Here is a 57092-nt window from a genome sequence, read left to right as displayed (position 1 = left end):
CAGCCTGAAGGTCGCCGGAAACACGCCGGGCGCCAGGGTCGCAGCCAGGCTGTAGAGGTAGGCGGCAGCGGTGCCGAGGCCGATCAGTGCCCACATGTTCGGGCTGCGCTGGATCACCGAGCGCGCGCCGCGCACATAGAACGGCCAGCCGGCCCAGAGCACCACCGGGGTGGTCAGGACCAGCTCGACCCAGTTCTGCGTGGTGCCGTGGAACAGATTCAGGGCATGCCCGCCCATGGCCAGCAGGGTGACGATCAGGGTCAGCGGCAGGCTCCACCAGAAGCGCCGGGCGAAGTCCCTGAGTTCAGGATTCTCCGCCTGCTCCAGTTCCGGCAGTACCGGCTCCAGGCTCATGCCGCACTTGGGGCAGATGCCAGGCCCGCGCTGGCGGACTTCCGGATGCATCGGGCAGCTGTATTCGTTCCCGGTTGTCGCCGGCGCCGGCGTCTGCGTCTGCGTCTGCGGCAGGGTAGGGGTGGCGTAGCGCTCGGGGTCAGCCTTGAACTTGAGCTGACACTTCTCGCTGCAGAAGTGCCAGGTCTGCCCGGCGTACGCGGCACTGAACGGGCTGTCGGCGGCGACCGGCATGCCGCACACCGGATCCTGTGCGCCTGACGCTAGCGCTGGTGGCCGGTCGGGCTGTGGCATGGGCGAATCGTTCATTGTGGCCTCCTAGACCTACTGCGCATTACCGTGGAGCCTGCAATGCAGCCAGGCGAACAGGGTGCCGACCAGCGCGCCCCAACCACTCAGGACCAGTAGCGGTCCGACGAAAGTCGCCACGCCGTAGGCTTGCGGCGCCTGCAGGCGGCCGAAGTCGAGGCCATGGAACAAGGCATTGAGGAAGGCGATGCCTTGCGTCGGCCACAGTGCATAGAGCAGGGCGCAGACCGAGTAGGAAATGGCCATGGTCAGGGCCAGGGTGAGTCCGGTTTTCCAGGGAGCGTTCATGCTTGTTTCCTCGAATGCGGAGGGCCGCCAGCGGCGGTGCTGGGGCGGGTCGTTGGCCAGGGCAGGAACGCCGGAGTGCGTTCGCGGTAGGCGCGGTAGGCATCACCGAAGTGCGCGAGCATCTCCTGTTCCTCCCGCCTGGCCAGTTTGGCGTACATCACGAGCAGGATCGGGAACATCAGCAGGGTGATCAGCGTTGGCCACTGCAACAGAAAGCCGAACATGATCAGCACGAAGCCCGCGTACTGGGGGTGGCGGATCCGCGCATAGGGACCGCTCAGCGCCAGTTGGCCACTGCTCTGCGCCTGGTAGAGCACGCGCCAGGCGCTCGACAGCAGCCAGAAACCGGCGAGGATCAACAGGTTGCTGAGCAGGTGGAAGGGCCCCCAGTGCGGATTGACCTGCCAGCCAAACAGTACTTCGAGCAGATGGCCGGCGTCGTGCGAGAGGAAGTCGATGCCGGGAAAGCGCTGGCCAAGCCAGGGCATCAGCAGGTAGATGGTCAGCGGAAAGCCGTACATCTCGGTAAACAGCGCCACCAGGAAGGCCGAGAACATGCCGAAGGAGCGCCAGTCGCGGCGCGTCCTCGGCCGGGTGAAGCTGAAGGCAAACAGGCTGAACACCAGCGAGTTGATGATGACCAGCGCCCACAGGCCGTAGGCCGCTTCGGCATGGTTCATGGCGTATCCTCCTCGTCCGTGTTCGGTGGTGGCTGCGCATGCCCATGCCCACGTCGATGGCCAGCGTGGCCGTGGTGCATAAACACATGCATCAGCGGGCAGGCCGCCAGCAGCAGGTAAGGCAAGACGCCCAACAGGTGGGCGGTATGCTCGGTGAGCAGGAAGAACCCGGCGATGGCGACAAAGCCCCAGAACACCCAGAGGTGCCTCATGCTGTTCGCGGGTGGTACAGGCGTCATGTCTGCCTCCATGTGCTGCCGGAGCGCCACCCCCACGCCCGCGTGGGGGTGCTACCCGGTGAAAATACCCAGCAACCTTGCCGCTAGCTCACTTCTGCATGGGCATGTTCATCATCGACGACTGCTGATCCATCATCTGCATCATCATGTCCATCATGCCGTTGCCCATGCCCATGCCGCCCTTGGCACCAGACATACCCATGCCTGAGCCCATACAGCCCATCGCGCCCGGCTCCTGACTCATCATGGTCAGGCCTTCCTTCATCGCTTGCATGCCTTCCTGCATGGCGGCTTGCCGTTCGGCAGGGGTTGTTGCGGCAGCGGCTTTGTCATGCGCGGCCTGCATTTTCTGCATCTGTTCGGTCATTGCTTGATTCATGGGTGGCGGCACTGCTGCACTGGAGGTGCTTGTGCCGGCCGGCACGTCAGCCGGGTGATGTGCATCCTCGGCCGTGGCCATGAGTGCGCTGCTGGATAAAATGGCGGCAAGGATCAATTTCAGTGGTGCGTTCATGTTGAACTCCAAGTGGTAAAGAAAAGACAGGGACTACCGGGCCGCGCCGAATTGGCACAGCAAAACAGAACGTCCGGCGAGCGGACGCCCTGAAATCGCTAATTAATCGTTGAAGCGGACGAACAGCAGGCGGGCTGGCGGCGCCGAAGGTACGGGGCGGCGCAGTGCAAGAAAGGCAAACCTGGACAGGTCGCTTGGGTTAAGCAGCAGTGCTGGCAGCCAGAGGATTGCCCAACTGACCAGATCCAGCATCGGGTGCTGTGAAGCCGGATTGATCGCGCTGGCCGTCGCCTCGCAATGCTGCAGGCAACCACTGGCGTGCAAAGCATGATCATCCGCCACCTGCGTCACAGAGAGCGCAGTGTGCGTGACAGACAGATTATGCTCTGGGCGCACCAGGCAGCCCTGAAACGCCACCAGCAGTAACGCCAACCCCCACACCGCGAGGGTCAGGCGCAACAGCTTACGGTGATGCTGCCGGAACCAGAACATGACGCACTCCATAGGCCGATTAAGCCCTACTGGAATCAGTGTAGACAGTTATACCGGGGCTGAATTGACCTCAATCAAGCCAGCAGACTGCGCGCCGCTCACTCGGGTGCCTGGTAGCTGATGCCATTCGGGCCAGCGCCCACTTTGTGGGTGGCAACGACTGTGCGGCTGACGGTATCGATCACCGAGACAGTGCCCGCCTCGATGTTGCTGACAAACACATACGCGCTGTCGCTGCTGATGGCCACGCCATGGGCGCCCTTGCCGGTGACCACACTGGCAACCAGCTTGCCGTTGGCTGGATCGACTACCGAAACCCGCTCATCCGGATCGGCACTGCTGCCCTGATTCGCCACGAAGACCTGACGGCCATCGGCGCTGGCCATCATCTGGATCGGCGTCCTGCCGACAGTGACCTTGGCGCGCAACTGCTGGGTCGCGGTGTCGATGATGCCGAGCTGGTTCTCGGCACTGAGCGAGACATAGGCCTGACGTCCGTCGGCAGCAAAACCGACCTGAACCGGCGCCTGGCCCACGGCAATTTGCGCGGTTTCCTGCAACGTGGCGGTGTCGATCACCGAGACACTGCCACCACGCATATTGGCGACATACAAGGTCTGGCCGTCGGGACTGAGGCGCAAGCCATGGGGGAAGCGACCCGTCTGCACGGTGCCGATCTGGCGGCGTTGCTGCAGATCGAACACCCGCACCAGGTTGGCGGCGGAGTCGCTGACGAAGGCGCGCTGCCCACTCGAATCGGCGACCACATGCGCCGGGTGCTCGCCTGCGGGCAAGCTGAAGGCGGGTTTGTCCAGCGCGGCGGTGCGGAACACCAACAGCTGCCCCGTACTCATCTCGCCCATGCCATTCATCGCTGTGCCTTGGTGCTCCGCGTGAGTCGGCATACCCACAGCGAACAACCAGCGCCCATCGGCCGATACCTGCACGTTATGCGGGGCAATCTGCAGGGGGAAAGTCCGGACCTCGCCACTGGCGAGTCTGACCTGGCTGATTGACGCATCGCGCTCATTCGCGGTGTAGACCGTGCCGACGGGTGCCGCAACGGCCTGGTTGAGCATCCACATAAGGCTGCAAGCCAATAACAGTCTGACCTTGCGCATTGCTGTTCTCCCTGACGCATAAGTACTCGGGGGATTACTTCAGCTCGAAGCGAAACTGCTCGGTGGACTTGCCTGGCAAGCTCAGTTTGAGCACCGCCTTGCTACCCGGCCCCGCCTGATAGGAACCTTGTGCCATCAGCGAGTTATCGCCCGACGGCAGCAGTGCCACGACCTGTTTCTTGCCTGCGCTCAGCAGGGTGAGTTCAGCGGTGCTGTCCTGGCTGGCGATCGGTGCACCGTCATGAGTGCGCAGATAGACCATCAGCATGCCGCCTTCCAGGCTCAGCTCGGCGTTGGTGCCGGAGGCTGCCTCGCTGACCACGCCACTGTGCATCGGCGCTTGCGGAGCATCCTCATGGGCCTGGGGCGAGCCGGCCGCGAGGATCAGGCCGGTACTGAGCAGCAGGGTAACAACAGACTTTTTCATGGGGTACCTCTCCAGTTTGCACGTATGGGTTAAAGCACCGTCTGGCTGTGCTCGTCGACCAGGCGCTGCAAGGGTTTCTGGCCAAACAGCCAGAACATCAGGGGGGTGAGCAGGCTGTCCATCAGGGTCGAGCTGACCAACCCGCCGAAAATGACCACCGCCACCGGATGCAGGATTTCCTTGCCCGCCGCGTCGGCGGCAAACAGCAGCGGCAGCAAGGCCAATGCGGCGGTCAGGGCGGTCATCAGCACCGGGGTCAGGCGCTCCAGCGAGCCGCGGACGATCAGCTCCTGGCCGAAGCTGGCGCCCTCGAACTTGCACAGGTTGATGTAGTGACTGACCTTGAGAATGCCATTGCGCGTGGCGATCCCGGTGAGGGTGATAAAGCCGACCAGCGAGGCCACCGACAACGAGATGCCCGCCAGCCACATGGCGATCACGCTGCCGATCAGCGCCATGGGGATATTGCCCATGATCATGGCCGCCAGGACCGCCGATTTATAGCGGCTGTAGAGCACCATGAAGATCAGCGCCAGGGAGACCAGCGACAGCCCGGCGATCAGCCGACTGGCCGCTTCCTGCGCCTGGAACTGTCCTTCCAGGCTGACGAAGTAGCCCTCGGGCATGGGCTGCTGCGCCAGCACCGCGCGAATCTGCTCGATGATCGCGGCCATGTCCGAGCCATCGCTGTTGGCCGCGATCACGATACGCCGGCGGCTGTTCTCGCGGCCGATCTGGTTGGGGCCGTCGGCCTCCTCGATGCTGGCGACCTGCGACAATGGCACTTTGCCATGCGGCGTATCGATCAGGATATTGCCCAGCCCCTGCGGATCGCGCGCCGAGTCCGGCAGGCGCACCACCAGGTTGAAGCGTTTGTTGTTGTCGACGATCTGCGTGACGCTATCGCCCTCGGTGAGGGTCTCCAGGGTCTGCAGCAGGCTGCCGGGCGCCACGCCGAGCTGGGCGGCGCGGTCATAGTCGAGGCGGATCTTGATCTGCGGAATCAACACCTGCTTCTCGATTTGCAGGTCGGTCAGGCCGGGAATCTGCGCCAGGCGCTCCTTCAGACCCGCCGCTTCGCCGCGCAAGGTATCCAGGTCGTCGCCATAGATTTTCAAGGCGATCTGCGCGCGCACGCCCGACAGCAGATGGTCCAGGCGGTGCGAGATCGGCTGGCCGACCGTGACCGTCGCCGGCAGCAGCGCCAGGCGCTGGCGAATCGCCGCCATGATCGCTTCACGCGAGCGCTCGGAGCGGCGCAGGTCCACGTCGATTTCGCTGGAATGCACGCCTTCGGCATGTTCGTCGAGTTCGGCGCGACCGGTGCGGCGGCCTACGCTCTTCACCTCCGGCACTTCCAGGATCAGGCTTTCCGCCAGGCTGCCAATGCGATTGGACTCGCTCAGCGAGGTGCCCGGATTGAGCAGCAGGCTGATGGTCAGGGTGCCCTCGTTGAACGCTGGCAGAAAGGCCCGGGGGAAATACGGCACGCTGCTCAGGGCAACGAGCAGCAACAGCACGGCACCAACCAGGACGGCCTTGGCATGCGCAAACGAGGCCAGCAAGAGCCGCCGGTCCCAGCGCTTGAGCCAGGCCACCAGCGGCGAGTCGCCATGGCCGATCTGCTTCATCTTCGGCAGCAGGAAGTAGCAGAGCACGGGCGTCACCGTCAGCGCCACCGCCAGGCTGGCCAGAATGGAGGTGATGTAGGCCACGCCCAGCGGCGCGAACAAACGCCCCTCGATGCCCGGCAAGGCAAACAGCGGGACGAACACCAGCACCACCACCAGGGTTGCCACCACCACCCCGGAACGCACTTCGTTGCAGGCGGCGGCGATGACCTGGAGGGTGCTGGCAACACTCCTGGGGCGTTTTTCCTTGAGCCGGCGCAACACGTTTTCGACGTAGACCAGCGCATCGTCCACCAGCTCGCCAATGGCGATTGCCAGCCCGCCCAGGGTCATCACATTGACCGACAGGCCCAGCGCCTTGAACACCAGGAAGGTGATCGCCAGCGACAGCGGAATGGCGGTCAGAGAAATCAGCGTGGTGCGTACATTCATCAGGAACAGCAGCAGGATGATCGCCACCATGATGGCGCCATCGCGCAAGGCTTCCTGCACGTTGCCAATCGAGGCATCGATGAAGTCGGCCTGGCGGAAGGAAATCTGCGGCGGGCTGATCCCGGCCGGCAACACCTTGGCCAGGCTGGCCAGGGCCGCCTCGATCTGCCCGGTGAGTTTGACCGAGTCGGCGTTGGGTTGCTTCTGCACGCTGACGATCACCGCCGGCTTGCCGGCAAACCCCGCATCGCCGCGCTTGAAGGCCGCGGCAAATTTCACCTCGGCTACCTGCCTGAGCAGAATCGGCTGACCATTGACCACCTTGACCGCGAGGTTCTGCATGTCCGCCAGCTTGGTGGTATGGCCCATGTTGCGGATCAGGTATTCGCGGGCATTCTGCTCCAGGTAACCGCCACTGGTGTTGCTGGAAAAACCCTTCAGCGCACTGGCCAGCTCGTCATAACTGACACCCAGTTGGGCCATCATCGCCGAGTCGGGCTCGACCCGGAACTGCCGCACCTCGCCGCCGATCGGGATGACCTGGGCCACACCGGGAATCGACAGCAGGCGCGGGCGCAGGACGAAATCGACGTATTCGCGCACCGCCATCGGGCTGGACTGCCCGGGATCGGCCGGGAAGGCGATCAGCATGATCTCGCCCATGACCGAGGAGATCGGCCCCATCACCGGCTTGACGCCCTCGGGGAGTTGCTCGCGGACTTCGGCCAGGCGCTCGGCGATCAGTTGCCGATTGCGATAGATGTCCGTGCCCCACTCGAACTCGGCGTAGACAATCGATAGGCCGATGCCCGAGACCGAGCGCACCCGGGTAACGCCGGGCATGCCGTTCAAGGCGGTTTCCAGCGGAAAGCTGACCAGCTGCTCGACTTCCTCCGGGGCCATGCCGCCGGCTTCGGTCATGATGGTCACGGTGGGCTTGTTCAGGTCAGGAAATACGTCCACCGGCATCTGCTGCGCGGTCAACCCGCCATAGATCAGGGTGATCGCGGCAAAGGCCAGCACAAACAGCCGGTTGTGCAGACTGGTATTGACGATCCAGCTAAACATTGTGTCTCCTCGTTACGGCAGTCAGCGTCGGCGCAGGCTGGGCTTTAGCCCACCAATACCCTCGAGCGGTGCGGCGGCGGGCTGAAGCCCACCCTGCAAATCGACTCGCCGCGTCTCCTCAGCGGATCTGGTTAAGCAGGCTGGCCGCCGCGGTCACCACGCGGCTGCCCGGGCGGATCTGCGTGACCAGCACGTTCTTGCCATCGAGTGCCACGGGCTGCACCGGCACGGCGCGAAACACCAGCGCCTGCTCATGCAGCCAGACCACCGACTCGTTCGCGCTGTTTTTCACCACGCTGCTGGCCGGCAGCACCACCCCGCTGATCTGTTCGCGCGTCTGCGCAATCAGCTTGACCGTCTGCCCCAGAGCCAGCGGCATGGCCTGCGTCGGGGCAAAGCGCAAGGGCAAGGCGCCATCGCGCAGCACCAGGGCGCCGCCGAGGTAACGCAAGCTGACGCCCTGCATGAAGGCGCCGGCCAGGTTGTCGACCAGCGCCGGGTCATAGGCCAGGGCTTCGATCTGCATGCCCTCGGGGTCGACAATGACAAACAGTACATCGCTGGCCGCGACCACCTGGCCATTGAGCACGTTGCTGGCGGCCAGCACGCCAGCGACCGGCGCGCGCAGGGCCTCGCCCTGGCTGACCGCGGCCAGGGCCGCACTGCGTCCGCGCAATGCCGCCAGTTCCGCCTCGGCGGCTTGCAGTTCTTTGCCGGGAACCGAGTTGCGCAAGGCGTACAGGCGTTGCACGGTTAGCTGCGCGAGGGTCAGCTGGCTGCGAATCTGCGCCAGTTCCGCTTGCTGCTGGGCCTGTTCGTAGGCACTCACGGTGGGTATTACCCAGGCGAGGAGCTGGCCTTTGCTGATCCGGCTGCCCAGCGCCGGCAAACCCTGCGCGGGGGCACTGATGCGTCCGGCGCTGCTGGCTTGCACCTGGCCACCGCGATTGGGGTCCATAACCACATGGCCGTTCAGCTCAATCGACTTGGCCACGCTGGTTTCCCTGGCCAGCACGGTACGCACCGCCAGGCGGTGCTGGGCCTCCTTGGGCAAGAGCACGCGACCGTCCGCCAGGCGCTGCGGGTTATTGCCGGTACTGGTGACGGGAGCGGCTTCGGCGTGGACTTCATCGCCGTGGGCCCAGGCCGGCAGGCTCTGGGTCGCGCCCATGGCCAGCAGCAACACAGCGACAGACAGCGGCGTGGTGTTCATCGTGCGGCTCCCTGATTGATCGAGCCCGGGCGCCGGCGCCGCTGCAACAGCCAGGCGGCTGCCGCCAGGACGGCAAGCGCCGCCGCCAGCCACCAGCCTGGCCGGGCAAGCGCCGACGGACCCGCAGCGGCAGCAGGACTGACCGTCAGTACCGCATCGAGAAAGTCGGACTGTTCCCCGGCCAATACGGTAAACAGCAGGTTATGTTCGCCCGGATGATTCAAGGCCTCTGCCGGCGCTTGATAGGTGCCTGCCGACAGCGGCTGCAAGGGGGCTTTGAAGTCCGCGCTTTCCACTTCGATGCTGGCGCCGGCGATGGGCTGGTTATCGCTGTAGCGATCCAGGTAGACGGTCAAGCGGTCGCCCTCCAGCTGCGCATACAGCTCGAAGTCCGGCGAGTGGGCCTCGGCAGCGGGCAGGCGCTGCGTGCTGGCGGGCAATGGCTGGACCGCGCCATGGTCTTCGTCGCCATGCGCCAGGGCCGTGGACAATTGCAGGCTTAAGGCACTGGCCAGCAGGGTAGGGTACAGCTTCATGGCAAGACTCCCGCTGCCTGGTTGAAACGTGAAATGGCGCGCCCCACCGCGTACTCGGCGCGCTCGACCTGGGCTTGTGCATCGAGCTGCTCGCGCTGGCTGCGGAGCTGCGTCAGCAGGTCAAACTGGCCCAGGCGAAACCCTTGTTCGATCCAGGCACTGCGCTGCTTGACCAGCGTCAGTTCTTCTGCCGCCAAGGCCTGTAGCTGCTGGCTCTGGCTCAGCTCCAGCTGCGCCGCGCTGATCTCGGCGGCAATCCGCCGCCGCTCCACGTCCTGGCTGGTCTGCGCCTCGATCCAGTCGGCATTGGCCGCTTCGATCCGCGGTCGATTGCGCGATTCACTGCCGAACGGAATGGTGATGCCCAGTTTGATCCGGTCACGGTAGGGGTCGGCAGCGGCATCGCGCTCGGAGGTGTAGGTCAGCGCCAGTTCCGGGGCGTCGCGGCTATCGCCGGTGGCTTGGTCAAGGCGCGCCTGGGCACTGCGCACCGCCGCGTGCAAGCTGCTCAGCAGCGGGTGCTGCTCCAGGGCGGGCGCAGGCGCCAGCACTTCGGCCTGCGCGGGCAGGCTGGCGCCGTTGCTGAGCAAGGCGAAGGTTGTACGGCTGCGCTGCAATTCCAGCCCGGCCAGGTCTTGCTGGCGTTTGGCCTGCGCCACGGCGATCTTGGCCTGATTCTCGTCGAGCGCGGCCAGCTCCCCGGCCTTTACCCGCTGACTGACATCCTTGGCCAGCGCCTGCGCTTCAGCCAGCTGGCGATTGGCGCTGGCCAGGTCCACCTCGGCAAAGCGCACGGTCCACCAGCTTTCACGCAACTGCCCGGCCAGTTGCCAGCGACCCAGTTCATTGCGGCCGTTGAACGCGGTCTTTTCGGCATTGGCGACAGCCTGCGCCTGGTCGCGCTGCCCCGGCAGCCAGATGGGGGCGGCAATCCCGACCTCCCACTCACGCCGGCCGTAGTCGCCGTTGAATTGATCAGTGGTATTGAACAGGCCGAGGCTGGGGGGCTGCGGTGTCCAGGCCTGGCTGGCGGCGACCTGTGCAGCATATTGCCGGTCGCGGGCACCCTGCTGGTCGGCCTGCACGGCCCAGGCCTGCTCGAGCACATCGCGCAAGCTGGCCGCCTGGGCGCTCCCCAGCAGCGTCGCGCCGAGCAGCACGCCAAGGCGCAGCAAGTGGATAGCAACCACGGTTTTAAACCTTCTGCTTCAGGGGTTGTTGACGTTTGCGCGGCCACCGCGTTGCTGCGGCCTGCACGAGGGTGAACCTTGCCAGATCGCCTGCGGCCGGGTGATTACATTTGTGTAAGGTTCGCCCACGGCCGGCGCGTGCGAGAGAGAAAGCTCCGGCGGAGCCCCTGCGCGTGCTGCGGCGTGCAGCTTGAACCGCGGCGGCCGTCGACCGGCTGAGGCGCAGATTAGATTTGCGTCAGTGGCTGGCTGGCCCGCGCCAATCGCGGCACACTCAGCGCATTGAGTGGGCGGATTGAACAGATGCGAATTTTGGTCGCCGAAGATGAACCCAAAACCGGGGTCTATCTGCAGCAGGGGTTGAACGAAGCCGGTTTTCTGGTGGATCTGGTGAGCGACGGGCTGGACGCACTGCACCAGGCGCAAGGCACGCGCTACGATCTGCTGATTCTCGACGTCATGCTGCCCGGCCTGGAGGGCTGGGAAGTGCTGCGCCGTTTGCGCGCCGCCGGTCAGCAACAAGCGGTGCTGTTCCTGACCGCCCGCGACCGGGTGGAGGACCGGGTCAAGGGCCTTGAGCTTGGCGCTGATGATTACCTGATCAAACCCTTTGCCTTTTCCGAGTTGCTGGCCCGTGTGCGCACGCTGCTGCGCCGCGGTAACAGCAGTCCCGCGCAGACGCACCTGCGGCTTGCCGACCTCGAAGTCGACCTGCTGAAACGGCGGGTCAGGCGTGCCGGGCAGCGCATCGAGCTGACCGCGCAAGAATTTGCCCTGCTCGAGTTGTTACTGCGCCGCCGCGGAGAGGTGCTATCCAAGGCACTCATCGCCGCGCAGGTGTGGGACATGCATTTCGACAGCGACACCAATGTGATCGAGGTGGCCATCCGCCGCTTGCGGGCCAAGATCGACGATGAATTCGAGCCAAAACTGATTCAGACCGTGCGCGGCATGGGCTACCGGCTCGATGCCCCGGAGCCGGCATGAAGCGACTATCCCTGACCACCCGCCTGAGCCTGCTGTTCATGCTGGCGGTGACCGCCGTGCTGCTGCTGGCCGGACTGATGTTCCAGCAGTTCAGCCAGCATCATTTCCTGCAGCAGGATCGGCAGACACTCGAGGAAAAGCGCCAGGCGACGCAACGCATCCTCGCCGAATTCAAGGGGGTCGAGCAGTTCGATCAGTTCAAGCCCCAGTTGCGCGCATTGCTCGGCGCCCACCGGGACATTACCGCCATCATTCTCGATGGCGCGGGCAACGTGCTGTTCGCCGAGCCGGGGCCGGTCGAGCTGCCTGAGCGTTTGCGCGGGATGGATGACGGTGAAATCTGGCAGTGGCAGGAGCACGGCCATCTGTTTCGCGGGCTTACCGCACGCGCCGGGGCGGATGTTGCCGGGCAGGGCCAGCCGCTAACCCTGATGCTGGTCCTGGATGTCACCGCGCACACGCATTTTTTTGCCGCGATAACCCGCTGGTTCTGGATCGGCCTGGTGCTGAGCGCGCTGCTGAGTGGCGGACTCGGCTGGCTGGTTGCCCGCAGTGGCCTGGAGCCCTTGCGGCAGGTAACCCGGGTCGCCGCCTCCATCTCGGCCACCTCGCTCAAGGAACGCATCCCGCTGACCTCGGTCCCGCACGAGCTGCAGCAGCTGGTGGTTTCGTTCAATGCCATGCTGGCGCGCCTGGATGATGCGTTCATGCGGCTGTCGAACTTCTCCGCCGATATCGCCCATGAATTGCGCACACCGCTGAGCAACCTGCTGACGCAAACCGAGGTGGTGCTCTCCAGGCCGCGTCACAGTGAAGACTACCAGGAGACCCTGTACACCAACCTGGACGACCTGAAACACATGTCGCGGATGATCGACGACATGTTGTTCCTGGCCAAGGCTGATAACGGCCTGATCATGCCGGAGCGGCAACTGGTCGCGCTCGAAGCGGTGGTGGGCAAGCTGTTCGAGTACTACCGCCTGTTGGCCGACGAGCGCGGCATCCAGCTGCGCCTGCACGGCCAGGGCAGTGTTCGCGGCGATCTGCTGATGCTGCATCGCGCGATTGCCAATCTGCTGTCCAACGCCCTGCGCTACACCCCGCAAGGGCAAACCATCACGGTCAGCATCCGCCAGAACGAGTCAGGCACCCAATTGAGTGTGGCCAATCCGGGGCCAGTCATTCCCGCGGAGCACCTTGAGCAACTGTTCGAGCGGTTTTACCGGGGCGACCCGGCCCGGCGTGAAGGCAGCAGCATCAACGCGGGGCTTGGCCTGGCCATAACCCGCTCGATAGTGATTGCCCACCAGGGCGAAATTCACTGCACCTCGGCAGACGGGGTTACCACCTTCAGCCTGGTATTTGCTGCGTCGCGACTGTCCGGCTAGCGCCGAGGGTCCGCCATGGATACGGCCTGCCAGCAGATCGAGTCGTGCAGGCGGTCGGCAGGCGTCGGCTGGCTGGCGATGCGCTTGGCGCGCCGGCGCGGATCAATCCCGGCTATGGCTGCAGTCGCGGTGTTTCACTGCGTCGCTGCAGCCACTTGCGCAGCTCCTCCAGCAGCAGCATGAGCAGCGCGCAGGCGCCGGCCAGCAGCCAGACGTCTGCCGGCAGCGGGTGGGTGGCGAACAGCTGGTTGCCCCATGGCGTGTAGATCACGAAACCCAGCAGGCCCAGCTCCACGGCGATTGCCCCGAACAGCAGCGGGTTGCTGAACAGGCCGGTGCCCAGGGTCGAGCGGCTGGGGTGTCGGCAGAGGAACACGTTGACCACCTGCATCACCACGATGGTGGCAAAGCAGGCCGAGGTGGCCGTCAGGTACAGCGGGTCGTCGCTGGCCAGCGGCGTGCCGTACCGCCAGCCGCTGGCGTCGAGCACGAAGAAGTATGCAGTCAGCGCGGCCGCTGCCTCGAGGATGCCGAGAAAGCCGTAGGCGCGCCAGAGCAAGGTGCGGTTGAGCAAATGCTCGCCGAATGGCCGCGGTGGCTGGCGCATGACCGCGGCGTCGGGCTTTTCCGCGCCGAGGGCCAGGGCCGGCAGCATGTCGGTACCCAGATCCACGGCGAGAATCTGGATCACCGTCAGCGGCAGCGGGATGCGCAGCAGCACATAGGCCAGGTACGGCACCAGCTCGGGAATGTTCGAGCTGAGGATGTAGGTGAGGAACTTGCGCAGGTTGGCAAACACCGCGCGGCCTTCCTCGACTGCGGCGACGATGCTGGCGAAGTTGTCGTCGAGCAGGATCATGTCGGCCGCGCCGCGCGCCACGTCGGTGCCGCTGCGGCCCATGGCGATGCCGATGTCCGCCTGCTTCAGCGCCGGTGCATCGTTGACTCCGTCACCGGTCACCGCGACCACCTGCTGCTTGCCCTGCAGCGCCTTGACGATGCGCATCTTCTGCTCCGCCGCGACCCGGGCAAACAGGATGTCCGGCTGGTCGAGGGCCAGTTGCAGCTGGATGTCGCTGAGGTGCGCCAGCTGTTCGCCGGTAATCACCCGCGCCGGGTTGCTGCCGAGCAGGCCGATTTCGCGGCCGATCGCGCAGGCCGTGCGCGGGTTGTCGCCGGTGACCATGATCACCCGGATGCCGGCGCTGCGGCACTGGCGGATCGCTGCGGGGACTTCCGCCCGCGGCGGGTCCTCCAGGCCCACCAGCCCGGCAAACAGCAGGCCCTGTTCGAGGCTGTCCAGGCTCTCCTCCGCCTGCGCCGGGCGCCAGGCCAGCACCAGGATGCGCAAGCCGCGTTCGGCCAGGGCGTCGTGGGCGGCGATGATCGCCTGGCGGGCGGGTTCCTCGAGGGGCTGCACAGCGTTGCCGCACCACTGCTGGCGGCACAGCGGCAGCACGGTTTCCAGCGCACCCTTGAGGTACACGCGGGCACCCCCGGCGTGGCGCTGCAGCACCGCCATGCGCTTGCGCCGGGTGTCGAACGGCTGCTCGAGCAGGCGCGCACTGTCGCCGAGCGCGCCGCTGCTCTCGGCCAGGCTGACCAGCGCCACTTCCATCGGGTCGCCGAGCCAGCCGTCCGCCCCGCGCCGGAGGTCGTGGCAGTAGCCGAGGATCTCGCGCAGCACATGCCCGGCCGGCAGCTCGTCCGGCGTCACCACGCGGCCCTCCAGGTGCAGCGCGCGCACCGCCATGCGGTTCTGCGTCAGCGTGCCGGTCTTGTCGGTGCAGATCACGGTTGTCGAGCCAAGCGTCTCGACTGCCGGCAGATGGCGGATCAGCGCATTGCGCCGGGCCATGCGCTGCGAGGCCATGGCCAGCGACAGGGTCACCGTGGGCAACAGGCCTTCGGGCACGTTGGCGACGATGATGCCGATGGCGAACATCAGGTTGGACCACAGCGGCAGGCCGATCCAGGCCCCGATCAGGAAGAACACGGCGCCCAGGCTGCAGGCCAGGATCGCGACGAAATGGCTGAGCCGGCGGATCTCCAGTTGCAGCGGCGACAGCTGATCGCCGCTGTGCTGGCTCAGCCGGGCAATATTGCCCACGGCGGTGTGGCCGCCGGTGGCGAACACCAGGGCACGGCCATTGCCGGTCACCACGCTGGTGCCGGCAAACAGCAGGTTGTGCGCCTGCTGCAGCTCGGTTCCGGCCGGCGCGTTGACCTCGCGCGGGGCGGGTACGGACTCGCCGGTGAGTGCCGAATTGTTGACCTGCACGCCGAAGCCTTCGAGCAACCGGCAATCGGCCGGCACCTGGTCGCCTTCCTGGACGAAGATGATGTCGCCCGGCACCAGTTGGTCGGCATCGAGTTCCTGCGTGTGGCCGTCGCGCAGCACCTTGACCCGGTGCGGCAACAGGCGCTGCAGGGCATTGATGGCGGTCTCGGCACGGTATTCCTGCCAGAAGGAGAACAGCCCGTTGATCAGGATCACCAGCAGGATGGCGAAGCCCAGGGTCGCCATGCCTTCACCGGGCTGGCGCCAGGCGGCAAAGAACGCCAGGGCCGCGCCAACCCAGAGGATCAGCGCGAAGAAGTGGCTGAATTCGCGCAGGAACTTCAGCCACAGCGGTGTCTGCGCGGCCTCCTGCAACTGGTTGCGGCCGAATTCCTGCTGGCGCCGGGCCGCCTCGCTGCTGCTCAGGCCCGCGGCGCTGACGTGCAAACTGGCCAGCGCCGAGGCGGGGTCCAGCAAATGTATTTTCATGGCCTGCTCGATCCGCTGCAGATAACGGTTTGCTGGCAAGATAGTCGTGGCAACCTGTCGCCGCGCTGACCTGCGGCAGTTCCTTGCCAGTCCGGTCGGCCCGTCGGCCGGGGCGCGCCTACAACGGCCGGGTGCTGCCCATGGCCGTGGCGGGGGCTGCCAGGCGTTGCTCCAGGTAGGCGAGCAGCACATCCATGCTGGTCAGCTGCTGGTAGTCGCACTCCGGGATATTCACCCCGAGGCGCTGGTGCAGGGCGGCGAGAAAACGCAGCCAGTCCATCGAGTCGAGATCGACCTCGTCGCGCAGCAGGCGGTCGCTGCGCAACGTCGCGGGTTCGACTTCCGGGGCGATGCCCTGCAGGGCGGCAAACACTTCACTGCGGATCTGTGCCGGGGTCATGCGGGTTTCCTCACAGGTTTTCCGGGGTCTGCAGCAGGCGGCGGACCTCGGCAAGAAAGCGTGCGCCGTAATGGCCGTCGCTGGCGCGGTGGTCGGCGGACAGGCTGAACTGCGCGCAAGGCATCACGCCCAGCTGGCCATCGCTGACCCACGGCCGTTCGGCCAGGCGGCCGACGCCGACCAGTGCCACCTGCGGCGGGTAGATCACGCCGAACACGGCGTCGACGCCCTGATCGCCGAGCTGGGTGACGGTCAGGCTGGCGTCGGCCAGCTCCGAGCTGCGCAGCGAACCGCTGCGGGCCCGCTGCACCAGTTCGCCGAGTTCGGCCATCAGCACGCTCAGCGGCTTATCGGCGACATCGTGCAGCGCCGGGGCGATCAGTCCGCCCTGGCGCAGGGCGATGGCCACGCCGAGGTGGATGCCGGCGGCGGGGCGGAAGGCGCCGTCCTGCCAGAAACCGTTGAGCTGCGGATAGTCGCGCAGGGCCAGGGCGATGGCCTTGAGCTGCAGCACCCCGGGCAACAGGCGCTGTTCCGGTGGCAGCTCGGCGTTGTGTGCCTTGAGCCAGGCCATGGCCTGGCCGAGCGGCACGTTTTCGCTCAGGTAGTAATGCGGAATCTCACGCTTGGAGCGGCTCATGGCCGCGCCGATGGCCTGACGCATGGCGGCCGTGCGCTCGCCGGCCGTGGCCGGCCGGGCGGCATGCTCGACGTCCTGCAGGGTCACCGCGCCCTGCGGGCCGCTGCCGCTCAGCTGGCTGGCGTCGATCCCCAGTTCGGCGGCCCGCTGGCGTGCGGCAGGGGAGATGCGCGGCCGGCTGGCGCTTACCGCCGGCGGGGCTACGCTGGCTGCCGGCGGCGCGGCAGGCGCTTGCGCCGGGGCAGGGCGGTGTACGCTGGCGGCGCTTTCGCCGGCTTCGAGCAGGGTGGCGATAGGCGTGCCGACCGCTACCTTGGCGCCGGGCTGGACCAGCAGCTCGAGCACCGTGCCGTCCTGCCAGCACTCGACGTCCACCGCGGCCTTGGCCGTGTCGACCACGGCAACCACCTGGCCGCGCGTGACCGGGCTGCCGGGCGCGACCCGCCATTCAAGCAGGGTGCCCTCGTCCATGTCGGCGCCGAGGGAGGGCATGTTGAATTCGATCATCGGTCCTCCGTAAGTGGGTTGCGCCGGCACCGCGCCGCGCAAGCTTGCCGCCTGTGCTTCAGGCGCGGCCGAGCAGTTCCCGGGCCGCCGCGACGATGCCGGCCACCTGTGGCAAGGCCGCCTCTTCCAGGTGCCTGGCATAGGGTATCGGTACTTCCGCGCTGCAAACCCGCGCCGGCGGCGCGTCGAGTTCGTAGAACGCCTGCTCGATGATCCGCGTGATGACCTCGGCGGCCAGGCTGCCGCTGCGCCAGCCTTCGTCGACCAGCAGCACGCGGCGGGTCTTGCGTACCGAGGCCATGAGGGTGGCGTCGTCCAGCGGGCGCAGTACGCGCAGGTCGATGACCTCGGCGTCGATGCCGTCGCTGGCCAGCTGTTCGGCGGCGGCCAGGGTCTTGCCCAGGCTGCCGCCGTAGGTGATCAGGCTCAGGTCGCGGCCGGCGCGGCGCACCTTGGCCGAGCGGATATCCACTTCCGCACTGGTATCCAGTTCGCCTTCCAGGTTGTACAGCTGGCCGTGCTCGAAGATCAGCACCGGGTCGGGGTCCTGCAGTGCCGGCCAGAGCATGCCACGGGCGTCCTCGAGGGTCGCCGGGGCGAGGATCTTCAGCCCGGGGATGTGCGCGAACCAGCCCTCCAGGCTGTGCGAATGCTGCGCGGCCAGCTGGCGTCCGGCACCGGTGGCCATGCGCACGACCAGCGGCACCGAGAACTGCCCGCCGGACATGTGGCGCAGGGTGGCGGCGGTATTGATCAACGGGTCGAGGGCGAGCAGGCAGAAGTTCACCGTCATCACCTCGACGATCGGGCGCATGCCGCCCAGCGCGGCGCCGATGCCGGCCGAGACGAACCCCAGTTCCGACAGCGGCGTGTCACGGATGCGCGCCTCGCCGAACTCCTCGAGCAGGCCCTTGGTCACCGCGTAGGTACCGCCGTAGCGGCCGATATCCTCGCCCATCAGGAACACCCGCGGGTCGCGCTGCAGGGCCTCGCGCAGGGCTTCGCGCAGCGCCTCGCGATAGCTGGTGTGGCTCATGGCTGCGGCTCCGCGGTGTAGACATCGCGTTCCAGAGTCGCCAGCGGCTCCAGGCTGCCGGCCTCGGCGAAAGCCACGGCGGCTTCCACCTCGGCCACCGCTGCGGCCTCGAGGGCGAGAAACGCGGCTTCGTCGAGCAGCCCCTCGGCCTTCAGTTGGGCGCTGTAGGTGTGGATCGGTCCGCGCGTCTTCCACTGCGCTACCTCGGCCTTGTCGCGGTACAGCTCGGGGTCGAACATCGAGTGGGCGCGAAAGCGGTAGGTCTGGTATTCGAGAAATTGTGGTCCGCCGCCGGCGCGGATCTGCTCCGCCGCGGCGCCGGTTGCCGCATGCACGGCGCGCACGTCCATGCCGTCGACCGCCCGCGCCGGCACCTTGAATGCCGCGGCCTTGGCGCACAGGTCAGTCTGCGCCTGCGAGCGTGCCAGCGCGGTACCCATGGCGTAGAGGTTGTTCTCGCAGCAGAACAGCAGCGGCAGCCGCCACAGCGCGGCCAGGTTGAGGGCCTCGGCGGCAGCGCCTTCGGCCAGCGCGCCCTCGCCAAAGAAGCAGGCGACCAGCCGCTGGCCGCCCTGCATCTGCTCGGCCAGCGCCAGGCCAACCGCCAGCGCCAGGCCGCCGGCGACGATGGCGTTGCCACCGTAGAAGCGGGTTGGCGCGTCGAACAGGTGCATCGAGCCGCCGCGCCCGCCCGAGCAGCCTTCCTGCTTGCCGAACATCTCGGCCATGATCGCGTTCATCGACACGCCGTGCAGCAGGGCGTGGCCGTGCTCGCGGTAGTTGGCGACGATCGTATCGTCGGCGCGCAGGGCGTGCAGTGCACCGACTGCCACCGCTTCCTCGCCGATGTACAGGTGCAGGAAGCCACGGATCTTGCCGGCGCCGTACAGCTCGGCGGCACGCTCCTCCATGCGGCGGATGCGCAACATGTCGCGCAGCAGCTGCACGGCCAACGCCGGCGCGGGGAGTGCGCTGCTCATGTGGGGTTCTCCAGGGTCGACAGGTCGCCTTCGGGCAGGCCCAGTTCGTGGGCCTTGAGCAGCCGGCGCATGAGCTTGCCGCTGCGGGTGCGCGGCAGGCTCGGCAGGAAGTCCAGTTCCTTGGGCGCCACTGCGGCACCGAGGCGCTTGCGCGCGTGGCCGAGCAGCTCGTCGTGCAGCGCCGGGCTGGGCCGGTAATCGCCCTTGAGCGAGACGAAGGCCTTGACCGTCTCGCCAACCAGCGGGTCGGGCTTGCCGATCACCGCCGCCTCGGCCACGGCCGGGTGTTCCAGCAGCGCGCTTTCCACCTCGAACGGGCCGATCAGATGGCCGGCGGACTTGATCACGTCGTCGCTGCGGCCGATGAACCAGTAGTAGCCATCGCTGTCGCGGCGGGCGAGGTCGCCGCTCAGGTACCAGTCGCCGGCGAAGCAGCGCCGGTAGCGCTCGTCCTGGCCGAGGTAGGCGCGGAACATGCCCGGCCACGGCTGGCGCAGGGCCAGCTCGCCGAGGGTCTCGTCGGCGAGGATGTCCAGGCGGCCGTCGGCCTCATGGCGGACGATGGCCGCCTCGATGCCCGGCAGCGGCTTGCCCATCGAGCCCGGCTTGATCGGTAGCGCCAGGGTGTTGGCGAGCATGATGCCGCCGGTCTCGGTCTGCCACCAGTTGTCGTGGATTGGCAGGCCGAGGACCTCCTGGCCCCACCAGACCGCCTCGGGGTTGAGCGGCTCGCCGACGCTGGCGATGAAGCGCAGGTGCGGGTAGCGGTGCCCGTGCGCCAGTTCGGCACCGGCCTTCATTAGCAGGCGGATGGCGGTGGGCGCGGTGTACCAGACGCTGACCTGCTCGCGCTCGAGAATGGCGTACCAGCGTTCGGCGTCGAAGTCGGCGCAGTCGACCACCGAGGTCACCCCGAGCAGCAGCGGGGCAAGGATGCCGTAGGAGGTGCCGGTGACCCAGCCGGGGTCGGCGGTGCACCAGAAGATGTCCTCCGGGTGCAGGTCCAGCGCGTACTTGCCGGTGACGTAGTGCAGCAGCGCGGCGCCGTGCACATGCAGCGCGCCCTTCGGCGTGCCGGTGGTACCGCTGGTGAAGTGCAGCAGCGAAGGGCTGTCGCGGCCGGTCGGGGCGACCACGCAGGCGTCGCTCGCCGCGGCCAGCAGGCGCTGCAGGTCGTGGGTGCCGGGCACCTCCGGCGCCGCGCCGTCCTCGTCATACAGCAGCACGTGCTCAAGCAGCGGCAGCTGCTCGCGGATCGCCGCCACCTTGCGCCGGTACAGCGCCGCGCTGGTCAGCAGCACGCTGCCTTCGCCCAGGCGCAGGCGGGTTGCCAGTGGCTCGGGGCCGAAGGCGGAGAACAGCGGCGAGACCACGCAGCCGGCCTTGAGCCCGCCGAGCACGCCCAGGTACAGCTCGAGGCCGCGATTGCACAGCACGAACAGGCGCGCGCCGGGCTGCACGCCGAGGCCGCGCAGCAGGTTGGCGAAGCGGCTGGTCAACCGGGACAGTTCGCCGTAGCTGACTTCGCGGCGGTTGCCGTCGCGGCCAAGCAGGCGCAGGGCGACATGCGCGCCGCGGTGACCCTCGGCATGCCGGTCGACTGCCTCGTAGGCCAGGTTCAGTCCGCCAGCGGGCAGGCCATGCAGATTTTCCGCCTCGGCCGCCCAGGAGAACGCCGCGCGGGCCTCCGCGCTGTCCGGCCAGTTGGGGGTGACCCGCAGGCTGGCGGGCAGCTTGTCGATCAGCTTGGGACGCATGCCGCGATCCTCACTTGATACCCGGCAGCAGCGGCTGACATGTCCGTTCAGCCACCTGCTGTCCATCGGCACCGCTGGTTCCGCGCGGTGCGCACAGGCTTGGGTGTTGCAGAGTTCAACCATAGCCCAGATTGACCGACTGCCTGGTCGGGTGACGCCGGTTGCGGGAAAACCAGCGCCAGGCTTGATCTGCGTCAAGCGCGGCGCGGGCGTGGCCTTCTGCTGGCCAGCAGCCACCGCGGCAAACCACCTGCCGGGCCCTGCCGCGGGGCTTCAGCTGGCGAGAATGGCCTTCATCACATTGCGTGCCTGACGGCCCTCGGGGATGGGCATCAGCGGATAGACGTGGAGCATCCCGGGCATGACCTGGTAGTGCAGTTGCAGGTTGGCGTCTTTGGCCAGGGCCGCGAACCGGCGAGCGTCGGCATGCGCCGCGTCATGGGTGCCGCTGAACAGGGTGAGCGGGCCAAGGCCGGCCAGCTCGCCAAACATCGGGCTGACCAGCGGGTGATCGAGCGACAGGTCACCCTTCCACAAGCTGGCGGCGGTCTGCACCCCGGGCTTGGCCAGCATCGGGTCGAGGGGTTCGATCTGGTCGATCAGCGGGTCGCTGAAGTTGAGGTCCAGCGCCGGTGAAATGAGCAGCGTGTTGCGCAGCGGCGGGTGCCCCTGGTCGCGCAGTTGCATGGCCACGGCCAGGGCAATCGACCCACCCGCCGAGTCACCCATGATGAAGGTGTTTTCGGCGCCTGCCTCGGCGCAGGCCTGCACGGCCAGTTCGGTAATTTGCGGGATAACCGTGCCGGCCGTACCCGTCGGGGCCAGCGGATAGATCGGGATCAGGAAGCGGGTGCCGGTGGCCGTGGCCAGGTCGGCGATCAGGCGCCAGTGCGCGGCGGTGATTTCCCGAATCCAGGCGCCGCCATGCACATAAATCGCACAGCGCGTGGGCTTGGCCTTGAGCGGTACGGCCTCGTAGACAGGCCAGCCATGCACCCGCGTGACCCCCAGCCGCAGGCGCTGGTCGAGCTTGCGCGGCGGACAGTAACTGACCGGCCGCAACGCCAGCTCGGCGATGTGGCCCAGGGTGGCTTCGGCGCTGCTGAAAATCTTCTTGGAACCGCGCAGGCGCATGAGCGGCGGCATGAGTTTGCTGGCAAGGCTCGGCATGTGGGACTCAGGCTCGTTGGATGAGGTCATGGGCAGGGAGAAACGTACACGAAATGCGCGGTCACGGCGCCAGTGCTGGTTGGCTGCGGGCAATAAAGGTGCTGTTTGCGTGAGTGGTTAAACGGGATTTTTCCCGCGTGGGGTGTGTGTCGGGTGGGCGTAGGGTGGGCTTCAGCCCACCGGATGGCGGCGCTCAGCGGTGGTGGGCTGAAGCCCACCCTCCGCCACCCTGCGGCGCCGCATCAAACCAGCACTTATCGGGGATATCGGCAAAGTGAATCGCTCCGCCCCGCCAACGCCGGCTAGTGCGCGGGCTCTTTTTCGGTCAGTGGCTGGCCGGCCGCGCCGGCATAGAACACCACGATCTTCACCGGTACTGCGCCGACATTGCGCCCGTTGTGCAGCGTATTGACCACTTCGGCCAGCATGTCGCCGGCCTTCAGCCGATTCACCGCGCCATTCTTCAAGCGTACCTCCAGTTCGCCTTCCAGCAGCATGCCGAACGAGGGCACCGGGTGCAGGTGCCAGCCGGTTTCACCACCGGGGGCGATCTCGATCAGCATGCCGGTGACTTCGGCCTGGCCGGACGGGTAGGCGAGGGGCTGGCCGTCCCAGCTGGTAGCGGTTTTCAGCTGCGTGGCCACCTTGACGGCCGCCGACTGCTCGAGGGCAAATGCGGCGGGCTGAACGGCCAGCGCCAGGACCATGGCATAGATTGTTCTTGGAATTTTCATGCGGCGGATTTCCTGTCTGATGGTGTTGGTTGCTTTCTCTGCTGCTTGAATGACCGCTCAGGCCTTGGCTGTGATAACGCTAAAGGCCGGAAACCAGAGCGCTTTCCAGCGCTCGATCTTCTGTTCTGCGCTGAGCTGCCCTGGCGAAGCGGCAACCACGTTGCCGAGCGACTCCCGGGCAAACAAGGCTTGCGCATTGACACAGGCATAGTGCTGCGCGCCGTCCTGCCAGTGAGCGCCCAGCAGCTGAGCGCAGGCTGCACAGAAGAGGAACTCGGCGAGTTCAGCACCTTGCCGGGCAATGTTGAGGTTTGCCGCCGTCTCCGTGCGGATGACCACGCGGCCCTTGGGGTCTGACAGGTAGGCGGCCTCGTGCCGCCGGCAAAAACTGCAATCACAGGCTCTGGGACAATAAGTGCCTGGCGCCGAAGCCAGCTCCACCTCCAGGGTAACCTTGCCGCAGCGACAGCCACCCATAAGTCGGTAATTAGCCATGTACCACCTGTGCCTGCACAGCGATTGAAGATAAACGGCAGCGGATTTATTTGATCGGCAGACCGCGTGTGCCAAAGACACATCACCAGGTTGTCCGCGCCGCGTGGAGCACGCCAGCGCCTGTCAGTGCGAGTCATACACCAGACTAGCTAGCCCGGCTCTTTCAGTCACACCCGCAACCGGTTTCCAGTTCCTTGAGGATCGGGCAGTCCGGGCGGTCGTCGCCGTGGCAGTGCTCGACCAGCTCGGCGAGGGTATCGCGCAGGCTGCTGAGTTCGCTGATCTTGCGCTCGAGTTCGGCGATGTGGCCGCTGGCCAGGGCCTTCACCTCGGCGCTGGCGCGCTGGCGGTCCTGCCAGAGGGCGAGCAGCTTGCCGACTTCCTCCAGCGAGAAGCCGAGGTCGCGGGCGCGCTTGATGAAGGCCAGGCGGTTGAGGTCTTGCGCGGCATAGCGGCGATAACCGCTGTCGCTGCGGCCGGCCTGGGGCAACAGGCCGATCGATTCGTAGTAGCGGATCATCTTGGCACTGAGGCCGGATTGCCTGGCGGCTTGACCGATGTTCATGCTGTTCTACCTGTCAATTATCCACTCTCCCTGACCCTCGGCTTTGGCTTCCTACGTCGCTCTACCTCCTGCATCCATGCAGTCGTCTCCCCAATGGGGCGAGGGCACACAAAGCGTAGGGTGGACATCGCGCGCAGCGAATGTCCAGCAACCGCGCACTGGTGGAAAAGGCTGGCGCCGTTTTCCACCCGACAAACGTGCCTGCGGGCTACCGGTCCGGCTTCCAGTAGCTGAGCAGCAGAGCGTTGCTGACCACGCTGACGCTCGACAGCGCCATGGCTGCGCCGGCGATTACCGGGTTGAGCAGGCCGGCGGCGGCCAGCGGGATGCCCACCAGGTTGTAGGCGAAGGCCCAGAACAGGTTCTGCTGGATCTTGGCATAGGTGCGCCGGCTGATCTCCAGCGCCGCCGGGACCAGGCGCGGGTCGCCGCGCATCAGGCTGATGCCGGCCGCCGCCATGGCCACGTCGGTGCCGCCACCCATGGCGATGCCGACATCGGCGGCGGCCAGCGCCGGGGCGTCATTGATGCCGTCGCCGACCATCGCCACCACATGCCCGGCGCGCTTGAGCTCGGCTACCCGCGCGGCCTTGTCGGCCGGCAGCACTTCGGCCTGTACCTGGGTGATGCCCAGCTGGCCGGCGACCACCCCGGCGCTGCCGGGATTGTCGCCGCTGATCAGGTGGCAGGTGACGCCGCGGGCCTGCAGGGCCGCCACGGCGGCCGCGGCGCCCGGCTTGAGGGCGTCGCCGAAGGCCAGCAGGCCGAGCACCTGCGCGCTCGGGCCGAGCTGCAGCAGCCAGGCCAGCGTGCGGCCTTCGGCCTGCCAGGCGGCGGCCAGTTCGGCCAGGTCGGCGGCATCCTGCTGCAATTCCTCCAGCAGGCGCTGATTGCCCAGGGCCAGTTCGCGCTGGCCAACCTGGCCGCGGGTGCCGCGTCCGGCCAGGCTGCGGCTGTTGCCGAGCGCGGGCAGCACCAGCTGGCGTGCCGCGCAGGCCTCCAGCACGGCCTTGGCCAGCGGATGTTCGCTGCCCTGCTGCAGGGCGCCGGCCAGGCGCAGCAAGTCATCCTCGGTGGTGCCGGGGCGGGCCTGCCAGTGCAGTAGCTGCGGGTGCCCGGAGGTCAGCGTGCCGGTCTTGTCGAAGGCCACGTCGGTGACCTTGTGGGCGATCTCCAGCGCTTCGGCGTCCTTGATCAGGATGCCGTGGCGGGCCGCCACGCCGGTGCCGGCCATGATCGCCGCCGGGGTGGCCAGGCCCAGCGCGCAGGGGCAGGCGATCACCAGCACCGACACCGCATTGAGCAGCGCGGTTTCCAGGCCGGCCCCGGCGAGCAGCCAGCCGACCACGGTCAGCGCGGCGATCAGCAGCACCAGCGGGACGAACACCGCGCTGATGCGGTCGACCAGCTTCTGGATCGGCGCCTTGGCGGCCTGCGCGTCCTCGACCAGGCGGATGATCCGCGCCAGCACGCTTTCCGCGCCGAGTGCCCGGGTCACTACCAGCAGTTGCCCGTCGCCGTTGATCGCGCCACCGGTCACCCGGTCGCCGGGCGCCTTGCTGACCGGCAGGCTTTCGCCGCTGATCAGCGACTCGTCGGCCTGGCTCTGCCCTTCGAGGACTTCGCCGTCGGCCGGAAAACGCTCGCCGGGGCGCACCCGCAGCAGGTCGCCGACGCGCAGCTGGTCGATGCCGATCGTCTCATCGCGGCCGTCGACGATGCGCACCGCCTGCTCCGGACGCAGCGCCTGCAGGGCCTTGATCGCCGCGCCGGTCTGGCGCTTGGCGCGGCCTTCGAGAAACTTGCCGAGCAGCACCAGGCTGATCACCACCGCCGACGACTCGAAATACAGGTGTGGCGCATGCCCGGCATGCGCGTCCCACCACAGGTACAGGCTCAGACCGTAGGCGGCGCTGGTGCCGATGGCGACCAGCAGGTCCATGTTGCCGCTGCCGGCGCGCAGGGCATTCCAGCCGGCGCGGTAGAAGCGCGCGCCAAGGTAGAACTGCACCGGCGTGGCCAGCAGCCACTGCAGCCAGGCGGGCGGCATCCACTGCAGGCCGGCCAGGCCGAGCAGCATCGGCGCGGCCAGTGGCAGGGTCAGCAGGATGGCGGCCAGCAGGTGCCAGCGTTCGCGTTGCTGCGGGTCGCCGGCCGGCGTGCTGCCGGCCAGCCGGGCCTGGTAGCCGGCGGCGGCGACGGCGCCGAGCAATGCCGCCGTGCTGGTGCCGGGCAGCAGGCTGAGGCTGGCCTTCTCGCTGGCCAGGTTGACGCTGACCGCGATCACCCCGGGCTGCCCGGCCAGGGCGCGTTCGATGCGCCCGGCACAGCTGGCGCAGGTCATGCCGCTTAGACTCAGCTCCAGGCGCTCGGCCGGTACCTGGTAGCCGGCCTGTTCAACAGCCTGGATCAGCTGCGGCAGGCTCGCCGTGAGGCTTTCGATGTGAGCCTGTTCGCTGGCCAGGTTGACGCTGGCCGAGTGCACGCCGGGCAGCTTGCCGAGGGCGCGCTCGACCCGCCCGGCGCAACTGGCGCAGGTCATGCCGGCGATGGGCAGGGTGAACACCTGGGGGGCGCTGCTGGGCATGTCGGATCGTCCGCTGGTGATAGGCTTGTTAACAGGATCAACCTTGACCTTGGGGTAAGGTCAAGTATTTGTCGCGGTTATTGATCCGGCTCTTGAATAGACTGAACGCGCCTGCCAATCAGGGGCCGGATCAATAGTCATATGCGGAGAGTGGTCATGGGAAACAAGCAGATACTGACTTTCAAGGTCGAGGGCATGTCCTGCCAGCACTGTGTGCGGGCCATTACCGGCGCGATCCAGGCGCTGGATGGCGCGGCGCAGGTGACGGTTGATCTGACTGCAGGGCAGGTAGAGGTAGGCTCGACGCTGGATCAGGGCGAGTTGTTGCGGCTGCTCGACGAGCAGGGTTATCCGGCGCAACCGCTCGCCGGCGGCTGAAAGCCGGTTGCCAGTTTGCTCGCGGTAATGGCTTACAATGGCGGTTTTTACCGAGCTGCTGGGTGGTGAGTCGAATGCGTTGGTCCGCTTGTGTACTGTCGGCGCTTGCCGTCGTGTCCGGTTTCGGCTCTGCGCTGCTGCAGGCCGGGGAAGCTGCGGAAGCGCCTGTGCTGCAGGTCAAGGTCGAAGAAATTCGCCCGGTGGATATCCCGGTGCGCCTGGAATACCCGGGGCGTGCGGCCGGCTACCGCGAAGTGGAAGTGCGCGCCCAGGTCAGCGGCATCCTGCAGGAGCGCACCTACCAGGAGGGCGGCCAGGTCAAGCAGGGGCAGATCCTGTTCCGCATCGATCCGCGCCAGTACGCCGCTGCCCTGGCTCGCGCCAAGGCTGCGCTGGCCCAGGAACAGGCGCGCCTGCGCCAGGCCGAGCGCGATCTCAAGCGCGTGCGCACCATGGCCGACAAGGGGTTTGCCAGCGAGCGCGAGCGCGACAACGCGATCTCCACCTTCGAGCAGACCAAGGCCAACCTGGCCGCCGCCGAAGCCGAGGTGCAGTCGCGCCAGATCGACCTGGACTACACCACGGTGCGCGCGCCGATCAGCGGCATCACCAGCCGCGAGGCGCGTTCCGAAGGCAGCCTGGTGATCGCCGGCGACCCCAGCGCCAGCCTGCTGACCCAGCTCACCCAGCTCGATCCGATCTACGTGAACTTCGCCCTGCCGCAGGATTCCGAAGGCGCGCGCCTGCGCCAGGACTTCGCCAGCGGCAAGCTGGCCAACGCCGACCGGAGCACCCTGAGTGTCGAGGTGCTGCTCAACGACGGTAGCCTCTATCCGCAGCAGGGCCGGGTGGATTTCACCGACAGTCTGGTCGACAAGGGCACCGGCAGCGTCAGTGCGCGGGTGCTGCTGCCCAACCCGCAGCAGAAGTTGCTGCCCGGCCAGTTCGTGCGGATCCGCATCAGCGGCATGCTGCGCCTGCATGCCATCAGTATTCCCGAGCGCGCGGTAGCCCAGCAGGCCTCCGGCCCCTATGTGTTCGTGGTGGATGCAGACGGTGTGGCGCACCAGCGCCCAGTGGTACTCGGCAGCACCACCGGCGGGCGCTGGCTGGTCGAGTCCGGCCTGCAGGCGGGCGACCGGGTGGTGGTCGAGGGCGGACAGAAGCTGCACGCCGACGAGCGGGTGGACGCGGCGGTGGTCGACAGTATCCAGGCCCACGGCCTGATTGAAGAGGTGCGCCGGTGATTTCGCGGTTCTTCATCGACCGGCCGATCTTCGCCGCGGTCATCTCGATCGTCATCGTGCTGGCCGGCCTGGTGGCCATGCGCGAAATGCCGATTGCCCAGTATCCGCCGATCCTGCCGCCGCAGGTCAGCGTCACCGCCAGCTATCCCGGCGCCAGCGCGCAGGTCATCGCGGAAACCGTGGCGGCGCCGCTGGAGCTGGCGATCAACGGCGTCGAGGGGATGATCTACCAGGTCTCCTACGCCGGCGGCGGCAAGCTCAACCTGTCGGTCTACTTCCGCATCGGCACCAGCCCGGGGCAGGCCACCATCGACGTCAACACCCGGGTGCAGGCGGCGCTGGCCAAGCTGCCCGAGGAAGTGCGCCGGCAAGGGGTGAGTGTCGAGAAGAAATCCTCCGACATCCTGCAGGTCATCTCGCTGTATTCGCCGGACGGCACGCAGAGCCCGATCCAGCTGAGCAACTATGCGCTGATCAACGTGATCGACGAGCTCAAGCGGTTGCCCGGGGTCGGCGATGCGCGGCAGTTCGGCTCGATGAACTACTCGATGCGCATCTGGCTGCGGCCGGACAAGCTGGCGCAGTACAACCTGACCTCGGCCGACGTGGTCGCCGCGCTGCGCGAGCAGAATTCGCAGTTCGCCGCCGGCAGCTTCGGCCAGCAGCCGCTGGGCGAACCGCAGGACTTCACCTACACGGTGACCACCCGCGGGCGCATGGCGACGCCCGAGGAATTCGGCGAGGTGATCCTGCGTACCGACGCCAACGGCGCCAGCCTGCTGCTCAAGGATGTGGCGCGGATCGAGCTGGGCGCGCTGGACTACGCGATGATCACCACCCTGAACGGCAAGCAGAATGCCTCGTTCGGCATCTACCTGCAGCCCGGCGCGAACGCCCTGCAGACCGCCCAGGGCGTGCGCGAAACCATGCAGCGCCTGTCCGCGCGCTTCCCCGAGGGCATGGCCTACCGGATTCCCTACGACACCACGCGCTTCGTCGAGGTGTCCATCGAGGAGGTGCTGAAGACCTTCGCCGAGGCCCTGTTGCTGGTGGTGCTGGTGGTGTTCCTGTTCCTGCAGAACTGGCGCGCCAGCCTGATCCCGGTGCTGGCGATCCCGGTATCGCTGATCGGCACCTTCGCCGGCATGTACGCGCTGGGCTTTTCCATCAACCTGCTGACCCTGTTCGGCATGGTGCTGGCCATCGGCATCGTGGTCGACGACGCGATCGTGGTGATCGAGAACGTCGAGCGGGTGATGGCCACGGACAAGCTCTCGCCGCGTGACGCCGCGATCAAGGCGATGCAGGAGGTGACCGGGCCGATCATCGCCATCGTCCTGGTGCTCTGTGCGGTGTTCGTGCCGGTGGCCTTCCTCGGCGGCCTGGCCGGCGAGATGTACCGCCAGTTCGCGATCACCATCGCCATCTCGGTGGTGATCTCCGGGATCGTCGCGCTGACCCTCTCGCCGGCACTCTGCGCCCTGCTGCTCAAGCCCGGGCATGAGGAGCCGGCCGCGCTGTTCCGCTGGTTCAACCGCAGCTTCGAGCGGCTGACGCAGCGCTACGCCGCCGGCGTGGCGTTCTTCCTCAAGCGCAGCCTGCTCGGCGTGGCGCTGTTCGGGCTGATGATCCTGCTCACCGCCGGGCTGTTTTCCCGGGTGCCCGGCTCGCTGGTACCGAGCGAGGACCAGGGCTATGTGCTGGCCACCTACGCGCTGCCGCCGGCGGCCTCGCTGACGCGCACGGAAAAGCTCACCAGCGCGATGACCGCGCAACTGGTCGCCCATCCGGCGGTCAAGGATGTGGTCACCTTCACCGGCTACGACATCCTCAGCTCCGGCACCAACAGCTATTCCGGGGTGTCCTTCGTGCCCCTGCAGGACTGGAGCCAGCGCCCGGGCGCGGCGCTGGATGCGCGCAACCTGGTGGATGAGTTCAAGAAGCTGGCCGACGGCCAGAGCGATGGCAGCATGTATGCCTTCAATCCGCCGCCGATCACCGGCATGAGCACCACCGGCGGTTTCGAGGGCTTCGTGCAGGACCGCCATGGCGGCAGCATCGAGCAGATGGAGGCCAAGCTCGACGAGTTCATCGCGGCGCTGGAACAGCGCCCGGAACTGACCTCGCTGAAGACCACCTTCAGCGCCTCGGTGCCGCAGTACTACATCGACCTCGACCGCAACCGCGCGCGGGCGCTGGGGGTGGCGGTGAATGACGTGTTCACCGCCATGCAGTCGACCTTCGGCAGCTACTACGTCAACGACTTCACCCTGGCCGGGCGCATCTGGCAGGTCAGCCTGCAGTCGGATGCCGACTTCCGCCGTAAACCGGAAGACCTGGCCCAGGTCTATGTGCGCTCGAAAAGCGGCGAACTGGTGCCGCTGTCGACCCTGATCGAGGCCAAGCGCATCCTCGGCCCGGACATCTACACGCGCTTCAACGGTTACCCGTCGGCCAAGCTGCTCGGCGCGCCGGCCGACGGCTACAGCAGCGGCCAGGCCCTGGCGGCGGTGCAGGAGGTCGCAGACCAGGTGCTCGGCACGGATTACGTGATGGGCTGGACCGGCTCGGCGTACCAGGAGATCGCCAGCCAGGGCAAGGGCAACCTGGCCTTCGTCTACGGCCTGATCATGGTGTTCCTGATCCTTGCCGCGCAGTACGAGCGCTGGAGCCTGCCGCTGGCGGTGGTCACCGCGGTGCCGTTCGCGGTGTTCGGCGCGATTCTCGCGGTGTGGCTGCGCGGCCTGGAAAACGACCTGTATTTCCAGGTCGGGCTGATCACCCTGATCGGCCTGGCGGCGAAGAACGCGATCCTCATCGTCGAGTTCGCCGTGCTCTGCCGCGAGCGCGGCATGAACCGCCTGGACGCGGCGCTGCATGCGGCCAGGCTGCGCTTCCGGCCGATCGTGATGACTTCGCTGGCGTTCATCCTCGGCTGCGTGCCGCTGGCGATCAGCAGCGGCGCCGGCTCGGCCGGGCGCCAGTCGATCGGCACCGGGGTGATCGGCGGCATGCTGGCGGCGACCCTGCTGGCAACCTTCCTGATCCCGATGTTCTTCCTGCTGGTGGAGAAGTTCGCCAGCCGCGGGCGCGAGTAGCCGGCCCGCCGGGCAGGCCGGGTCTTGCCCGGCCTTCAACGGATCGCCGGCTGCCGCGCTCAGGGTTTCTCGAAGGCTGCGGCGACCCCGTCATGCAGCGGCAGGCCGTAGCTGTGCAGGGCCTGCTGCGCTGAAATCTGCGCGCCCTGGACGCTGCCCAGCTGCAGCCAGCCCAGGTTCGGCTCGAACAGCAGGCGCACCAGTGCCTCGACTTCCTTGCTGGCCAGGCTGGCATCGCCGAGCAGCAGGCTGCTCACCGCCAGCGTGCTGACCGCCTCTGGCTGCTGCGGATAGCTGCCGGCGGCGATGCTGAACGGCAGGCTGCCGGGGCGGCTCTGCAGCAGGCGCTGGATCGCTTCTGGCTGCAGCGGCAGCAGGCGCAGGTGCAGGTCTTCGCTGGCGGCGCGGATGGCATCGGCGGGCAGGCCGATGACCTGGATCAGCCCGTCAATCCGGCCGTCGCGCAAGGCCGTCAGGGCCGCCTGCAAGTCCAGGCTGCTGGCTGCGGCGAGGTCCGCCACCTGCAGGTCGTGCGCGGCCAGCACCGCCAGCGCGGTGTCGCGCGAGGCCGAACCGGGCAGGCCCAGGTTGATGCGCTTGCCGCGCAACTGGCGGATGTCCTGCGGACCATCGGCGCGCACCAGCACCTGCACCGGTTCCGGGTAGAGGTTGGCCAGCACGCGCAGGCCGCTGTAAGCGCCGCGTTCGGCAAACGGCGCGGTGCCGTTGAAGGCCTGCCAGGCCACATCGCTCTGCGACAGGGCGAGGCTGCTGCTGCCTTCGCGCAGCATGTCGAGGTTGGTTTTGCCACCTTCGGTCAGCAGCGGCCGGATGAGGATCCTGTGCTCTGCCGCCAGTTTCGCCAGGGCTTCGGCAAAGCGGCTGTACTGCCCGCTTTCGGGGCCGCTGGCGAGGGCGTAGCCGTGGTGGCTGCGGGCGATGCGGCCTTCGATGCTGTTCAGGCCGCGGGCCATCTCCTCGTCGATGATCTTGCGCTCGGCCGGGCCGGTGCCCTCCGGAGACAGGTGCAGCGCGGTGCTGATGGCGCTGATCAGCTGCTCGCGCTGGGTGTCCGCGGCGCTCACCGGCTGCGCGACGGTGGTCGGGCTGAAACCCTGCGGTGTTGCCAGTTGCCAGCCATCGGCGCTGGCCTGGTAGATCAGGCTGCCGTGCACCCGCAGGCGGTCGCCGGCCTGGTTGCCGCCGCTTTCGATACCGCTCAGGCCGCGCGGCCCGGCGCCCAGCAGGCTGACCAGGCTGGCGATCCCGGGCACGTCCCAGCGCGCGAAGTCGCGGTCCTGCAGCAGTTCCAGGGTGGCATCGAAATACACCACGCGGCGTTCGCTGCCAGCCGGTGCCCGGGCGTCGGTGGCCGAACCCTGGCGGCGGAATTCGACGATGCGCAGGCTGTCGGCGCCGAGGGTCTGCTGCAGGCGCTGCTCGAGGTCGGTGCGCAGGGTGTTGCTGTCCGGGCCGCGGCCGCAGGCGGCGAGCAGCAGGCACAGGCCCAGCAGAAGGATGCGCGGCATGTTCAACCTCCGATCCAGGACAGTGAAATGAACCCGGTAAGGACCAGGGCGTTGAGCAGGTCAATGAGGAAGGCCCCGACCAGCGGCACCACGACAAACGCCTGCGGGGCTGGCCCGTAGCGCTGGGCGATGGCCTGCATGTTGGCGATCGCGGTCGCCGTGGCGCCCATGGCGAAGCCGCAGAACGCCGCCGACATCACCGCGGCCTCGTAGTCGCGACCGACCGCGCGGAAGGTCAGCAGGGCACCGAACAGCAGCACCAGTGCGGCCTGGCAGAGCAGGATCAGCAGCAGCGGGCCGGCCAGGGCGAACACGCTGCTCAGGCTCAGCGCCATCATGGTGATGGCGAGGAACAGCGAGAGGTTGAGCGAGGAGATGAACTCGATCGCCGGTGCGTTCAGTTGCAGGCCGAGCGGGCGGCCGAGGTTGCGGATCAGCACGCCGAGCAGCAGGCACCAGAGGAAGCTGGGCAGGGTCACGCCGCTGTTGGCAAACAGTTCGGCAATCGCCTGGCCACCGAGCACCGCGGCCAGGGTCGCGGCGAGTACCGGCAGGAAGCTGCCGGCGCTGAGGGCGGCATGGCTGGGGTCGGGCTCGCCCGGCGTGGCTGCGCTTGGCGCGGGCGCCCCCGCCAGCTGGTGGCGCTTGATCAGCCACTGCGCCAGCGGCCCGCCGGTGATCCCGCCGAGCACCAGGCCGAGGGTGGCGGCGGTCATCGACAGTTCCATCACCGACTGGATGTTGTGCTGCTCGGCAAAGGTCTGCGCATAGGCGGCGCCGGTGCCGTGGCCGCCGATCAGGGTGATGCTGCCGCCGACCAGGCCCATCAGCGGGTGCATGTCCAGGCCCAGGGCCAGCAGGATGCCGAGGGCGTTCTGCAGCAACAGGAACGGAATCAGCACCAGCACGAACAGCAGCAGGCGCTTGCCGCCCTTGCCCAGCAGGCTGAGGTCGGCGGACAGGCCGACGGCGGCGAAGAAGGTCAGCAGCAGGATCGGCTTGAGCGTGCTGTCGAAGCTCAGGCTCAGGCCGCTCAGCGGTTCCAGCACCGCCAGAACGATGGCCAGCAGCAGACCGCCGGTGATCGGTTCGGGGATGTTGTAGCGCGCCAGGGGGGCGATCAGTCGGTTCAGCAGGTGGCCGAGCAGCAGCACCAGGGCCGCGGCCAGCAGGGTTTCAACCGGTTGTAGAGTCACTCTCTGCTCCTTGTGCCGGCAGCCGGAGTGGCTGCGTGTTGCGCCGTGGCTTGGTCATGCGCTGTGCCGGGCGCGTTCATCCGTTTTCAGCCTGTTTGCAGTATTGGGCCAGCCGCACGCGGTTGATCGATTGATGCCCGTGCCCGCCTTTGACGATGCCGTCCAGCTCAAGGACTTTCATGGCCTGGCTCAGGCGCGGGCGACTGAGGCCGAGCATTTGTGCCAGCAACTCATGGGAGAGCCGGTCGGTCAGGCTGATCCATTCCTGGCCAGGCTCGGCGGCGAGCAATTCGGGCAGCAGTTGCAGTCGGTAGGCCAGCCGCACCTCGGGGCTCTGCAGCTTGTTCTGCAGGCTCATCCAGCACGCCTGCTTGAGCTTGACCGAGGCATCCTGCAACAGGTTGCGGTAGATCACCGGCCAGCGATCGCAGAAGGCCAGGAAGCTCTCGCGGGGCAGGAACAGCACCTGGCTCGCGCGCAACGCCGTGCAGTTGGCCAGGTAGGGGGCGCCTTCGAACAGCGCCGCCTCACCCAGCCAGCCACCGGCGCCGATCACCGTTACCGTGGCCTCCTGGCCTTCGCGGTTGCTCAGGGCAATCTTGAAGTTTCCGCCGAGCACGCCGTACACCCCGCGCGGTTGTTCGCCGGCGCAGTACAGGGCGGCGTTGCTGGCGTAACTGCGCTGGACACCCGCGGCAGCCAGTTGCTGCAAATCGCCGGGGGGTACGCCGTCGAACCAGCGGTAGGCGAAAATCGGATCAAGCACAGGCAGGCTCCCAGTGGTTTGACGCGGGCCGGGGTTGTCATCTGGATGACAGCCTGGCCGGGCGCGCGGCCCTAAGCTGCGGGCTGACTGGAAGTGTGCGTCAGGGGGCTGGCCGCTAGCAATACGCGCAGACCCTGGGGCGGTGGTTCAATAAATCAGTGGAGATCGGCTATGCGTAAAAGGTTGCTTGGCGTGGTTCTGGCGGTGGGTGGTTTGCTGGCCCTGGCGGTGTTCAACGCGCCGGATCTCAAGGCTATTCGACCGAGCCTCGAGCCGGTGGCCAATGCCGAGGTGGAGCGCACCAACCAGCTGTCAGGGCTGAACAGCTGCTTCTGGGTCGGCACGGTCAGCCCGTCGACCCTGAACATCCTGTTTCCCGATGCCGGGGCGCTGTACTGGGTGACCCAGGTCCGTCTGCCCAAGGGCGCCAAGCTGGCGCTGGAAGGCCAGTATCCGCATGCGCGGCATATGTCGTTCAATGCCTACGTTGGCGGCGCACCGGTGGACCGGATCAATGACCTGCTGATTCCACCGCTGCCGGGCGCCAGCAACCCGTTCCTGCCGGGCGCTGCGCGTGACTCACGGCAGCGCGGGTACCGGGTCGAGATTGCCGAGCGCGCGCTGGTGCCGGGTGAGGTGCTGGATGATGCCAGCCGCCAGCCCGGCACACTCTACGTGCCGCAAGGCGAGAACCTGCAGCAACTGTATTACCGGGTCTATGTGCCGGATCAGGGGCTGGACATCCAGGGGGGCGTACCCTTGCCCGAGCCGCTGCTGACCCTGGCGGATGGCCAGCAGTTGCGTGGCGAGGCGCTGTGCAAGGCGGTGGTGGTCAGGGACGCCGCGATCAACGATGTACGCGCGCCGGCAGAAGCACTCAATGCAATGAAGCAGATTGCCGGGGCCACCTCGCCCTACCATCCGGCGCAGCTTGCGCCGGCCTGGAATGCCTTCTTCAATGCGCCGCTGGCGGCGACCAACCTGCTGCAGGGCACGCCCTATGCGCTGCTGCGCCAGTTTATGGACAGCACCCGGCGCGGCGGCTTCTTCAGCACGATCGACAACACCTACATGAGTACCTATGTCGACAACCGCATCGGTGACGTGCTGGTGCTGCAGGCCAAGGCGCCGACCACGCCCCATACGCGCTCCGGGGAAACGACCATGCAGGCGGCCCAGTTGCGCTACTGGTCGCTGTGCAAATACCGCTCGCTGAGTGACACGGCGGTGGATGGCTGTCTCTATGACGAACAGGTGCCGGTGGATGCGGCAGGCGACTACACCATCGTCGTGTCCACCGCCGCCCAGCGCCCGGCCAATGCCCGCGCCGAGTGCGGGGTGGCCTGGCTGGACTGGGGCACTGCTGGCGACGGGATTGGCAATCCGCACGGCGGTTTTCTGGTGTTCCGCCACATGATGCCGGCGGCGGACTTCACCCGGAGCCTGTTTGCCACGCACAAACCCGGCGAAGAACAGCAGGTGCTGGGCGAGTTCTACCCACGCCCCCGCTATCAGTCCAGGGCCGAGTTCGAGCAGCGCGGCTGCAAGCGCTGAGTGGCTGGACGCCGGGCCCGAGCAAGCCTGGCCTGCTAGCGGGTTGTCGCCAGCGCGGCAAGAAAGCTTTCCAGCACCAGGTTCGGCCGCCGGCCCTTGCGCGTGACGGCGGCCAGGCTCAGGTCGTAGTGCCGGCTGGCCGGCTTGAGCGCGCGCAGGCGGCCTTCCTTGAGCCAGACCTCGGCGTAGTGGTCCGGCAGGTAGCCGATGTAGCGTCCGGTGAGGATGAGGAAGGCCATGCCTTCGCGGTCGCTGGCGCTGGCCGTGCAGTTCAGCGCCTGGTAGCAGGCCTGCGCCTCGGCGGGCAGGCGGAAGGTCGGCGCGATGGCGTCCTGGTCGTTCAGCCGGGCATCCTCCAGCTGCGCGTCGTCGACATAGAACAGCGGGTGGCCGACCGCGCAGTAGAGCAGCGAGCGCTCGTGGTACAGGTGCAGGTAATCCAGCCCGGACAGGCTGCCGGCCTGCGGCACCACGCCGACCTGCAGGCTGCCGCCGAGCACGCCCTGCTCGACTTCGCTGGGCGGGGTCATGCGGATGTTGATGCGCACGTCCGGGCCGAGCGCCTTGAGCTGGGCCAGGGCATTGGTGATGCGCATGTAGGGCAGCGTCACCAGGTTGTCGGTGAGGCCGATGTTCAGCTCGCCGCGCAGGTTGCGGTGCAGGCCGTTGACCTCGCTGCGGAAGGTTTCCAGGGCGCCGAGCAGTTGCTGGGCGGACTGGTAGACCTCGCGCCCCTCGTCGGTCAGGGCGAAGCCGGCGCGCCCGCGCTGGCACAGGCGCAGGCCGAGGCGCTGTTCCAGGTCGCTCATGTGCAGGCTGATCGCCGAGCGGCCGATGCCCAGCACGCTCTCGGCGGCGGAGAAGCCGCCACAGTCGACCACGCTGCGGAAGATGCGCAGCAGGCGGATTTCAAAGTCGCTGACCTGGGCCAGTGGATCGGGACGGCGGGTGCTCATAGTTTGATGAAACCTAAACTTAAGATTGAAAAAGCAGGATTTTACTGACTTTAAGCCTCTGGCAATTTAGCTGCAACCCGTAGGAGCGAGCGTGCTCGCGATGCGCGTGTGTTGTTCCTGATCGCGAGCAAGCGCGCTCCTGCAAACGCAATTGACCCTGCCCCGAGGCCAGCCCCATGACCATGCCCGAAACCGCCCCGCTGATTTCCAGCCAGTTGAAGCTCGACGCGCACTGGATGCCGTTCTCCTCGAACCGCAACTTCAAGCGTGACCCGCGCATCATCGTCGGCGCCGATGGCCGTTACTTCATCGACGAAAAGGGCCGGCGCATCTTCGACAGCCTGTCCGGGCTGTGGACCTGCGGCGCCGGGCACAACCGCAAGGAAATCCAGGAGGCGGTGTCCCGGCAGCTGGGCGCCCTCGATTACGCGCCGGGCTTCCAGTACGGCCATCCGCTGTCCTACCAGCTGGCCGAGAAAATCACCGAGCTGACTCCGGCCGGCCTCGATCACGTGTTCTACACCGACTCCGGTTCCGAGTGTGCCGACACCGCGGTGAAGATGGCGCGGGCCTACTGGCGGCTGAAGGGCCAGCCGAGCAAGACCAAGTTCATCGGCCGGGCGCGTGGCTATCACGGGGTGAACATCGCCGGTACCTCGCTCGGTGGCATCGGCGGCAACCGCAAGATGTTCGGCCAGATGATGGACGCCGACCACCTGCCACACACCCTGCAGCCGCACCTGGCCTATACCAGGGGCATGGCCGAGACCGGCGGCGTGGAGCTGGCCAACGAACTGCTGAAGCTGATCGAACTGCATGACGCCTCGAACATCGCGGCGGTGATCGTCGAGCCGATGTCCGGTTCCGCCGGCGTGATCGTGCCGCCGCAGGGTTACCTGCAACGCCTGCGCGAGATCTGCACCCAGCACGGCATCCTGCTGATCTTCGACGAAGTGATCACCGCCTTCGGCCGCATGGGCAAGTGGACCGGCGCCGAGTACTTCGGTGTCACCCCGGACATCATGAACACCGCCAAGCAGGTGACCAACGGCGCCATCCCGATGGGCGCGGTGATCGCCTCCAGCGAGATCTACAACACCTTCATGAACCAGGCGACGCCGGAGCACATGGTCGAATTCGGCCACGGCTACACCTACTCCGGCCACCCGGTGGCCTGCGCCGCCGGCCTGGCGACCCTGGAACTGCTCAAGCGCGACCAGCTGATCGAGCAATCCGCCGCCCTGGCGCCGGTGTTTGAGCAGAAGCTGCACGGCCTCAAGGGCAGCAAAAACGTGGTCGATATCCGCAACTGCGGCCTGGCCGGCGCGATCCAGATCACCCCGCGCGACGGCGACGGCGTGATCCGTCCGTTCGAAGCCGGCATCAAGCTGTGGAACGCCGGTTTTTACGTGCGCTTCGGCGGCGACACCCTGCAGTTCGGGCCGACCTTCAACACCCAGCCGGAAGAACTGGACACCCTGTTCAACGCGGTTGGCGATGTGCTGAACACGCTGGATTGATGCTTTTCCTCCCCTCGCCCATGCATGGGAGAGGGGCCGGGGGAGAGGGTATGGCCCGACCACCCTCTCCCTAACCCTCTCCCGCCAGCGGGAGAGGGGACTGACTCAGTAGGGTGGAAATCTGCGCAGCAATTTCCACCGCCCCGTGACTTACCAAATTCCATTCAAGAGAGCACCCCATGACTACCGTCGCCCACCTGATCAACGGCGCAAGCGTTTCCGCCAACGGCCGCACTGCCCAGGTCTTCAACCCGTCCATCGGCGCCGCCGTGCGCCAGGTCGAGCTGGCCGATCGCGCCACCATGCAGCTTGCCATCGATGCGGCCAAGGCCGCCTTCCCGGCCTGGCGCAACACCCCGCCGGCCAAGCGCGCGCAGGTGATGTTCCGCTTTAAGCAACTGCTGGAAAGCAACAAGGACAAGATCGCCGCGCTGATCAGCGAAGAGCACGGCAAGACCATTGAAGATGCCATCGGTGAACTGCAGCGCGGTATCGAGAACGTCGAGTTCGCCTGTGCCGCTCCCGAGCTGCTCAAGGGCGAGTACAGCCGCAACGCCGGCCCGGCCATCGACAGCTGGTCGGACTTCCAGCCGCTGGGCGTGGTCGCCGGCATCACCCCGTTCAACTTTCCGGCCATGGTGCCGCTGTGGATGTACCCGCTGGCCATCGTCTGCGGCAACTGCTTCATCCTCAAGCCGTCCGAGCGCGACCCGAGCTCGACGCTGTTCATCGCCAGCCTGCTGCTCGAGGCCGGTCTGCCCAATGGCGTGATGAACGTGGTCAACGGTGACAAGGACGCGGTGGATGCGCTGCTCGAAGCGCCGGAAGTCAAGGCCATCAGCTTCGTCGGTTCGACGCCGATTGCCGAGTACATCTACAGCGAAGGCACCAAGCGTGGCAAGCGCGTGCAGGCGCTGGGCGGGGCGAAGAACCACGCGGTGGTGCTGCCGGATGCGGATATCGATAACGCGGTCAACGCCTTGATGGGCGCGGCCTACGGCTCCTGCGGCGAGCGCTGCATGGCCATCTCGGTAGTGGTCGCGGTGGGTGATCAGGTGGCTGACACGCTGGTCGCCAAGCTGGCGCCGAAGATCCAGGCGCTGAAGATCGGTGCCGGCACCTCTTGCGGTCTGGACATGGGCCCGCTGGTCACTGGCGCGGCGCGTGACAAGGTCAAGGGTTACGTCGATGCCGGTGTCGCCCAGGGCGCCACGCTGGTGGTGGATGGTCGCGGTCTGGTGGTGCCGGGCAATGAAGCCGGTTACTTCCTCGGCGGCAGCCTGTTCGACAACGTGACTGCGGACATGAGCATCTATCAGGAAGAAATCTTCGGCCCGGTGCTGTGCATCGTGCGCGTCGGCAGCCTGGAAGAAGCCATGCAGCTGATCAACGATCACGAATATGGTAACGGCACCTGCCTGTTCACCCGCGACGGTGAAGCGGCGCGGCTGTTCTGCGACGAGATCGAAGTCGGCATGGTCGGCATCAATGTGCCGCTGCCGGTACCGGTCAGCTACCACAGCTTCGGTGGCTGGAAGCGCTCGCTGTTCGGCGACCTGCACGCCTACGGCCCGGACGGCGTGCGTTTCTATACCAAGCGCAAGACCATCACCCAGCGCTGGCCGCAGCGCGCGTCCCATGAAGCCGCGCAGTTTGCGTTCCCCAGCAATGGCTGATGGCAGGCGATAAGCAATAATCAGAAGGCTGACGTTGGCGTCGGCCTTTTGCGTAGCGATTCAAGAGAATCAGGTCTGGCTGCGCCAGGCATGAATAAATCCAAAAGCGGAAGGAAGTGTTATGAGCAAGCCACTGATTGGTCTTTCATTGTGCCGTTGGCAGCTGAAGGACCGCGATGAAGGCTGGTTTCATCTGGTAGGCGAAAAATACGTCAAGGTCATTACCGCCTACGATGCCTTCCCGCTGGCCGTTCCGGCGCTGGGCGACGAGCTGGACATCGAGCCGGTGCTGGAGAATGTCTCCGGCGTGCTGTTCAGTGGCTCGGTGTCGAACATCCACCCCAGCTTCTACGGCGACGAACACGAAGGCTGCGGCCTGGCCGACAAGGATCGCGACGCCACCGTGCTGCGCCTGATGGCCGCGGCCATCGAGCGCGGCATCCCGGTGCTCGGCATCTGCCGCGGCATCCAGGAAATGAACGTGCTCTACGGCGGCACCCTGCATCGCCAGGTGCATGAGGTTCCCGGCCGCCTCGATCACCGCGAGATCCCGGAGGTCGAGGACAATGTCTGCTACGCGCCGGTGCACAGCGTCAAGCTCACCGAAGGCGGCATCCTGCACGGCATCCATGGTGTCAGCGAACTGCAGGTCAACTCGCTGCACGGCCAGGGCATCGACCGCGTCGGCGACGGCCTGCTGGTCGAAGCCGTGGCGCCGGACGGCCAGGTCGAGGCAATCAGCGTGAAAGGCGCCAAGGCCTTCGCTGTCGGCGTGCAGTGGCACCCCGAATACCACCCCAAGGAAAATCCCGACTACGACATCTTTATCCGCGCGTTCCACACGGCAGTGCGCGAGTACCAGCAGCAGAAGTGGGGCTGATACCTGCATAGTCGGGGTGCAGTCCGCAACGCAAAGGCCAGTCGAGAGACTGGCCTTTGCGTTGGCGCCTGTTGGGCTTCGCTGCGCTCAAGCGCAACCTGCGAGAAGTTCGGTGCGAATACTTCGTAGGTCTGGTTGTGGCCCGGAGGGCTGAAGCCCGACAAGTTTGCCGGATGGGTTACTTCGCAGGCTTTTGGTTGCGGGCATACAGCGACTTGCCGCCCGTCGCAGTGGTGCCGCGCTCCTGCAGTTCGAAGCGGCTGGTTTGTGCCTTGATCAGGCCGCTGAGCTTGGCGTAACCATACAGGCGCGAATCGAAGTCGGGGCGCAGCTTGCTGAGGTTCTGGCCAAGCGCGCCGAGGTGCACCCAGCCATCTTCGTCGGAGTTGTCTTCGATCACCTTGGCGATGAAATCCACCGGGGCTTTCTGTTTGACCGGCGCGGCGGGGGCGGGTACTGCGGGTTTGGGTGGGGTGCCGTTGGCGGTCGCGGGCGATGCGCCTCCCGAGGCGGGTGATGGCTCCACGGGTGCCGGCTCGGCACGCAGCAGTTCGGTGTAGACGAACCTGTCGCAGGCGGTGACGAACGGCTTGGGCGTCTTCTGCTGGCCGAAGCCGATCACTTCCTGACCTTCCTCGCGCAGGCGCGCGGCCAGGCGGGTGAAGTCGCTGTCGCTGGAGACCAGGCAGAAACCGTCGAAGCGCCGGGTGTAGAGCAGGTCCATGGCATCGATGATCAGCGCGCTGTCGGTGGCGTTCTTGCCGCTGGTGTAGGCGAACTGCTGGATCGGCTGGATCGAATATTCCAGCAGGGTCTTTTTCCAGCCGCCCAGTTGCGGGCCGGTCCAGTCGCCGTAGATGCGCTTGACGCTGGCAATGCCGTACTTGGCGACTTCCTCGAACAGGCCTTCGACGATGTCCGCCGAGGCGTTGTCGGCGTCGATCAGCACGGCCAGGTGTTTCTGTGACTTGCCGGTGGAGGGTTTGCTGGCCATGGGCTCATCCTTGAAGGAGGTCGGGCCCTGACAGTACTGCGATTCCAGGGCGCCTGGCCAGTGCCGCCGTGTGTCACCGCCGCAGCAAAAAGGCCAGTCGCAAGACTGGCCTTGTTGTTTGGCTATGTCCCGTTAGCTGTTGCAGCTCGATTTTGTAGGGTGGGCTTCAGCCCACCATTTGGCGCTGTCTGGTTTGGTGGGCTGAAGCCCACCCTACGTTTTGCCGTCAACACTTAATGGGTACATGGCCTTTTGTTTGTGGCGAAGCCCGATCAGACCTTCTTGACGAATTCCGATTTCAGCTTCATGGCGCCGATGCCATCGATCTTGCAGTCGATGTCGTGGTCGCCGTCGCACAGGCGGATGCCCTTGACCTTGGTGCCGACCTTGACCACCAGCGACGAGCCCTTGACCTTGAGGTCCTTGATCACGCTGATGGTGTCGCCGTCCTGCAGCACGTTGCCGACTGCGTCGCGGATCACCTTGTCGCCTTCAGTTGCTTCACCGGCGGCTGTGGTTGACCACTCGTGCGCACATTCCGGGCAGACCAGCATCTCGCCGTCTTGGTAGGTGTATTCGGACTGGCATTTCGGGCAGGGCGGCAAAGTGCTCACGGGGTATCCTCGGTTCTGGGGGGGGTAAAGGCCGCGCATTATATAAGGTTATGCGGCTTTCCGGGGCGCCGGTGTTCAGCCGCGCAGGCGCAGGGTCAGGCCCCGGAGGAAGTTGCGCAGCAACTGGTCGCCGCAGGTGCGGTAGTTGCTGTGGCCGACCTTGCGGAACAGCGCGCTGAGCTCCGGTTTGGACACCGGAAAGTCGGACGCCTTGAGGATGGCATGCATGTCGTCTTCCTTGAGTTCGAAGGCCGCCCGCAGCTTTTTCAAGACCATGTTGTTGCTGACCGGCAGTTCGATCGGTTGCGCCGGGCGGCTGTCGTCGCGGCCGCGGCGCTCGATCACCAGACCGTCGAGGAAGTGTGCAAGGACTTCGTCGCTGCAGGGGGTGAAGCCGTCTTCGTCGTCCTTCAGCAGGCAGGCGCGGATGCTGGCTTCGCTGATTTCCAGGCCGCTCAGGCCGATGATTTCGGCGACTTTCGCATCGCTGATATTGAGCATGAAGCGCAGGCTGCGCAGTACGTCGTTGTTGATCATGGGGGTTCCTTGCCGGGCAGTGCTGCCGGGCTGTTTGCGGGGAATCAGAATTTTTCGCTGGCGGCCAGGTAGCGCCACTGGCCAGCGGGTAGCTTGCTCATGGACACGCCGCCGATGCGGATGCGCTTCATGCTGAGGATGGTCAGGCCGACGCTGGCGCACATGCTGGCGATATGGCCGGGAGCCGGGTTTTTCATGGCCAGGCGCAGGCGTGTCTCGTTCTGCCAGCTGGCTTTCACCGGCGGCAGCACCTGGCCCTTGTAGGTCTGGCCCTGGTTCATCCGGTTGAGGCCGTGCGGGGCCATCTCGCCGGCGACTTCGACGATGTATTCCTGCTCCAGCTTGCTGGCGTCCTGGGTCAGTTTGCGCAGGGTGCGCCAGTCCTGGGTGAACACCACCAGCCCGGCGGCGCCGGCCTGCAGGGGCAGGGCGGTGCTCAGGCGGACAAAGTGGCCTTTCAGCGGGCGCATCCCCTCGCGATGATCGCTCGACAGCGTGGCCGGGCTAATCATTGCCAGTGCCTTGTTCGAGTCAGGCGCCGCGGGCTGGTGCAGCAGCAGGGTGACCGGTTCGGCCTTGGTCAGGTCGGCATCGGGCAGCAACTCGACCTTTTCATCGAGCACCTTGAACTGCGGTTCTTCCACCACCACGCCGTCCACGGTGACCCAGCCGCCCTCGATGTACAGCTCGGCTTCGCGCCGCGAGCAGCCGACCAGTTCGATCAGGCGTTTGGAGAGGCGGATGGCTTCGGTCATGGGCAGGGTCGCAGAGTCGTGGGCAGGCATTGTACCTGTCCGGCCCGGTTAACAGGCCATTGAAAAACTACCTGCGTTGCCGATACGGCGTTGAAAACAGGCTCGAAATGCACATTTACCACTCGTAAACTCGGCTCTGGCTTCCTGCTTCGCTCTAACTCCTGCATCCATGCAGTCGTGCGCTATCTCGCCTGTTTGACTCGCTACGCTCGCCCTGCGGGCCAGCCGGCGGCTGTTACTCCCGTTGGTCGTTGCGCCTTGTCTCGGCTGCCTCGCCAACATTTTTCAACGGCCTGTTAATGCCTGAGTTCAGGGCTGGGCGGCCTGCGGCCAGTCCAGTTCGCCGCTGGCGGTGAAGCGCTGGCCGCCGAACAGGCCACCGCCGAGCTTGCCGCGCAGCGCGTAACCGACGTGCTGGCCGGGCTGCAGGGCGCTGGCGCCGATGGCCTGGCGCAGCATGGAGTAGGCGGAGATGCTCAGTGGCACCTTGATCAGACTTTCACCATAACGCGGCACCTGGCCACGCTGGTCGCTGACGCCGCTGGCCAGCGGCTGCTGATTGATCTCCATCTCCAGAGCGATGCCGTCGTAGTCGATGCTGCTGTCATTCGGGTTCTGTACCCGCAAGGTCACGGCGAAGCGCATTTCCAGGCCTTGTCCGGGCAGCGGCTCGATACCCGCCACGTCGACATGCAGCGGGTCATGGAAACCCAGGCTGCTGCAGCCGCCAAGCATCAGCAGCAGGCAGCAGAGCAGGGGTAACGGGGTCGGGCGCAAGGTCATGGGGTACTCCGTAGCGGCAGCAGGTGCCCGGGCCGGGATGGCCGGGGCGCTATCCGCTGCCGGTGTTCTGGGGCTCAGGCTAGCCGAATTTCCCCGGCGCTACGCTGCCTGATTCAACGGCTAAGCGTGCCCATGTAAAAAATATAAAACCACTGTAATGGCAGCCAAACTATTGAAGTGGATATTTCCTTTATATTCAGCGGTATATCGAATTAAAGAAATGCACTTCTGTCAGATTCTAGCTTTTATTGTTTGACATATTTTACGGCTTGGGCAGACTGTGAGCCGGCAGCAGATCCCGCCTGCCGGGCTTTTGTAGGCTTAACTAACATGACAAAGGCACGGGCTGCCCAGGACCTGCCGGGTTGCCGGCGGAACCAATGCCGTGTCCGGGCACGGCCCGCACCTCGAGCGGGTGCGCGTAAACAGAGGAAGCCGACTGCAGGCTTCCGGCAAAACAATGGCAGGCCGCGCCTGCCCCAAGGTGACGTATGTCCAATAGCACTGCAAAACAATCCAACGCCCCGCGCAAGCCGGTGGTCCTGATGACCATGGGCGCCCAGGAGCGCAATGGCCATCCCTATCAGGTGATGACCCACAAATACATCCTGCCGCTCAGCGAAATCGCCGGTTGCGTGCCGCTACTGGTGCCGACCTGCTGTGGCGTCGCAGACCTCGAGGCCTATCTGGATATGGCCGACGGCGTGTACCTGACCGGCGCTGGCTCGAACATTGATCCAGCCCTGTACGGCCAGCAGAACATCACGCCGAACAAGGCACAGGACAAGGATCGCGACAGTTTCGACACCCAGCTGATTCATGCGGCCATCGAGCGCGGCCTGCCGATCTTCGGCATCTGCCGCGGCATGCAGGAAATCAACGTGGCGCTGGGCGGTGACCTTCACCAGAAAGTCCACAATCTGTTCGGTTACCTGGATCACCGTGAAGACAGCGATGATGCGGTTGATGTGCAGTACGGCGACAGCCACCCGATCAGTCTGGTGCCCGGAACCTGGTTTGCCGAGTTGATGCAGCAAGCCACGATTCCGGTTAATTCGCTGCATGGTCAGGGGGTTAATAAACTGGGTCGGGGTCTTGAGCCGCTGGCTTCCTCGGTGGATGGCCTGGTAGAGGCAATCCATGCGCCAGCGCTCCCGCAGTTCACCCTCGCCGTGCAATGGCATCCGGAGTGGCGCGCCAAGGAGAATCCGTTCTCGGTGAAGATCTACCAGGCCTTCGGCGACGCCTGCCGCGCCCGCGCGGCAGAGCGCCAGCAGTAACGCCCGGGCACCGGCGTGCCTGCCAGGCAGGCCAGGGAATAAAAGCGGCGCAGGCATTGAGTGAAATGCATTGCGCAGTCCCTGCCTGTGCTGCTGGGCAGCCGTGCGGCATACCGCTATTGTGTCGCTCAGACAGCCGCGGTTGCAGCGGCGGGCATTGGCCTGCCGGCTCCGCTGGCACAGCGCACGGAGCGTCCATGACGGAACATGTCGATGTCTTGATTGTCGGTGCCGGTATCTCCGGCATTGGCGCGGCAGTGCACCTGCAGAAGCACTGCCCTGATCGCAGCTACCTGATCCTCGAGGGGCGCCCGGCGATTGGCGGGACCTGGGATCTGTTCCGCTACCCGGGAATCCGCTCCGACAGCGACATGTACACCCTGGGCTTCAACTTCAAGCCCTGGGTGCAGGGCAAGGCGATCGCCGATGGCGCGGCCATCCTCGACTACCTGAACCAGACCCTGCGCGAATACAGGCTGGCCGACCGGCTGCGCCTGGATCACCGCGTCTGTGCGGCGGCCTGGGATTCCGCCACGGCGCGCTGGACGCTGCGCGTGCAGCATGCCGGCGCCGAGCGCGTGTTCAGCTGCAACTTTCTCTACATGTGCGCCGGCTACTACGATTACAGCGCCGGCTATACCCCGGATTTCCCTGGTCGCGAGCGCTTTGCCGGGCAGTTCGTGCATCCGCAGCACTGGCCGCAGGGGCTCGACTACCAGGGCAAGAAAGTAGTGGTGATCGGCAGTGGCGCCACCGCCATGACCCTGGTGCCCGCCATGGCGCGCGAGGCCGAACAGGTGGTCATGCTGCAGCGCTCGCCGACCTATGTGATTTCCCGGCCGGCCACCGATCGCCTGGCCAACCGCCTGCGCCGCTACCTGCCGGGCATGCTCGCCTACCAGCTCATTCGCTGGCGCAATGTGCTGCTGCAGATGTTCTTCTTCAACCTGGCACGGCTGCGCCCGGAGAAGTTCCGCGCCCGCCTGCTCGGCATGCTGCGCCAGGAACTGGGGGCCGAAGCGGTGGCGCAGCACTTCACGCCGACCTACCGGCCCTGGCAGCAGCGCCTGTGCCTGGTGCCGGACAGCGACCTGTTCCAGGCGCTGCGCAGCGGCCGTGCGCGCATGGTCACCGGACAGATCGAGCGTTTTACCGAGGACGGTATCCAGCTGCAGTCCGGCGAGCGGCTGGCCGCCGATATCATCGTCAGTGCCACCGGGCTCAAGCTGCAGTTGCTGGGTGGCATGCAGCTCAGCGTGGACGGCCGGGCGGTCAATCTGGCCGATACCTTCGGCTACAAGGGCATGATGTTTTCCGGGGTGCCGAATCTGGCGGTGGCCTTCGGCTACACCAATGCGTCCTGGACGCTGAAGGCGGATCTCTCCAGCGAGTTTGTCTGTCGCCTGCTCAACCACCTGCGCGCGCGCGGGCAGTCGACCGTCACCCCGGTGCTGGACGACCCGGCCATGGCGCCGCAGCCGTGGCTGGATTTCACCTCCGGCTACGTCGTCCGGGCGATGGCAATGTTCCCCAAGCAGGGCCAGCACCTGCCCTGGCGCCTGCACCAGAACTACATCAGGGATCTGCTGCTGCTCAAGTTTTCCCGGCTCGAGGACGGGGTCCTGCAGTTTTCCCGGGCTGCTGCCGCACAGCCCTATTGATCCGGCCTGTTAAGTGTGACGGGCTAAACGCCACAACCTAATGTAGGAGCCAGCTTGCTGGCGATTCGGTGCTCGAAGAGCATCGCCAGCAAGCTGGCTCCTACACAAAATCAATCTATTTGCGGGCCGCATCTATAGCAGCGTACCGCCATGGCCGCGACCGTGAACCGGCGGAATCCGCGCTTGCCGGGCGGATCCGGCAGATTTCGCGCGGGCCGACCATACTTCACGCATATTGCCGGGCGCGCAGGACGCCCCGGCGTCAATCCGGGGTTTCCTGCCAGCCGTGGAATCGATGGGGGTGCCAATGGATACCAGTCAGCAACAGCCGGCCACTGCCGCGTCAGCCGGCGCGTGGCCGGAAGGCATCGCCCGGGCAACCCTCGATGCCCTGTCCTCACGCTTGTGCGTGGTCGACACGAACCTGCAACAGGTCGCCAGCAACCGGGCCTGGCGCGAATTCCTGCCCGCGACGCCCTGTCGTTGTCTCACGGCAGGCGCTGACGGCAGCGCGGGCGGCACAAGGTCCTGGGTGATGCCCTGCTGGTCCGGCGCTACCGCGCAGCTGGTAGATCAGGCCATCGAGGCTTTGCGCAGCGGCGCACGGGATAGTTTTGCCCTCGAATACGAATGCTCCAGCTGCGTTCCCTCGCGCTGGTATCTGCTGCAGATCAAGCCTTTGCCCGGCGACAGGCCGGGTTGCCTGGTGTTCACCCACGACGACATTTCCGAACGCAAGCTGGCAGAGCGGGCGCAACATCTGGCGGCCGTGCGTCTCAAGCAACTGGGGGCCCATCTGGAATCCGTGCGCGAGGAGCAGAGTGCGGCCATTGCCCGCGAGCTGCATGACGAGCTCGGCGCAGTGATGACCATGCTCAAACTGGATCTGGCCACCACCGCCAAGCAGGAGACGACCAGCGCGGAGTTGCGCAGCAAGTTTGACAGCCTGCTGGAGCAGGTCAGTGCGGCCTTGCAGGTGATCAAGCGCATTTCCACCAACCTGCGCCCGGCCACCCTCGACACCCTGGGCCTGATGGCCACCATCCGCTGGTATGTCGAGCGCTTTTCGCAGAGCACCGGCATCGCCACGCAGCTGGAACTGCCGGAATACGTGCGGCTCTCGGATATTTCCAGTATTGCCATGTTCCGCATCCTGCAGGAGGGCCTGACCAACGTGGCGGCCCACTCGGGAGCCAGCAAGGTGCTTATCCGTGTCGAGAAGAACGACGGTGACCTGATCATGGAGATCATCGACAACGGCCGCGGCATTTCCGCCGAGCAACAGCAGAAACCGGGATCCTTCGGCCTCATCGGCATGAGTGAGCGCGCGCTGTATCTTGGCGGGCATTTCAGCATCGACAGCAGTGCGGCTACCGGCACCCGCCTGCAGCTGTGCATCCCACTCGACAACTGATCAAGGAGGCTGCGTCGCGATGAAAGCGCCGAACCGGATCAACATAGTGCTGGCGGATGACCATTCGGTGGTGCGCAGCGGCTTGCGCCAGTTTCTCGACTCCACCGATGACCTCAAGATCGTGGCCGAAGCGGCCACCGGCAAGGAGCTGCTGGCGCTGCTGAGCAAGAGCATTCCCGACGTGGTGGTGCTCGACATCAGCCTGCCGGACCTGAACGGGCTGGAACTGCTCAAGCGCATCAAGCGGAGCCAGGCAGGGCTGCCGGTGCTGATCTTCAGCATGTTTTCCGAAGACGAATTTGCCGTCTCCGCGATCAATGCCGGGGCGGCCGGCTACCTGTGCAAGGACAGTACGCCCGAGCAGATACTGACTGCCCTGCGGACCGTCGCCACGGGGGCGCATTATGTGAGCCCGCTGCTGACGGAAAAGCTGCTGCGAGGCTCGCTCGGCGCCAGCAAGGCACTGCCACACGAGGCGTTGTCCGCGCGGGAAATGAGCGTGATGCTGCTGCTGAGCCAGGGCGTGGCGCTGAAACAGATCGGTGACCAGCTGTTCCTCAGTGCGAAAACCGTCAGCACCTACCGGGCGCGGATCCTGCAAAAACTCGGGTTTCATTCCAATGCGGAAATCACCCGCTATGTGCTGGAGCACAAGCTGGGCTGAGTCTGGCTGCGCCGCCTGCCACACTGCCGGCGCTCATTCCTCGGTCATCGAGGCCGACAGGCGCTTGGTCAGCGGATGCAGCAGGTAGGTCAGCAACGTGCGTTCGCCCGTCTTGATCACCACCTCCACCGGCATGCCCGGTTGCAGCTGGCGCTGGCCGAGCTTGCGCATACCGGACTTGCTGAGGGTGACCCGGGCCAGGTAGTACGAGAGGTTGCTGGCGGGGTCGGTGAGAATGTCCGCCGAGATCGAATGCACCACGCCTTCCACCACCAGTTGCGGCGAGTGGGCAAAGCTGGAGAAGCGCACATCGACCGGCGCGCCGAGATGGATGCGGTCGATCAGGTTTGGCGGCACGCGGGTTTCCAGGACCAGGGCTTCGTCCTGGGGAACCACATCCATCAGGCGCTCGCCGGCCTGCACCACGCCGCCCACGGTCTGCACCGACAGGCCCACCACATGGCCGCCCACCGGGGTGCGAATCTGGGTCCGCGCCAGTTCTTCGCTGACCGCCTTGAAGCGTTCGGCTTCGGCCTGTACGTCGAGCAGCACGTCGGTCAGCTGGGCATCGACGTCCTGGCTGTAGTCCGAGCGCAAGCCCTGTTCGCGTTGGCGCAATTCCAGGATCATGCCTTGTGCCTGCGCCAGGTCGGCTTGCAGCTCGGCGGAGGCTGCCGCGATTTCGCCCACCGAACGTTCCAGCTCCATCTGGTGATTGAGCGGGGCGTAACCATCCTTGACCAGGTTTCTGACCCCCTTGAGCTCGCGCTCAAGCAGGGCGATCTGACTCTGGCGGCTGTCGATGGCGCTGCGGTAACTGCGCACCACCGACTCCTGGCCGTTGATCGACTCCTCGATAGCCTTCAGGTTGGCGGCCAGCGAGGCCCGGCGTGAGCGCAGCAGCTGGATCTGTGCGAAGGTGTGCTGGCGAATCAACGGGTCGCTGGCGGCCGCCTCCACCAGACTGGGGTGAAAGATGATCTCGTCGAGCCCCTGTTGCTCCGCCAGCAGCCGGCTTTCCTTGGCGCGCAGCCCCAGGTAGTGCTGGCGTACCGACTCGTAGTTGGCCCGGGCGATGCCGTCGTCCAGGCGGATCAGGATTTGTCCGGGCTCCACCAGCTGCCCTTCGCGCACCAGCACCTCGCGGATCAGTCCGCCCTGCAGGTGCTGGATGGTCTTGCGCTTGGTGTCTACCGAGACGATGCCGCTGGTGGGCACGCCCTCGTCCAGCGGCGCGAACGTTGCCCACAGCAGGAAACCGCCGAAGCCCAGGGCGATGGCCCACAGGCCGAGACGGGTGACCTGGCGTGTTTCCCCGTGCAACTGCGCGCCGAGCATCGCGACATTGTGCGCCGCTGCGCCGAGGCTCTTTACCCGCGAGGCTGCTTCGCTGCCGGTGCTGGCGGCGGGGTTGTCTGGTGTCTTGGGCAAATGGCTCATGGCTGCGCTCCTGGCATGGCTCAAGCGGGATTGCGGGTCAGGACAAGATGGGACGGCGCGCGCGGAGCGTGCGCCCGCAACGTGGCCAGCACGGGTTCGGGAGGGCCGTCGGCCGTCACCACGCCCTTGTCGAGCAGCAGCACCCGGTCGGCCAGCGCCACTATGTTGGTGCGGTGGCTGATCACGAACAGGTTGCGTCCCGCGCTTTGGAGTTCCTTCAGGCAGCTGATCAGCGCGGCTTCGCCGGCGTCATCGAGATTGGCATTCGGCTCGTCGAGGATGATCAGCTGCGGGTCGCCATACAGCGCACGGGCCAGGCCGATGCGCTGGCGCTGGCCGCCCGAGAGGGCGCTGCCAGACTCGCCGATCGGGGTGTCATAGCCCTGCGGCAGGCGCAGGATCAGGTCGTTCACCCCGGCCTTGCGTGCCGCCTCGATGACCTGGGCGGAATCGACCTCGCCCAGGCGGGCGATGTTCTCGGCCACCGTACCCTCGAACAGCTGGATGTCCTGGGGCAGGTAGCCGATGGCACGCCCCAGGTCGGCGCTGGCCCAGTCCTGCAGGGGAAGTCCGTCGAGCAGCACCTGGCCCCGGGTGTCTGGCCAGATGCCGATCAGCGCCCGCGCCAGGGTCGATTTCCCCGAGCCGGAGGGGCCGATGATGGCGCAGAACTGGCCCGGCGGAAATTCCTTGTCGAGCGGCTGGATGATCGGATCCTGGCGCCGTGGCGCGCTGGCAGTCAGTCCCTGCACGCGCAGCTGGCCGCTGGGCAAGCCGCTGTGCTGCTGGCCGGCGGCCGGCAGTGGATGGGCCAGCAGCAGCTGGCCGAGGCGTTCGAAAGCGCTGCGTGCGGAGATGAACCCCTTCCAGCTGAGCACCAGCATTTCTATCGGTTGCGAGGCCCGCGACATCAGCACGCTGGCAGCAACCATCGAGCCGATGCTGATCTCGCCCTGGATCGCCAGCAGCGCCCCGGCGCCAAGCGCCAGCGACTGCTGGCTGTAGCGCACGAAGCGGATGGCGCTGAGCATGCGCTCGCTGACCCGCTGCGCTTGCGACTGCAGATGCAGGTACTGCTGGTTGCCGACACTCCAGCGCCGGCGCAGGTTGCCGAGCATGCCCAGGGGCTCGATGACCTCGGAGTTGCGCAGTTTGCTGAGCAGGAAGTTGTTGCCGGCGACCTCGGCCTTGCCCGCCGCCTCGGCGAAACCGGCAGACCGGCGCTGGCCAAGGATGGCCAGGGCCACCAGGTTGCCGACAAAGAACAGCGACAGCCAGCCGAGCAGCGGATGCAGCATGAAGCTCACGGCGACATAAATCGGCGTCCAGGGCGCATCGAACAGGGCCAGGCAGCCGCCGCCGGTGAGGAATTGGCGCAGGTTGGTCAGGTCCGCCAGCGCCTGCTCGGGATTGTGCGCGGACTTGCGCAGCTCGGCCTGCAGGCCGGCACGGAAGATGCGCGTATTCAACGCCTGATCGAAGCGCACCCCCAGGTGGATCAGCAGCCGCGAGCGAACCCATTCGGCCAGCGCCATGATGCCGACGAACACCAGCAGCAGCAGTGACAACACCAGCAAGGTCAGCTGGTTCTGGCTGCTCAGCACCCGGTCGTAGATCTGCAGCATGTACAGCGTCGGCGCCAGGTAGAGCAGGTTGCTCAGCATGCTCAGGGCGGCCACCAGCGCGAACTCATGGCGAAAGTCCCGCAAGGTGCGCCCCAGCGGGTTGTTCAGCACTGCCTGCAGAGGGTTCATTGGCGGGTCATCCTCCGGGAGCCAGCGGCATTGCCGGTGGGGCGAGTTTTGCCGGGGGCTTTCCGGCCAGCGCGGCGAGGACTTCATCGCGCGGGCCAAACAGTTGCTGCTTGCCGTCCTGCAGCAACAGGATGCAATCGACCGCCGGCAGTACATTGATCCGCTGGGTAATGATCACCACGGTGACCTTGCGCGCCTTGAGTTGCAGCAGCGTCTGCAGCAGGGCGCGGTCGCCCGCTTCATCGAGGCTGGAGTTGGGCTCGTCGAGCACCACGAAATGCGGATCGCCATAGAGGGCGCGCGCCAGGGCCACCCGTTGCCGCTGGCCGCCCGACAGCACGCCGCCGGCCGCGCCGATCAGGCTGGCGAAACCGTCCGGCAGCGACTCGAGCAACTCGCCCAGCCCGACCAGTTCGCTGCTGGCCTGCAGCTTGTCGGGGTCGCTGTCACCGAAGCGGGCGATGTTCTCGCCCAGCGTGCCGTCGAACAGCTCGTTGTCCTGTGGCAGGTAACCGATATGCGGCCCCAGCTCTTCCTTGTTCCAGCGCTCTACATCGCTGCCGTCCAGGCGCACCGCGCCGCTGGCCGCCGGCCACAGGCCTACCAGCGCCCGGGCCAGGGTCGACTTGCCGGAGGCGGAAGGGCCGATCACCGCCAGGGTCTGGCCCGGTTCCAGCTTGAAGTTCAGTCCGCGCAGAATCGTCGTCTGACTGCCTGGCGCGGCCACCACCAGCGCCTCCACGGACAAGGCGCCGCTCGGTGGGGGCAGCGGCATCCCGGCTTCGCGCTCGGGCAGGTTGGCCAGCAGGTTGTCCAGCCGGCTGTAGGCCGCGCGCGCCGCCAGCACGCTCAGCCACTGGCCGATCAATTGCTGCAGCGGCGCCAGGGTGCGCGCGGCCAGGATCCAGGCGACGATCATGCTGCTGCCATGCGCATCCAGCTCACCCACCAGGGTCAGCCAGCAGGCCAGGCCGAGCACTGCCGAGCTGATCGTCACCAGGATGAACCGCGTAGCGGCGCTACCCACACCGGCGTATTCCGAGGCTTCGGCCTGTTTGCCGAGGAACTGTTGCTGACGCTCCTGCCAGCGCCGCTGGATATTGCCGGTCATGCCCATGGCCGTCATCACCTGGGCGTTCTTCAGGGTGGTGGCGGCATAGCGCTGGGCTTCCATCGCCAGCCTCTGCGCTTCGCTCAGCGGCACCCGGGTCTTGCGCTCGGTGAAATAGCCGATCGCCAGCATGGCCAGGGCGGCAACCAGCACCAGTACCCCCAGCGGCACGCTGAGGATGAAGATGATCAGCATGAACAGCAGGGAGATCGGCGCATCCATCAGCGCCGTGCTGGCCGGCGAGGCGATGAAGCCGCGCAGGCTGCGCAGGTCGCTGAGCGGGGCCATGCCCACCGGCAGGTTGCGCAGGCGGGCCTCGAAGGCGGTGTTGAACACCCGCTCGGCGAGGAACTCGTCGAGGCTCGTGCTGGCCAGTTGCAACAGGCGCTGGCGCACCCAGTCGATCAACTCCATCAGTGCGTAGAGGGCAATGGCCAGCAGGGTCAGCATCAGCAGGGTGGTCGCGTTGCGACTGAAGATCACCCGGCCGTATACCTCGAGCATGTACAGGGTCGGTGTCAGGGCCAGCAGGTTGATGCAGACGCTGAACAGCAGCGCGCGCACGAAGAAGCGGCGCAGCGCAAGCGTTGCGTGGCGAAGCTCACTGGCCGCCGCGGGCGAGGTCATGATCTGTCGACTCCCCGGGTCTCGAGCGCCAGCGCGGGCGGCAGGCAGGCATGCCGCGCGTTCGCCAGCGGCATGCTTTGCTGGAAGAACAGTGGTGCGGGAATGCCCATCGTTCAGCCCCCGGGTTCTGCCGCGCCTGGTTTGCCCATGGCCCCGCCAGCCTGCGGCTGACGGAACCCCGTACGGATTTGCCGCCTCCCTGCGGCGGGTTTGCCAGGCTCAGGCCTGATAGGCGATATGCGAGGCATCCACGTCCACGCCGACCACGGTAATCACGGTTTCCTGGCCTCCGCTTTCCGTCACCGTTACCACGCTGTCGTTGCTGGAGTAGTCGAAGTCCAGGGTCGCCCCGGCATCACCCAGCAGTACCAGGGTGTCGGTGGCCAGATCGAAGCCCTCGACCCTGTAGGTGTTTTCCTCGGCAGGCAGATCGACATTGAAGGCCTCTGTCGCACCCAGGCTGCCGATCAGGTTGAAGTCGAACAGCCCTTCGAGCTCATTGGCATACAGGTCGGTGGAAAACTCGCTGGTGACGCTGTCGCCATCGGCATCGGTCAGCGTGGCCGTGAAGTCGAGCAGGATATCGCTGCCCAGGTTCTCGACCGCCGAGGTGAATTCGATTGTCGGGATCTTGATCGAGCCCTGGGTCATGGTCAGCTGAACCGCATCGATCAGCTTGTCGGCGCCGGCGCCACTGTTGAGTTCAAAGGACACCTCGTTATCTGCCTCATCGGCCAGATCCCCGGCCAGCACCTTGGTTGTCGGCCCGGCAGTGCCATCCGCGTAGTAGATCGTGTAGTACAGCGACTCGCTGGCCGGGTCATAGCCGCCAACCGAGTTGTCGATAAACACCTTCATCTTGGTCAACAAGGTATCCGGGTTGACCACGAAGCTTTCATCGTCAGCGCTTGCGGCAATGTTGTTGTCGCCCTCCAGGACGTTGTTGTTGACGCCGATCCCGGATTCGCTGACGTTCATCTCATAGTCGTCATTGATAAACGGGTAGGTGCCGTTGCCGGGCTGATCGCCGTTAGCCGAAATCTCGTCCCAGTCAGCCATTGACGAGTTTTCCTGGAGATAGGCCTCGTTGTAATCCGCGGCGCCAAGCTGGATCGCCGACTTGATGCCAGCCGCCGAAGCGGTTGGATTGACGGCAAAAAACACCACGTTCCTGTCGCCGATGCCCAGTGTCTGCACCGGATCGGGGCCGCCGGATTCCAGCGAGCCGTCGTCGCTGCTGAACTCGACCGATGAGCCGAAGCCCTGCACCAGATCGAGCGCATAGGTGCCATCGGCATAGGCGGTCAGGGTGAAGTCGACCGTGGTGTCAGCCGTGCCGGCATTGTTGTCGAAGTCGGCGGTCAGCGAGCCGGCAAACAGGAAGGCGCCCGAGCCGTCCGGCGAGCCGCCCAGCTCATCGAAGGTGTAGGACGAGCCTGCCACCGTGGTGCCATTGGGCCGTACCAGCTGGAACTGGTCGAGGCTGATGTCGAGGTCGCCCGGTTGATCGGCGCCAACCGCATCGCTCCAGTAGCCATACTGCGGGTTGATGGTACCGGTGCCGATCAGGTTGCCGAAGGCCAGGTCCGGCCCGTCGTCTTCGAAGTTCAGCGCCTGGCCGATGTCGAGGTAGGCCGACCCCGTGTCCTGATCACCGTCCTTGTCGGTGATGGTGTCGGTGCGGGTCAGGCGGATCAGGTCGGCGGCACTGAGGGTCAGGGAGTCATCCGGATCGGTAGCGTCCGGGTGCTCGAGGGCGCGCAGCTGGTCGAGGCTGACCACGCCGGCAGCACTCACGCTGACGGTGAACACCAGATGATTGGTGCTTTCAGTCCGGCCTTCGACCACGCCGCTGCCATTGACCGTCAGCAACACCTTCTCGCCGGTGGCCACATCCACCAGCCCGGAGTCGACCCCCGCGCTCTTCACGCTGAGGGCGTAGTCGGTGTCCAGCGTGCCGGCGTCGTCAGCGCCATAGTCGGGCGTGTTGCTGAAGTTGTCGGCATAGTTGGCGCTGTCGTCGGCCGTCAGGTCGGTTTCATCCACGGTCAGTTCGTCGGCTGGCGTGTCCGCACTGACCGTGACGCTCGGCCCGTCGTCCTCGAAGTTCAGCGCCTGGCCGATGTCGAGGTAATCCGACCCGGTGTC

Annotated in this window: 49 protein-coding genes (1 of these 49 running past the window's edge); 13 read left to right on the top strand and 36 right to left on the bottom strand. The window is 66.2% G+C overall.

Features of this window, described 5'->3' with window-relative positions; genetic code table 11:
- The 12 genes from ISX93_RS16745 to ISX93_RS16690 form a co-directional block, all read right to left on the bottom strand.
- Window positions 1-648: the 5' portion of a heavy metal translocating P-type ATPase gene (locus ISX93_RS16745; protein ID WP_195779915.1), read on the bottom strand. Its footprint begins 1677 nt before the window's first position; 648 of the gene's 2325 nt are visible here — the first part of the coding sequence; it begins with the start codon at window positions 646-648; the stop codon falls past the left edge of the window.
- A 30-nt stretch (window positions 649-678) separates the two neighbouring features.
- On the bottom strand, window positions 679-951 hold the full coding sequence (locus ISX93_RS16740) for a DUF5676 family membrane protein (protein WP_195779903.1): 273 nt from the start codon (window positions 949-951) through the stop codon (window positions 679-681).
- Window positions 948-1631, bottom strand: a complete 684-nt coding sequence (locus tag ISX93_RS16735) for a methyltransferase family protein (protein WP_195779902.1) — start codon at window positions 1629-1631, stop codon at window positions 948-950. Before ISX93_RS16735 ends, ISX93_RS16740 begins: the two co-directional genes overlap by 4 nt.
- Window positions 1628-1843 (bottom strand): DUF2933 domain-containing protein, encoded by a 216-nt coding sequence (locus ISX93_RS16730; protein ID WP_229732264.1) that lies wholly within the window; start codon window positions 1841-1843, stop codon window positions 1628-1630. The genes ISX93_RS16735 and ISX93_RS16730 overlap by 4 nt, the downstream gene beginning before the upstream one ends.
- A gap of 115 nt (window positions 1844-1958) precedes the next feature.
- A complete protein-coding gene (locus ISX93_RS16725; protein ID WP_195779900.1) occupies window positions 1959-2384 on the bottom strand; it encodes a hypothetical protein in 426 nt (141 codons plus the stop codon).
- Window positions 2385-2486: 102 nt separating this feature from the next.
- On the bottom strand, window positions 2487-2843 hold the full coding sequence (locus tag ISX93_RS16720) for a hypothetical protein (protein WP_229732263.1): 357 nt from the start codon (window positions 2841-2843) through the stop codon (window positions 2487-2489).
- Window positions 2844-2974: 131 nt separating this feature from the next.
- Window positions 2975-3997 (bottom strand): cytochrome D1 domain-containing protein, encoded by a 1023-nt coding sequence (locus ISX93_RS16715; RefSeq protein WP_195779898.1) that lies wholly within the window; start codon window positions 3995-3997, stop codon window positions 2975-2977.
- Between the two features lie 34 nt (window positions 3998-4031).
- Window positions 4032-4424, bottom strand: coding sequence for a hypothetical protein (locus ISX93_RS16710; RefSeq protein WP_195779897.1), 393 nt, complete (start codon window positions 4422-4424; stop codon window positions 4032-4034).
- Window positions 4425-4453: 29 nt separating this feature from the next.
- On the bottom strand, window positions 4454-7555 hold the full coding sequence (locus tag ISX93_RS16705) for an efflux RND transporter permease subunit (RefSeq protein ID WP_195779896.1): 3102 nt from the start codon (window positions 7553-7555) through the stop codon (window positions 4454-4456).
- Window positions 7556-7673: 118 nt separating this feature from the next.
- Window positions 7674-8768 (bottom strand): efflux RND transporter periplasmic adaptor subunit, encoded by a 1095-nt coding sequence (locus ISX93_RS16700; protein ID WP_195779895.1) that lies wholly within the window; start codon window positions 8766-8768, stop codon window positions 7674-7676.
- Window positions 8765-9304, bottom strand: coding sequence for a hypothetical protein (locus ISX93_RS16695; protein WP_195779894.1), 540 nt, complete (start codon window positions 9302-9304; stop codon window positions 8765-8767). Before ISX93_RS16695 ends, ISX93_RS16700 begins: the two co-directional genes overlap by 4 nt.
- Complete coding sequence (locus tag ISX93_RS16690) at window positions 9301-10494, bottom strand: TolC family protein (protein WP_195779893.1); 1194 nt, start codon at window positions 10492-10494, stop codon at window positions 9301-9303. Before ISX93_RS16690 ends, ISX93_RS16695 begins: the two co-directional genes overlap by 4 nt.
- Window positions 10495-10797: 303 nt before the next feature.
- Between ISX93_RS16690 and ISX93_RS16685 the strand changes: the two genes are divergently transcribed.
- Entirely contained in the window at window positions 10798-11481 is a 684-nt protein-coding gene (locus ISX93_RS16685) for a heavy metal response regulator transcription factor (protein WP_195779892.1), read from the top strand.
- A complete protein-coding gene (locus ISX93_RS16680; protein WP_195779891.1) occupies window positions 11478-12869 on the top strand; it encodes a heavy metal sensor histidine kinase in 1392 nt (463 codons plus the stop codon). The genes ISX93_RS16685 and ISX93_RS16680 overlap by 4 nt, the downstream gene beginning before the upstream one ends.
- A 112-nt stretch (window positions 12870-12981) precedes the next feature.
- Here the strand turns inward: ISX93_RS16680 and ISX93_RS16675 are convergent, their stop codons facing one another.
- The 11 genes from ISX93_RS16675 to ISX93_RS16625 form a co-directional block, all read right to left on the bottom strand.
- Window positions 12982-15639: a cation-translocating P-type ATPase gene (locus tag ISX93_RS16675; protein WP_195779890.1), complete on the bottom strand. Its 2658-nt coding sequence runs from the start codon at window positions 15637-15639 to the stop codon at window positions 12982-12984.
- 118 nt (window positions 15640-15757) lie between these two features.
- A complete protein-coding gene (locus tag ISX93_RS16670) occupies window positions 15758-16039 on the bottom strand; it encodes an acyl carrier protein (protein ID WP_195779889.1) in 282 nt (93 codons plus the stop codon).
- A 10-nt stretch (window positions 16040-16049) separates the two neighbouring features.
- On the bottom strand, window positions 16050-17186 hold the full coding sequence (locus ISX93_RS16665; RefSeq protein ID WP_195779888.1) for a dihydrolipoamide acetyltransferase family protein: 1137 nt from the start codon (window positions 17184-17186) through the stop codon (window positions 16050-16052).
- A gap of 58 nt (window positions 17187-17244) precedes the next feature.
- Window positions 17245-18222 carry an alpha-ketoacid dehydrogenase subunit beta gene (locus ISX93_RS16660; RefSeq protein WP_195779887.1) on the bottom strand — a complete coding sequence of 326 codons (978 nt, stop codon included), beginning with the start codon at window positions 18220-18222 and terminating at the stop codon, window positions 17245-17247.
- Window positions 18219-19202, bottom strand: coding sequence for a pyruvate dehydrogenase (acetyl-transferring) E1 component subunit alpha (pdhA, locus tag ISX93_RS16655; RefSeq protein WP_195779886.1), 984 nt, complete (start codon window positions 19200-19202; stop codon window positions 18219-18221). Before pdhA ends, ISX93_RS16660 begins: the two co-directional genes overlap by 4 nt.
- Complete coding sequence (gene acsA / locus ISX93_RS16650; protein WP_195779885.1) at window positions 19199-20959, bottom strand: acetate--CoA ligase; 1761 nt, start codon at window positions 20957-20959, stop codon at window positions 19199-19201. Before acsA ends, pdhA begins: the two co-directional genes overlap by 4 nt.
- A 273-nt stretch (window positions 20960-21232) precedes the next feature.
- Entirely contained in the window at window positions 21233-22129 is an 897-nt protein-coding gene (locus ISX93_RS16645; protein WP_195779884.1) for an alpha/beta hydrolase fold domain-containing protein, read from the bottom strand.
- Between the two features lie 302 nt (window positions 22130-22431).
- Window positions 22432-22863, bottom strand: coding sequence for a cupin domain-containing protein (locus tag ISX93_RS16640; protein WP_195779883.1), 432 nt, complete (start codon window positions 22861-22863; stop codon window positions 22432-22434).
- A 57-nt stretch (window positions 22864-22920) separates the two neighbouring features.
- On the bottom strand, window positions 22921-23340 hold the full coding sequence (locus ISX93_RS16635) for a GFA family protein (protein ID WP_442793305.1): 420 nt from the start codon (window positions 23338-23340) through the stop codon (window positions 22921-22923).
- Window positions 23341-23521: 181 nt separating this feature from the next.
- Complete coding sequence (gene cueR / locus ISX93_RS16630) at window positions 23522-23923, bottom strand: Cu(I)-responsive transcriptional regulator (protein WP_195779881.1); 402 nt, start codon at window positions 23921-23923, stop codon at window positions 23522-23524.
- Between the two features lie 208 nt (window positions 23924-24131).
- Window positions 24132-26510, bottom strand: a complete 2379-nt coding sequence (locus ISX93_RS16625; RefSeq protein ID WP_195779880.1) for a heavy metal translocating P-type ATPase — start codon at window positions 26508-26510, stop codon at window positions 24132-24134.
- A 156-nt stretch (window positions 26511-26666) separates the two neighbouring features.
- On the opposite strand from ISX93_RS16625, the gene ISX93_RS16620 reads away from it, so the two are divergent.
- From ISX93_RS16620 to ISX93_RS16610, 3 genes are all read left to right on the top strand, one after another.
- Window positions 26667-26888, top strand: a complete 222-nt coding sequence (locus ISX93_RS16620; RefSeq protein ID WP_229732262.1) for a heavy-metal-associated domain-containing protein — start codon at window positions 26667-26669, stop codon at window positions 26886-26888.
- 74 nt (window positions 26889-26962) lie between these two features.
- Window positions 26963-28135 (top strand): efflux RND transporter periplasmic adaptor subunit, encoded by a 1173-nt coding sequence (locus tag ISX93_RS16615; protein WP_195779879.1) that lies wholly within the window; start codon window positions 26963-26965, stop codon window positions 28133-28135.
- Window positions 28132-31233, top strand: a complete 3102-nt coding sequence (locus ISX93_RS16610) for an efflux RND transporter permease subunit (protein WP_308705349.1) — start codon at window positions 28132-28134, stop codon at window positions 31231-31233. The genes ISX93_RS16615 and ISX93_RS16610 overlap by 4 nt, the downstream gene beginning before the upstream one ends.
- Before the next feature lie 59 nt (window positions 31234-31292).
- On the opposite strand, the gene ISX93_RS16605 is transcribed toward ISX93_RS16610, so the two are convergent.
- The 3 genes from ISX93_RS16605 to ISX93_RS16595 all read right to left on the bottom strand — a co-directional run bounded on the left by ISX93_RS16605 (window position 31293) and on the right by ISX93_RS16595 (window position 34724).
- Window positions 31293-32762, bottom strand: coding sequence for a TAXI family TRAP transporter solute-binding subunit (locus ISX93_RS16605; protein ID WP_195779878.1), 1470 nt, complete (start codon window positions 32760-32762; stop codon window positions 31293-31295).
- Between the two features lie 2 nt (window positions 32763-32764).
- Window positions 32765-33958, bottom strand: a complete 1194-nt coding sequence (gene gltS, locus ISX93_RS16600) for a sodium/glutamate symporter (RefSeq protein ID WP_195779877.1) — start codon at window positions 33956-33958, stop codon at window positions 32765-32767.
- Between the two features lie 76 nt (window positions 33959-34034).
- Window positions 34035-34724 carry a Crp/Fnr family transcriptional regulator gene (locus ISX93_RS16595; RefSeq protein ID WP_195779876.1) on the bottom strand — a complete coding sequence of 230 codons (690 nt, stop codon included), beginning with the start codon at window positions 34722-34724 and terminating at the stop codon, window positions 34035-34037.
- A 171-nt stretch (window positions 34725-34895) separates the two neighbouring features.
- Between ISX93_RS16595 and ISX93_RS16590 the strand changes: the two genes are divergently transcribed.
- Window positions 34896-36278, top strand: a complete 1383-nt coding sequence (locus ISX93_RS16590) for a hypothetical protein (RefSeq protein ID WP_195779875.1) — start codon at window positions 34896-34898, stop codon at window positions 36276-36278.
- Window positions 36279-36313: 35 nt separating this feature from the next.
- Here the strand turns inward: ISX93_RS16590 and ISX93_RS16585 are convergent, their stop codons facing one another.
- On the bottom strand, window positions 36314-37234 hold the full coding sequence (locus ISX93_RS16585; RefSeq protein WP_195779874.1) for a LysR family transcriptional regulator: 921 nt from the start codon (window positions 37232-37234) through the stop codon (window positions 36314-36316).
- 176 nt (window positions 37235-37410) lie between these two features.
- Between ISX93_RS16585 and ISX93_RS16580 the strand changes: the two genes are divergently transcribed.
- From ISX93_RS16580 to ISX93_RS16570, 3 genes are all read left to right on the top strand, one after another.
- A complete protein-coding gene (locus tag ISX93_RS16580; RefSeq protein WP_195779873.1) occupies window positions 37411-38754 on the top strand; it encodes an aspartate aminotransferase family protein in 1344 nt (447 codons plus the stop codon).
- 179 nt (window positions 38755-38933) lie between these two features.
- Window positions 38934-40430 (top strand): CoA-acylating methylmalonate-semialdehyde dehydrogenase, encoded by a 1497-nt coding sequence (locus tag ISX93_RS16575; RefSeq protein WP_195779872.1) that lies wholly within the window; start codon window positions 38934-38936, stop codon window positions 40428-40430.
- Window positions 40431-40551: 121 nt separating this feature from the next.
- On the top strand, window positions 40552-41310 hold the full coding sequence (locus ISX93_RS16570; protein ID WP_195779871.1) for a gamma-glutamyl-gamma-aminobutyrate hydrolase family protein: 759 nt from the start codon (window positions 40552-40554) through the stop codon (window positions 41308-41310).
- 178 nt (window positions 41311-41488) lie between these two features.
- Here the strand turns inward: ISX93_RS16570 and ISX93_RS16565 are convergent, their stop codons facing one another.
- The 5 genes from ISX93_RS16565 to ISX93_RS16545 all read right to left on the bottom strand — a co-directional run bounded on the left by ISX93_RS16565 (window position 41489) and on the right by ISX93_RS16545 (window position 44993).
- A complete protein-coding gene (locus tag ISX93_RS16565; protein WP_195779870.1) occupies window positions 41489-42304 on the bottom strand; it encodes an NYN domain-containing protein in 816 nt (271 codons plus the stop codon).
- A gap of 272 nt (window positions 42305-42576) precedes the next feature.
- Window positions 42577-42918 (bottom strand): zinc ribbon domain-containing protein YjdM, encoded by a 342-nt coding sequence (locus tag ISX93_RS16560; protein ID WP_195779869.1) that lies wholly within the window; start codon window positions 42916-42918, stop codon window positions 42577-42579.
- A gap of 75 nt (window positions 42919-42993) precedes the next feature.
- Window positions 42994-43455: a DUF1456 family protein gene (locus tag ISX93_RS16555; RefSeq protein ID WP_195779868.1), complete on the bottom strand. Its 462-nt coding sequence runs from the start codon at window positions 43453-43455 to the stop codon at window positions 42994-42996.
- A gap of 44 nt (window positions 43456-43499) precedes the next feature.
- Window positions 43500-44210 (bottom strand): rRNA pseudouridine synthase, encoded by a 711-nt coding sequence (locus tag ISX93_RS16550; protein WP_195779912.1) that lies wholly within the window; start codon window positions 44208-44210, stop codon window positions 43500-43502.
- Window positions 44211-44519: 309 nt separating this feature from the next.
- Window positions 44520-44993, bottom strand: coding sequence for an LEA type 2 family protein (locus tag ISX93_RS16545; RefSeq protein ID WP_195779867.1), 474 nt, complete (start codon window positions 44991-44993; stop codon window positions 44520-44522).
- Between the two features lie 491 nt (window positions 44994-45484).
- On the opposite strand from ISX93_RS16545, the gene ISX93_RS16540 reads away from it, so the two are divergent.
- The 4 genes from ISX93_RS16540 (at window position 45485) to ISX93_RS16525 (ending at window position 50012) form a co-directional block, all read left to right on the top strand.
- The gene (locus tag ISX93_RS16540) at window positions 45485-46273 is read left to right on the top strand and encodes a gamma-glutamyl-gamma-aminobutyrate hydrolase family protein (protein ID WP_195779866.1); all 789 of its coding nucleotides are present in this window, start codon (window positions 45485-45487) and stop codon (window positions 46271-46273) included.
- A 197-nt stretch (window positions 46274-46470) separates the two neighbouring features.
- The gene (locus ISX93_RS16535; RefSeq protein ID WP_195779865.1) at window positions 46471-47934 is read left to right on the top strand and encodes a flavin-containing monooxygenase; all 1464 of its coding nucleotides are present in this window, start codon (window positions 46471-46473) and stop codon (window positions 47932-47934) included.
- A 307-nt stretch (window positions 47935-48241) separates the two neighbouring features.
- On the top strand, window positions 48242-49348 hold the full coding sequence (locus tag ISX93_RS16530) for an ATP-binding protein (protein WP_195779864.1): 1107 nt from the start codon (window positions 48242-48244) through the stop codon (window positions 49346-49348).
- A 19-nt stretch (window positions 49349-49367) separates the two neighbouring features.
- Window positions 49368-50012, top strand: coding sequence for a response regulator (locus ISX93_RS16525; RefSeq protein ID WP_195779863.1), 645 nt, complete (start codon window positions 49368-49370; stop codon window positions 50010-50012).
- Between the two features lie 33 nt (window positions 50013-50045).
- On the opposite strand, the gene ISX93_RS16520 is transcribed toward ISX93_RS16525, so the two are convergent.
- The 4 genes from ISX93_RS16520 to ISX93_RS16505 form a co-directional block, all read right to left on the bottom strand.
- Window positions 50046-51452 carry an HlyD family type I secretion periplasmic adaptor subunit gene (locus ISX93_RS16520; RefSeq protein ID WP_219841040.1) on the bottom strand — a complete coding sequence of 469 codons (1407 nt, stop codon included), beginning with the start codon at window positions 51450-51452 and terminating at the stop codon, window positions 50046-50048.
- A 20-nt stretch (window positions 51453-51472) separates the two neighbouring features.
- Complete coding sequence (locus ISX93_RS16515; RefSeq protein WP_195779862.1) at window positions 51473-53206, bottom strand: type I secretion system permease/ATPase; 1734 nt, start codon at window positions 53204-53206, stop codon at window positions 51473-51475.
- A 7-nt stretch (window positions 53207-53213) separates the two neighbouring features.
- A complete protein-coding gene (locus tag ISX93_RS16510; RefSeq protein WP_195779861.1) occupies window positions 53214-54944 on the bottom strand; it encodes a type I secretion system permease/ATPase in 1731 nt (576 codons plus the stop codon).
- A 219-nt stretch (window positions 54945-55163) separates the two neighbouring features.
- Window positions 55164-57092 (bottom strand): DUF5801 repeats-in-toxin domain-containing protein (locus tag ISX93_RS16505; protein WP_229732260.1); only part of this gene is annotated, 1929 nt, incomplete at its 5' end.

Origin of the sequence: Pseudomonas sp. N040, from assembly GCF_015637705.1 — a bacterium.
In the GTDB taxonomy this organism is placed as follows: Bacteria; Pseudomonadota; Gammaproteobacteria; order Pseudomonadales; family Pseudomonadaceae; genus Aquipseudomonas.
The sequence above is the reverse complement of the archived record's forward strand: the minus strand, read 5'-3'. Positions and strand labels throughout refer to the sequence as shown.

Excerpts from the sequence above, each read along its gene's own strand:
- ISX93_RS16535 (WP_195779865.1), top strand. The coding sequence starts at position 46,471 with ATGACGGAACATGTCGATGTCTTGATTGTCGGTGCCGGTATCTCCGGC.
- ISX93_RS16670 (WP_195779889.1), bottom strand. The coding sequence starts at position 16,039 with ATGACCCCGGCACAGATCCGCAGTGAAGTGTTTGCCGCCCTGCAGGGC.
- ISX93_RS16515 (WP_195779862.1), bottom strand. The coding sequence starts at position 53,206 with ATGAACCCTCTGCAGGCAGTGCTGAACAACCCGCTGGGGCGCACCTTG.
- ISX93_RS16675 (WP_195779890.1), bottom strand. The coding sequence starts at position 15,639 with ATGAAAATACATTTGCTGGACCCCGCCTCGGCGCTGGCCAGTTTGCAC.
- ISX93_RS16565 (WP_195779870.1), bottom strand. The coding sequence starts at position 42,304 with ATGGCCAGCAAACCCTCCACCGGCAAGTCACAGAAACACCTGGCCGTG.
- ISX93_RS16570 (WP_195779871.1), top strand. The coding sequence starts at position 40,552 with ATGAGCAAGCCACTGATTGGTCTTTCATTGTGCCGTTGGCAGCTGAAG.
- pdhA (WP_195779886.1), bottom strand. The coding sequence starts at position 19,202 with ATGAGCAGCGCACTCCCCGCGCCGGCGTTGGCCGTGCAGCTGCTGCGC.
- ISX93_RS16645 (WP_195779884.1), bottom strand. The coding sequence starts at position 22,129 with ATGCCGAGCCTTGCCAGCAAACTCATGCCGCCGCTCATGCGCCTGCGC.
- ISX93_RS16540 (WP_195779866.1), top strand. The coding sequence starts at position 45,485 with ATGTCCAATAGCACTGCAAAACAATCCAACGCCCCGCGCAAGCCGGTG.
- ISX93_RS16705 (WP_195779896.1), bottom strand. The coding sequence starts at position 7,555 with ATGTTTAGCTGGATCGTCAATACCAGTCTGCACAACCGGCTGTTTGTG.
- ISX93_RS16625 (WP_195779880.1), bottom strand. The coding sequence starts at position 26,510 with ATGCCCAGCAGCGCCCCCCAGGTGTTCACCCTGCCCATCGCCGGCATG.
- ISX93_RS16685 (WP_195779892.1), top strand. The coding sequence starts at position 10,798 with ATGCGAATTTTGGTCGCCGAAGATGAACCCAAAACCGGGGTCTATCTG.
- ISX93_RS16620 (WP_229732262.1), top strand. The coding sequence starts at position 26,667 with ATGGGAAACAAGCAGATACTGACTTTCAAGGTCGAGGGCATGTCCTGC.
- ISX93_RS16640 (WP_195779883.1), bottom strand. The coding sequence starts at position 22,863 with ATGAAAATTCCAAGAACAATCTATGCCATGGTCCTGGCGCTGGCCGTT.
- ISX93_RS16695 (WP_195779894.1), bottom strand. The coding sequence starts at position 9,304 with ATGAAGCTGTACCCTACCCTGCTGGCCAGTGCCTTAAGCCTGCAATTG.
- cueR (WP_195779881.1), bottom strand. The coding sequence starts at position 23,923 with ATGAACATCGGTCAAGCCGCCAGGCAATCCGGCCTCAGTGCCAAGATG.
- ISX93_RS16635 (WP_442793305.1), bottom strand. The coding sequence starts at position 23,340 with ATGGGTGGCTGTCGCTGCGGCAAGGTTACCCTGGAGGTGGAGCTGGCT.
- ISX93_RS16530 (WP_195779864.1), top strand. The coding sequence starts at position 48,242 with ATGGATACCAGTCAGCAACAGCCGGCCACTGCCGCGTCAGCCGGCGCG.
- ISX93_RS16615 (WP_195779879.1), top strand. The coding sequence starts at position 26,963 with ATGCGTTGGTCCGCTTGTGTACTGTCGGCGCTTGCCGTCGTGTCCGGT.
- ISX93_RS16580 (WP_195779873.1), top strand. The coding sequence starts at position 37,411 with ATGACCATGCCCGAAACCGCCCCGCTGATTTCCAGCCAGTTGAAGCTC.
- ISX93_RS16545 (WP_195779867.1), bottom strand. The coding sequence starts at position 44,993 with ATGACCTTGCGCCCGACCCCGTTACCCCTGCTCTGCTGCCTGCTGCTG.
- ISX93_RS16735 (WP_195779902.1), bottom strand. The coding sequence starts at position 1,631 with ATGAACCATGCCGAAGCGGCCTACGGCCTGTGGGCGCTGGTCATCATC.
- ISX93_RS16525 (WP_195779863.1), top strand. The coding sequence starts at position 49,368 with ATGAAAGCGCCGAACCGGATCAACATAGTGCTGGCGGATGACCATTCG.
- ISX93_RS16665 (WP_195779888.1), bottom strand. The coding sequence starts at position 17,186 with ATGATCGAATTCAACATGCCCTCCCTCGGCGCCGACATGGACGAGGGC.
- ISX93_RS16520 (WP_219841040.1), bottom strand. The coding sequence starts at position 51,452 with ATGAGCCATTTGCCCAAGACACCAGACAACCCCGCCGCCAGCACCGGC.
- ISX93_RS16740 (WP_195779903.1), bottom strand. The coding sequence starts at position 951 with ATGAACGCTCCCTGGAAAACCGGACTCACCCTGGCCCTGACCATGGCC.
- ISX93_RS16700 (WP_195779895.1), bottom strand. The coding sequence starts at position 8,768 with ATGAACACCACGCCGCTGTCTGTCGCTGTGTTGCTGCTGGCCATGGGC.
- ISX93_RS16710 (WP_195779897.1), bottom strand. The coding sequence starts at position 4,424 with ATGAAAAAGTCTGTTGTTACCCTGCTGCTCAGTACCGGCCTGATCCTC.
- ISX93_RS16730 (WP_229732264.1), bottom strand. The coding sequence starts at position 1,843 with ATGAGGCACCTCTGGGTGTTCTGGGGCTTTGTCGCCATCGCCGGGTTC.
- ISX93_RS16725 (WP_195779900.1), bottom strand. The coding sequence starts at position 2,384 with ATGAACGCACCACTGAAATTGATCCTTGCCGCCATTTTATCCAGCAGC.
- ISX93_RS16715 (WP_195779898.1), bottom strand. The coding sequence starts at position 3,997 with ATGCGCAAGGTCAGACTGTTATTGGCTTGCAGCCTTATGTGGATGCTC.
- ISX93_RS16510 (WP_195779861.1), bottom strand. The coding sequence starts at position 54,944 with ATGACCTCGCCCGCGGCGGCCAGTGAGCTTCGCCACGCAACGCTTGCG.
- ISX93_RS16605 (WP_195779878.1), bottom strand. The coding sequence starts at position 32,762 with ATGCCGCGCATCCTTCTGCTGGGCCTGTGCCTGCTGCTCGCCGCCTGC.
- ISX93_RS16660 (WP_195779887.1), bottom strand. The coding sequence starts at position 18,222 with ATGAGCCACACCAGCTATCGCGAGGCGCTGCGCGAAGCCCTGCGCGAG.
- ISX93_RS16550 (WP_195779912.1), bottom strand. The coding sequence starts at position 44,210 with ATGACCGAAGCCATCCGCCTCTCCAAACGCCTGATCGAACTGGTCGGC.
- ISX93_RS16680 (WP_195779891.1), top strand. The coding sequence starts at position 11,478 with ATGAAGCGACTATCCCTGACCACCCGCCTGAGCCTGCTGTTCATGCTG.
- ISX93_RS16590 (WP_195779875.1), top strand. The coding sequence starts at position 34,896 with ATGCGTAAAAGGTTGCTTGGCGTGGTTCTGGCGGTGGGTGGTTTGCTG.
- acsA (WP_195779885.1), bottom strand. The coding sequence starts at position 20,959 with ATGCGTCCCAAGCTGATCGACAAGCTGCCCGCCAGCCTGCGGGTCACC.
- ISX93_RS16555 (WP_195779868.1), bottom strand. The coding sequence starts at position 43,455 with ATGATCAACAACGACGTACTGCGCAGCCTGCGCTTCATGCTCAATATC.
- ISX93_RS16585 (WP_195779874.1), bottom strand. The coding sequence starts at position 37,234 with ATGAGCACCCGCCGTCCCGATCCACTGGCCCAGGTCAGCGACTTTGAA.
- ISX93_RS16575 (WP_195779872.1), top strand. The coding sequence starts at position 38,934 with ATGACTACCGTCGCCCACCTGATCAACGGCGCAAGCGTTTCCGCCAAC.